The organism is Gloeomargarita sp. (assembly GCF_053491055.1).
This window is the reverse complement of record NZ_JBRCEP010000064.1, coordinates 1-42,712: the sequence shown is the minus strand read 5'-3', so window position 1 is coordinate 42,712 and position 42,712 is coordinate 1. Positions and strand designations below refer to the sequence as shown.

Annotated in this window: 44 protein-coding genes, 1 tRNA gene, 3 pseudogenes, 1 CRISPR repeat array and 1 riboswitch; of the genes and pseudogenes, 30 read left to right on the top strand and 18 right to left on the bottom strand. The window is 56.5% G+C overall.

The genetic code is table 11. From position 1 onward, the window contains the following. The 6 genes from cas7d to cas2 form a co-directional block, all read left to right on the top strand. Positions 1-540, top strand: a 540-nt coding sequence (cas7d, locus tag ACWISF_RS07120; protein WP_448380890.1) for a type I-D CRISPR-associated protein Cas7/Csc2, incomplete at its 5' end; no start/stop codon positions are given. A 35-nt stretch (positions 541-575) separates the two neighbouring features. Further along, positions 576-1,325, top strand: coding sequence for a type I-D CRISPR-associated protein Cas5/Csc1 (gene cas5d / locus ACWISF_RS07115; protein ID WP_448380889.1), 750 nt, complete (start codon positions 576-578; stop codon positions 1,323-1,325). Beyond that, a complete protein-coding gene (gene cas6, locus ACWISF_RS07110) occupies positions 1,297-2,115 on the top strand; it encodes a CRISPR system precrRNA processing endoribonuclease RAMP protein Cas6 (RefSeq protein ID WP_448380888.1) in 819 nt (272 codons plus the stop codon). Before cas5d ends, cas6 begins: the two co-directional genes overlap by 29 nt. Before the next feature lie 4 nt (positions 2,116-2,119). After that, entirely contained in the window at positions 2,120-2,698 is a 579-nt protein-coding gene (gene cas4, locus ACWISF_RS07105; protein WP_448380887.1) for a CRISPR-associated protein Cas4, read from the top strand. A 4-nt stretch (positions 2,699-2,702) separates the two neighbouring features. Continuing rightward, positions 2,703-3,680: a type I-D CRISPR-associated endonuclease Cas1d gene (gene cas1d / locus ACWISF_RS07100; RefSeq protein ID WP_448380886.1), complete on the top strand. Its 978-nt coding sequence runs from the start codon at positions 2,703-2,705 to the stop codon at positions 3,678-3,680. A gap of 4 nt (positions 3,681-3,684) precedes the next feature. After that, a complete protein-coding gene (gene cas2 / locus ACWISF_RS07095) occupies positions 3,685-3,978 on the top strand; it encodes a CRISPR-associated endonuclease Cas2 (protein ID WP_448380885.1) in 294 nt (97 codons plus the stop codon). 206 nt (positions 3,979-4,184) lie between these two features. Next, a CRISPR array of direct repeats spans positions 4,185-5,763; the repeat unit is 37 nt; unit sequence GTCTCAATCAATTAATCCCGGTTTACGGGACTGAAAC. A gap of 43 nt (positions 5,764-5,806) precedes the next feature. Here the strand turns inward: cas2 and ACWISF_RS07090 are convergent. From ACWISF_RS07090 to ACWISF_RS07065, 6 genes are all read right to left on the bottom strand, one after another. Then, positions 5,807-6,142 carry a rhodanese-like domain-containing protein gene (locus ACWISF_RS07090; RefSeq protein ID WP_448380884.1) on the bottom strand — a complete coding sequence of 112 codons (336 nt, stop codon included), beginning with the start codon at positions 6,140-6,142 and terminating at the stop codon, positions 5,807-5,809. A gap of 97 nt (positions 6,143-6,239) precedes the next feature. Then, positions 6,240-6,311 (bottom strand) — tRNA-Asn (locus ACWISF_RS07085). 44 nt (positions 6,312-6,355) lie between these two features. Then, positions 6,356-7,462 carry a DNA replication/repair protein RecF gene (recF, locus tag ACWISF_RS07080; protein WP_448380883.1) on the bottom strand — a complete coding sequence of 369 codons (1,107 nt, stop codon included), beginning with the start codon at positions 7,460-7,462 and terminating at the stop codon, positions 6,356-6,358. Positions 7,463-7,482: 20 nt separating this feature from the next. Continuing rightward, positions 7,483-7,950, bottom strand: a complete 468-nt coding sequence (locus ACWISF_RS07075; RefSeq protein ID WP_448380882.1) for a hypothetical protein — start codon at positions 7,948-7,950, stop codon at positions 7,483-7,485. Positions 7,951-7,960: 10 nt separating this feature from the next. Continuing rightward, on the bottom strand, positions 7,961-8,914 hold the full coding sequence (locus ACWISF_RS07070) for an SPOR domain-containing protein (RefSeq protein ID WP_448380881.1): 954 nt from the start codon (positions 8,912-8,914) through the stop codon (positions 7,961-7,963). Positions 8,915-8,972: 58 nt separating this feature from the next. Further along, entirely contained in the window at positions 8,973-9,275 is a 303-nt protein-coding gene (locus tag ACWISF_RS07065; protein WP_448380880.1) for a 30S ribosomal protein PSRP-3, read from the bottom strand. An 89-nt stretch (positions 9,276-9,364) separates the two neighbouring features. Here ACWISF_RS07065 and ACWISF_RS07060 point away from each other — a divergent pair, with 89 nt between their 5' ends. Next, a complete protein-coding gene (locus ACWISF_RS07060) occupies positions 9,365-10,123 on the top strand; it encodes a TIGR01548 family HAD-type hydrolase (RefSeq protein WP_448380879.1) in 759 nt (252 codons plus the stop codon). A gap of 15 nt (positions 10,124-10,138) precedes the next feature. Then, positions 10,139-10,687: an SRPBCC family protein gene (locus tag ACWISF_RS07055; RefSeq protein WP_448380878.1), complete on the top strand. Its 549-nt coding sequence runs from the start codon at positions 10,139-10,141 to the stop codon at positions 10,685-10,687. Here ACWISF_RS07055 and ACWISF_RS07050 read toward each other — a convergent pair. Further along, positions 10,596-12,254 (bottom strand): B12-binding domain-containing radical SAM protein, encoded by a 1,659-nt coding sequence (locus tag ACWISF_RS07050; RefSeq protein ID WP_448380877.1) that lies wholly within the window; start codon positions 12,252-12,254, stop codon positions 10,596-10,598. The genes ACWISF_RS07055 and ACWISF_RS07050 overlap by 92 nt on opposite strands. Positions 12,255-12,468: 214 nt before the next feature. Here ACWISF_RS07050 and psbB point away from each other — a divergent pair, with 214 nt between their 5' ends. Beyond that, entirely contained in the window at positions 12,469-14,004 is a 1,536-nt protein-coding gene (psbB, locus tag ACWISF_RS07045; RefSeq protein ID WP_448380876.1) for a photosystem II chlorophyll-binding protein CP47, read from the top strand. Here psbB and ACWISF_RS07040 read toward each other — a convergent pair. The 3 genes from ACWISF_RS07040 to ACWISF_RS07030 are packed head-to-tail and all read right to left on the bottom strand — an operon-like array spanning position 14,001 to position 16,120. After that, the gene (locus tag ACWISF_RS07040) at positions 14,001-14,318 is read right to left on the bottom strand and encodes a TMEM165/GDT1 family protein (RefSeq protein WP_448380875.1); all 318 of its coding nucleotides are present in this window, start codon (positions 14,316-14,318) and stop codon (positions 14,001-14,003) included. The genes psbB and ACWISF_RS07040 overlap by 4 nt on opposite strands. Beyond that, positions 14,315-14,626, bottom strand: coding sequence for a TMEM165/GDT1 family protein (locus tag ACWISF_RS07035; RefSeq protein ID WP_448380874.1), 312 nt, complete (start codon positions 14,624-14,626; stop codon positions 14,315-14,317). The genes ACWISF_RS07040 and ACWISF_RS07035 overlap by 4 nt, the downstream gene beginning before the upstream one ends. 42 nt (positions 14,627-14,668) lie before the next feature. Next, positions 14,669-16,120 (bottom strand): carotenoid oxygenase family protein, encoded by a 1,452-nt coding sequence (locus tag ACWISF_RS07030; protein ID WP_448380873.1) that lies wholly within the window; start codon positions 16,118-16,120, stop codon positions 14,669-14,671. Positions 16,121-16,239: 119 nt separating this feature from the next. Here ACWISF_RS07030 and psbP point away from each other — a divergent pair, with 119 nt between their 5' ends. From psbP to ACWISF_RS07015, 3 genes are all read left to right on the top strand, one after another. Further along, positions 16,240-16,785 (top strand): photosystem II reaction center PsbP, encoded by a 546-nt coding sequence (psbP, locus tag ACWISF_RS07025; protein ID WP_448380872.1) that lies wholly within the window; start codon positions 16,240-16,242, stop codon positions 16,783-16,785. A 111-nt stretch (positions 16,786-16,896) separates the two neighbouring features. Then, positions 16,897-17,976, top strand: a complete 1,080-nt coding sequence (locus tag ACWISF_RS07020) for an HlyD family efflux transporter periplasmic adaptor subunit (protein ID WP_448380871.1) — start codon at positions 16,897-16,899, stop codon at positions 17,974-17,976. 2 nt (positions 17,977-17,978) lie between these two features. Continuing rightward, complete coding sequence (locus tag ACWISF_RS07015; RefSeq protein ID WP_448380870.1) at positions 17,979-19,217, top strand: FtsX-like permease family protein; 1,239 nt, start codon at positions 17,979-17,981, stop codon at positions 19,215-19,217. A 15-nt stretch (positions 19,218-19,232) separates the two neighbouring features. On the opposite strand, the gene cobW is transcribed toward ACWISF_RS07015, so the two are convergent. Further along, positions 19,233-20,213 carry a cobalamin biosynthesis protein CobW gene (gene cobW / locus ACWISF_RS07010; protein WP_448380869.1) on the bottom strand — a complete coding sequence of 327 codons (981 nt, stop codon included), beginning with the start codon at positions 20,211-20,213 and terminating at the stop codon, positions 19,233-19,235. Between the two features lie 12 nt (positions 20,214-20,225). Further along, entirely contained in the window at positions 20,226-20,603 is a 378-nt protein-coding gene (locus tag ACWISF_RS07005; protein ID WP_448380868.1) for a DUF1636 domain-containing protein, read from the bottom strand. Between the two features lie 157 nt (positions 20,604-20,760). Continuing rightward, positions 20,761-20,902: riboswitch (cobalamin riboswitch) on the bottom strand. 21 nt (positions 20,903-20,923) lie between these two features. On the opposite strand from ACWISF_RS07005, the gene ACWISF_RS07000 reads away from it, so the two are divergent. The 12 genes from ACWISF_RS07000 to ACWISF_RS06945 all read left to right on the top strand — a co-directional run bounded on the left by ACWISF_RS07000 (position 20,924) and on the right by ACWISF_RS06945 (position 34,053). Continuing rightward, positions 20,924-21,733 (top strand): glycosyltransferase, encoded by an 810-nt coding sequence (locus ACWISF_RS07000; protein ID WP_448380867.1) that lies wholly within the window; start codon positions 20,924-20,926, stop codon positions 21,731-21,733. 16 nt (positions 21,734-21,749) lie between these two features. Continuing rightward, complete coding sequence (gene leuC, locus ACWISF_RS06995) at positions 21,750-23,147, top strand: 3-isopropylmalate dehydratase large subunit (protein WP_448380866.1); 1,398 nt, start codon at positions 21,750-21,752, stop codon at positions 23,145-23,147. A gap of 110 nt (positions 23,148-23,257) precedes the next feature. After that, positions 23,258-23,386 carry a hypothetical protein gene (locus ACWISF_RS06990; RefSeq protein WP_448380865.1) on the top strand — a complete coding sequence of 43 codons (129 nt, stop codon included), beginning with the start codon at positions 23,258-23,260 and terminating at the stop codon, positions 23,384-23,386. A 64-nt stretch (positions 23,387-23,450) separates the two neighbouring features. Beyond that, on the top strand, positions 23,451-26,363 hold the full coding sequence (gene ppc, locus ACWISF_RS06985; RefSeq protein ID WP_448380864.1) for a phosphoenolpyruvate carboxylase: 2,913 nt from the start codon (positions 23,451-23,453) through the stop codon (positions 26,361-26,363). A gap of 214 nt (positions 26,364-26,577) precedes the next feature. Further along, complete coding sequence (locus ACWISF_RS06980; protein ID WP_448380863.1) at positions 26,578-27,114, top strand: hypothetical protein; 537 nt, start codon at positions 26,578-26,580, stop codon at positions 27,112-27,114. A 54-nt stretch (positions 27,115-27,168) separates the two neighbouring features. Next, positions 27,169-29,298 (top strand): polyribonucleotide nucleotidyltransferase, encoded by a 2,130-nt coding sequence (locus tag ACWISF_RS06975; RefSeq protein ID WP_448380862.1) that lies wholly within the window; start codon positions 27,169-27,171, stop codon positions 29,296-29,298. Between the two features lie 85 nt (positions 29,299-29,383). Continuing rightward, positions 29,384-30,043 (top strand): photosystem II repair protein Psb32, encoded by a 660-nt coding sequence (psb32, locus tag ACWISF_RS06970; protein ID WP_448380861.1) that lies wholly within the window; start codon positions 29,384-29,386, stop codon positions 30,041-30,043. Continuing rightward, positions 30,040-30,759, top strand: coding sequence for a 2-phosphosulfolactate phosphatase family protein (locus tag ACWISF_RS06965; protein ID WP_448380860.1), 720 nt, complete (start codon positions 30,040-30,042; stop codon positions 30,757-30,759). Before psb32 ends, ACWISF_RS06965 begins: the two co-directional genes overlap by 4 nt. Before the next feature lie 74 nt (positions 30,760-30,833). Then, the gene (locus ACWISF_RS06960; RefSeq protein WP_448380859.1) at positions 30,834-31,343 is read left to right on the top strand and encodes a pentapeptide repeat-containing protein; all 510 of its coding nucleotides are present in this window, start codon (positions 30,834-30,836) and stop codon (positions 31,341-31,343) included. Positions 31,344-31,443: 100 nt separating this feature from the next. Then, positions 31,444-32,220, top strand: coding sequence for a TIGR00297 family protein (locus tag ACWISF_RS06955; protein WP_448380858.1), 777 nt, complete (start codon positions 31,444-31,446; stop codon positions 32,218-32,220). A gap of 33 nt (positions 32,221-32,253) precedes the next feature. Further along, entirely contained in the window at positions 32,254-33,636 is a 1,383-nt protein-coding gene (locus ACWISF_RS06950) for an NAD-dependent succinate-semialdehyde dehydrogenase (protein ID WP_448380857.1), read from the top strand. A gap of 237 nt (positions 33,637-33,873) precedes the next feature. Beyond that, complete coding sequence (locus ACWISF_RS06945) at positions 33,874-34,053, top strand: hypothetical protein (protein WP_448380856.1); 180 nt, start codon at positions 33,874-33,876, stop codon at positions 34,051-34,053. 84 nt (positions 34,054-34,137) lie between these two features. Here the strand turns inward: ACWISF_RS06945 and ACWISF_RS06940 are convergent, their stop codons facing one another. From ACWISF_RS06940 to def, 3 genes are all read right to left on the bottom strand, one after another. Further along, positions 34,138-35,541 (bottom strand): NAD(P)(+) transhydrogenase (Re/Si-specific) subunit beta, encoded by a 1,404-nt coding sequence (locus ACWISF_RS06940; protein WP_448380855.1) that lies wholly within the window; start codon positions 35,539-35,541, stop codon positions 34,138-34,140. A 64-nt stretch (positions 35,542-35,605) separates the two neighbouring features. Beyond that, a complete protein-coding gene (locus ACWISF_RS06935) occupies positions 35,606-35,884 on the bottom strand; it encodes an NAD(P) transhydrogenase subunit alpha (RefSeq protein WP_448380854.1) in 279 nt (92 codons plus the stop codon). A gap of 84 nt (positions 35,885-35,968) precedes the next feature. After that, complete coding sequence (gene def / locus ACWISF_RS06930) at positions 35,969-36,487, bottom strand: peptide deformylase (RefSeq protein ID WP_448380853.1); 519 nt, start codon at positions 36,485-36,487, stop codon at positions 35,969-35,971. Between the two features lie 118 nt (positions 36,488-36,605). Between def and ACWISF_RS06925 the strand changes: the two genes are divergently transcribed. The 5 genes and pseudogenes from ACWISF_RS06925 to ACWISF_RS06905 all read left to right on the top strand — a co-directional run bounded on the left by ACWISF_RS06925 (position 36,606) and on the right by ACWISF_RS06905 (position 40,214). Then, the gene (locus ACWISF_RS06925) at positions 36,606-37,328 is read left to right on the top strand and encodes a biliverdin-producing heme oxygenase (RefSeq protein WP_448380852.1); all 723 of its coding nucleotides are present in this window, start codon (positions 36,606-36,608) and stop codon (positions 37,326-37,328) included. A gap of 22 nt (positions 37,329-37,350) precedes the next feature. After that, on the top strand, positions 37,351-38,508 hold the full coding sequence (locus ACWISF_RS06920) for a homocysteine biosynthesis protein (RefSeq protein ID WP_448380851.1): 1,158 nt from the start codon (positions 37,351-37,353) through the stop codon (positions 38,506-38,508). A 36-nt stretch (positions 38,509-38,544) separates the two neighbouring features. Further along, positions 38,545-38,922 (top strand): annotated as a pseudogene (locus tag ACWISF_RS06915) (DUF488 domain-containing protein); the annotation flags it as partial. A gap of 371 nt (positions 38,923-39,293) precedes the next feature. Beyond that, positions 39,294-39,476: pseudogene (locus tag ACWISF_RS06910) on the top strand (DUF488 family protein); the annotation flags it as partial. A 141-nt stretch (positions 39,477-39,617) separates the two neighbouring features. Beyond that, a complete protein-coding gene (locus tag ACWISF_RS06905; RefSeq protein ID WP_448380850.1) occupies positions 39,618-40,214 on the top strand; it encodes a hypothetical protein in 597 nt (198 codons plus the stop codon). On the opposite strand, the gene ACWISF_RS06900 is transcribed toward ACWISF_RS06905, so the two are convergent. Together ACWISF_RS06900 and ACWISF_RS06895 are read right to left on the bottom strand one after the other, a co-directional pair. After that, positions 40,193-40,498 carry a DUF760 domain-containing protein gene (locus ACWISF_RS06900; protein WP_448380849.1) on the bottom strand — a complete coding sequence of 102 codons (306 nt, stop codon included), beginning with the start codon at positions 40,496-40,498 and terminating at the stop codon, positions 40,193-40,195. The two genes, ACWISF_RS06905 and ACWISF_RS06900, sit on opposite strands and share 22 nt — an antisense overlap. An 84-nt stretch (positions 40,499-40,582) precedes the next feature. Continuing rightward, entirely contained in the window at positions 40,583-41,230 is a 648-nt protein-coding gene (locus tag ACWISF_RS06895; protein WP_448380848.1) for an LON peptidase substrate-binding domain-containing protein, read from the bottom strand. Between the two features lie 93 nt (positions 41,231-41,323). On the opposite strand from ACWISF_RS06895, the gene hemB reads away from it, so the two are divergent. Then, a complete protein-coding gene (hemB, locus tag ACWISF_RS06890) occupies positions 41,324-42,313 on the top strand; it encodes a porphobilinogen synthase (protein ID WP_448380847.1) in 990 nt (329 codons plus the stop codon). A gap of 289 nt (positions 42,314-42,602) precedes the next feature. Here the strand turns inward: hemB and ACWISF_RS06885 are convergent. Beyond that, a pseudogene (locus ACWISF_RS06885) lies at positions 42,603-42,712 on the bottom strand (IS630 family transposase); the annotation flags it as partial.

The following is a 42,712-nucleotide window of genomic DNA, read 5'->3' as shown; positions in this document are numbered from 1 at the left end:
ATGAGTGAAAAGGGAGAGATGCGTTCTTCTATTAACGAGCAGGATCATATACTGCCAGAAGTGTCATTTCCCACGGTGGAAACCTTGCGAGATTCTACTTGGGAAGGCTTCATTTATGTCCTGGGCAATCTTATGCGTACTCGCCGCTATGGTGCTCAGGAATCTCGTACTGGAACCATGACCAATCATATTGTGGGGATTGCCTTCTGTGACGGTGAAATCTTCAGTAATTTGTACTTTACTCAAGCGCTCTATGATGCCCTCAATGGAGACACAATGCAACCAATTGCTGACATACTAAAGGAGGCAACTACAGTGGCACAAAATCTGCTGCATCAAGAACCAGTGCGGAAACGCCAAGTTATTTTAGGTCAAGAACTGGATGAATTGTTGGCGGAGGTAACCAGTATTTATCAGGACGAAGAACATTTGCGTCATATATTGAACACTCTGTACGAGCAAACCAAAACTTATTCAGAAATGTATGGAGCAGCAGCTAAACAAGAGACAAAGAGAAGAACAAGCCGAAGGGAAGAATAGAACGTTATCCTACCCTATTTTTGAGAGGTATCCCCATGCTGTTTTACCAGTGTACTTTGACCCTCCACGATAACATTTTTTTTGCCACCCGCGAGATGGGCATCCTCTATGAAACAGAAAAGTACCTGCACAACTGGGCACTTAGCTTTGCTTTGTTTGAAACTACTCTTATTCGTAAGCCTTATCGTTTGCAGGGAGAAGGTGCTCAACGCCCAGGTTATTTAGAGGCAGAAAATGAGCAAAACCTTCTGGTACTCAATGAGCATGGTATTTATGTTTTTCCAGCACTGCCGTTACAGTGGTCTTATCAGGTTAATACCTTCAAGGCAGCTCAGGTTCCCTACTATGGTCAAACCAAACAATTTGGAGGTAAAAATTATCCAATGAACTACGGACGGGCTAAGGAATTAGCAGTTGGCAGTTGCTACCGAACTTACATTATTGCTAAGCAACCCATTTCCACTCCCCGCTGGATACGCTTAGGTAAATGGGCAGCCAAAATTCAGGTGGATGTCCAACTATTGCCTTCAGAGGTGATTCAGCAAAGGTCTGGTGAATATTCTTGTAACCATCCATTGAATCCCATTGATCTTCCTTGTTCTACTCGTTTATTGCTTTATAACCGGATTGTAATGCCACCTGTGAGCTTGATTAGTCAGGCACGAATTTCTGGAAATTATTGGCAAATTTCTAAACCTGATCATTGGGCTGACTCCTATAACCTGTTTCCAGTTTGTTTACCTAGCGGAGTTGCCTATGGAGCTAACCTTGTCACCTCAAGTTAAATCCACTGCCCTGCATACAGTGGTGATCCATCTAAGCGTTGCTGATGATGGGATTTTGCCTATTGGTTGTGGTCGAGCAATTCATGCCCAAGTACTCCAGTGGTTTTGTATGGCTGATCCTGCGATTTCTGAGGCGATTCACCACAGTCAACAATCCCCAATTAGCCTTTCTGGATTAATGGGAAAACGTCGCAAAGGCAAGGTGCAAGCCGGAGATGAATTTTTCTTTCGGATTGGATTGCTCAATGGCAACCTTCTTGAACCACTGTTATGTGGTTTAGAACAGTGGGGTAATAAGCCCTTTTCCCTGGCAAAACTCCCCTTTGTTTTTCGCAGGATTAATATGGTGCCCGGTACTGATCCCTGGGTAGGTTCTTCTGACTATGGCTTACTAGCTAAAATTCCGGTTAAATCCAATGATATTTTACTTCAATTTGTTTCCCCCACCAGCTTCAAACTTAACTCTGGACAAGGAATTCAACCTTTCCCCTTACCGGAATTCGTATTTGGAAGTTTGTATCGCCGCTGGAATGATTTTGCTCCTGAAGCATGGCATTTTCCCAAAGTTCAATGGAGTGGCCTAGTTTCTGACTATGAACTTAGAACTCAGAAAATAAAAATGGAAAATTCAATTGAAATTGGTGCAGTCGGCTGGGTGCGCTATCAGTTTCCTGACCCAGAACAGGCACGAATTGCAAATATTTTGGCTCACTTCGCATTTTTTGCCGGTGTGGGGCGCAAGACAGCAATGGGTATGGGACAAGTTCTTTTGCCAGAACACGGAGGGTAGGGTTATGCCTGAAGATTATTTGCCATTGGCCTATCTCAATGCTTGGGAATATTGTTCTCGCCGCTTTTATTTTGAATATGTATTAGGTGAAATGGCAGACAATGAACATACTATCCTTGGTCGTCATCTACATCGGAATATCAATGAGTCGGAAACCGTTCAAGAGGGGGATATTCTCGTTCATAGGCAACAGTGGGTCTGGAGTGACCGCCTTCAAGTTGCTGGTATTATTGATGTGGTGGAAGAACGAGATGGAAAACTACTGCCACTGGAGTACAAGAAAGGTAAAATGGCACGGCATCTTAATGACCACTTTCAACTTTGTGCTGCTGCTTTTTGCTTAGAAGAGCGTACTGGTTACACTATTGATTACGGAGAAATTTTTTATCACGGGAATCGCAGGCGACAAAAAGTCATTTTCACCTCTACTTTGAGACAAGCTACTGAGCATGCCATTGCATTAGCACGACAGGCGATAAAGCTTCCCATGCCCGCTCCCATTCGCCAAACCTCAAAATGTCAGTCCTGTAGCTTGCAGGTCATTTGTTTACCTTTTGAAGTCAAACAATTGCGAGGCAGTTAGACCTATGTCTGTTCTTTATGTAACTCAACCAGATGCTGTTTTGAGCAAAGCTTATGAAGCATTTGCGGTTGCGCTCAAACAAGAGGACGGTTCTTGGAGGAAGCAAAAAATTCCAGTACAAACGGTAGAACAGGTGGTCTTAATAGGTAATCCTCAATTAACAGGTGATGCTTTAATATATGCCCTAGAGTTAGGTATTTCCGTCCATTATTTGTCGAGTCATGGTAAATACTTGGGGTCAACTTTACCGGGGCAATCTCGCAATGGACAGTTGCGATTGGCACAGCATGAACTTTATAAAGATAGCGAACGCCGATTAAGACTGGTGAAAGAAATTGTGATAGCTAAAATACACAATCAATATGCGGTTTTGTATCGTCATGGTCAGCGGGAAAATTCCTTAAGAAAATACAAAAAAGAAGTGCAAATGCAAACTACAATTGACCAAGTACGAGGAATTGAAGGGGTAGCAGCACGGGAATACTTTGCTCACTGGTCAAACATGCTGGAACCGGAGTGGGGTTTTCAGGGACGTAACCGTCGTCCTCCTACTGACCCGGTTAATGCTTTATTAAGCTTTGCCTATGGATTACTCAGAATACAAGTGACAGCAGGAGTACACTTAGCAGGGCTTGATCCCTATATTGGTTACTTGCATGAAGTGAGTCGTGGGCAACCAGCTATGGTGCTCGATTTGATGGAGGAATTTCGTCCTCTAGTGGCAGATAATTTGGTACTGGCAGTAATTAATAATCGTCAAATACAGCGCAAAGATTTTACTGAAAGTCTGGGGGCCTATTATCTTGCAGATGCGGGGCGAAAGACTTTTCTCCAAGCCTTTGAACAGAAAATGAATGATGAATTCAAACATCCAGTTTTTGAATATCGCTGCACCTATCGGCGCGCTATTGAGCTTCAGGCCCGCTTAATGGCACGACATTTACAAGAAGATGTTCCTTATCGGCCTCTAGTTTTGCGCTAAAATTATGAATACACTTTTCTATTTGATTATTTATGATTTACCGGACAACAAGTCAGCCAATAAGCGGCGCACCCGTTTACACAAACTGCTCTCAGGTTACGGGAAATGGACACATTACAGTGTGTTTGAGTGTTTCTTGACGGCTGTACAGTTTACGAAATTGCAAACCCAGATGGAAGAATTGATTAAGCCCGACGAGGATTCTGTGAGAATTTACGTTTTGGACACAGGGGCCGTGAAGCGAACTATTACCTACGGGTCGGAAAAGCCGCGTCAGGAGGGGACAATTATTCTATGATAGAGATAGCCGTAGTTTTGGCAAACCAAAGCGAGGTCAAAATCCCTGGGAGGTTTGCCAAAGCCGCCAGAACCTGGAAAAACCAATACTTCCTCCATTTTGTTGCCAGAAATGGTAAACAAAGTACTAACAAAACTCACCAATTGACAGGGGTTTGCCAAAACCTAGCCTGGAACCCTGTCCTGTTCAGGGTTCTAGCCCCTGCCGTCTCAATCAATTAATCCCGGTTTACGGGACTGAAACTTGCGCTGATTACCTAGACTATCTAATTATAGCCAGAGTCTCAATCAATTAATCCCGGTTTACGGGACTGAAACGTACAGGGGAGGTTGAGGTTACGGTGCCTCAAGATGTCTCAATCAATTAATCCCGGTTTACGGGACTGAAACCTAAGCGTAGTACGGGGAGGAAAAGCCCTTAAGTTAACGTCTCAATCAATTAATCCCGGTTTACGGGACTGAAACTAGTACGGCTCAGGGTTATCAGGCTAAGGCAACAGGTCTCAATCAATTAATCCCGGTTTACGGGACTGAAACGTGCCAAACCCAAATCCTTTTCTTCGACGGCCCTGGAGTCTCAATCAATTAATCCCGGTTTACGGGACTGAAACGAGCAAATCAGCCGCCTGATCGCCTTAACGCCGCACGAGTCTCAATCAATTAATCCCGGTTTACGGGACTGAAACCGCAGACCTGATACCAGGTTCGTACCGTTGATTGGGGTCTCAATCAATTAATCCCGGTTTACGGGACTGAAACATTCGCATAGTACAAAACATCCCCCGCTTCAAAGGGTCTCAATCAATTAATCCCGGTTTACGGGACTGAAACCTAATTTGTTATCCAATGCTCTAACTTTACTTCCAAAGTCTCAATCAATTAATCCCGGTTTACGGGACTGAAACAACCTATACAGTACGGAGCTTATCCACTGCCACACACGTCTCAATCAATTAATCCCGGTTTACGGGACTGAAACGCCGAATGGAAGACTGAGGTGGCTAAGATCAAAGCTGGTCTCAATCAATTAATCCCGGTTTACGGGACTGAAACAAGTTGACAAAGTAACAGACTTTGATACCTTGGATGAGTCTCAATCAATTAATCCCGGTTTACGGGACTGAAACACTAAAGTTGATCTCACCCCGTGGATAGGCCATAGGGTCTCAATCAATTAATCCCGGTTTACGGGACTGAAACCGGTAATATCCCTACCTGAGTCGCACCCGCTGATAATGTCTCAAGGAATTAATCCCGGTTTACGGGACTGAAACTTGGGAGGCATAAGCATCTTGTCCTTCTGCTCCAACAGTCTCAAGGAATTAATCCCGGTTTACGGGACTGAAACTTTAGAAACAACAACTTACACGTTGACTAACAATTTGTCTCAAGGAATTAATCCCGGTTTACGGGACTGAAACATTGTCCCCGTCCCGGTGTTGCTGCTGGTATTAAACGTCTCAAGGAATTAATCCCGGTTTACGGGACTGAAACAGACAAACCGGGGGGTGACACAGAAGGTTTATGAGAAGTCTCAAGGAATTAATCCCGGTTTACGGGACTGAAACTGCCTTGAACTTCGCGACATCCCCGACGGGGAACGTCTCAAGGAATTAATCCCGGTTTACGGGACTGAAACATGAAGAAGCACAGCGGGCGATTGCTTCTGCCTTGTTGTCTCAAGGAATTAATCCCGGTTTACGGGACTGAAACTCCAGGAATATCGGATGACTCCCCAAACTGTATTGCGTCTCAAGGAATTAATCCCGGTTTACGGGACTGAAACAAACAACATTACTTACTTGGGATTCGCTCCCCACTTTGGCGGCTCAATAACGGGGTAAAGTCGGGTCCACCTGGAGGGCATAAGCCTCCAAACCGCCCCCTAGGTTTTCCACCTGGGCATACCCCTGATCCTGCAACCAGGCACACACCTGGGCCGAACGAACGCCATGATGACAGATCACCACCACTGGCTGGTTAGGGTCGAGTAACTCCTGCACCTGGGTTGACCACTGGGAAAACTCGCTCAAGGGCAAATGCAAACAGCCGGGTAGCTTGGCCCGCTCCACTTCCCACCATTCCCGCACATCCAGCACTTGCAAATTGGGGTTTTGGGCACGCTTTTGGGCAAAATCGGCGGCGCTAATCGTCTTGATCCTCATGACATCCTTGAGCTATTGTTCCTGCCACCCCGCCAGGGTTCCCCTATCCATGGTAACGAACAGCGTTCGTGACCAACCCCACCCCAGGTTACCACGACTCCCCAGCCTGGATTCGAACCAGGGACCAATCGGTTAACAGCCGACCGCTCTACCGCTGAGCTACTGAGGAAAGCGTTTTCTATGATAGCGAGCAAGCGTACCTCCAGGCAACACCTACACCGGATAGACTTGCCCCTGTACCACCCGCAATTGCTGGGCAGTAGCCAGCCAGGGGGCATAAAACCGCCCGAGGTCGGTGGTGGTGATGATGGTCTGCACCCGCTCGCTGATGACGCTCAGGAGCTGCCGTTGCCGTTTGTGGTCCAATTCGGCCAGCACATCGTCTAGGAGCAACAGGGGGGAGTCGCCCAAGTGGGTTTCTAAAAGCGCCAATTCTGCCAATTTGAGCGCCAGAACGAGGGTGCGCTGTTGGCCTTGGGAAGCGTAGGTGCGGGCGGGTTGCCCGTTGAGCCAAAAAACTACGTCGTCACGGTGGGGGCCGACCAGGGTGGTTTTTTGCGCCAGTTCCGCTGGACGCTTGGCCGCCAGTTGCCGCTGGAAGTGTGCCTGTAGAGTTGCTTCGTCCTCCTCGCCACTCATAGGCACGGCTGGGGCGTAGCGAATGGTCAACACTTCGCTGGTTTGGCTGATCCGTTCGTGCCAGGTGCGCGCCAGGGGCGCCAACCGTTCGAGCCACCGCCACCGCCGCCGCATGAGATGGCTGCCGGTTTGGCTAAGCAGCTCGTCCCAAGGAGTCAGCAGGGCAGGGGACAGGGATTCCTGGCGCAGGAGGACGTTGCGCTGGCGCACCACTCGCTGGTAATCCTGCAACAGTTGGCTGTAGGCCGGTTCCAGTTGCACCAACATCTGGTCCAACCAATCCCGCCGTTGCGCCGGACTGCCCCGCACCCATTCCAAATCCCAGCAGGAAAAAAAGACCGCCCGCAGATAGCCGAGAAAATCCATCTGCCGCCGCTGGGTCTGGTCGTTCACCGCCAGGGTGCGTCGCCCGGAAGCCCGCAACGTTAGACTCAGCACCGCCGGTTCGGGGTCGCGGCTCACCTCCGCCTGAATGCGCGCCGTTTCCTGAGCATCCTGAATCAAATCCGCATCCCGGTGGGCACGGGGAGAATGAAGCGTCGCCAGCAACAAAATGGCCTCGAGCAGATTCGATTTACCCTGGGCATTATCCCCGATCAAAATTGTCTGGTTGCCGGTAAAGGTGATGGCCTGGTCGGTGTAATTCCGAAAATGCCACAGGTGCAGATGGCGCAAATACACCGCGCGCTAGCGGCAACCCGTCACGGCTGGCGCAAAATGGACACCCATTCCCCCAAACTGTGCTCCCACAGTTCCGCCTCCGCTTCCAACCGGTGAATCAGTTCCTCCGTATCGCGCAGAACTGCCGGTAAGGTGCCGTCCGTTAGCTGTTGGCGCAGGTCGCACAGGGCTTTGCGGGCTTCGGCAGTCGAGGCACGCGCCGTCAAAACCTCCTGGCGCGCTTGCAGGGCCTGCACCTGCTGTTCCAATTCCCACAATTGCTGCTGTAGTTGGCGGCAATGGACGCTTTGATGCACCAGAGCCTGCTGCAGTTCCTGGCGGGTTTGGGGACAGACCACCCGCTGTAACTGCCGCCGCAGCCGCCGCTGGGTTGCCACCACCAACGCTACCGCCCGTTTCAGTTGCCGCAATTGGCCACGTAAGCGGTTGACCCACTGCTCCAGCAACCGTTCCGGGTCAGGGGAATGACGCCAACGCCACAGATTCACCGGAGTGCCTCTAGGGATAAACACGGGCATTGATGCCCTTCGCCTTTAAGTTTGCCACAAATTGCTCCGCCTGCTCCCGCAGTTCAAAGGCGGCCAGTTGCACCTTCACCCCGTGGGGAAACTGCCACACAAACGCCTCCGGGACGACTTTTTGCGCCGCCAGCAGACTTTGCTCGTTGTGGTAATCCGTCACCACGTAGTAGAAGCCGAGGTTGGGGGGGCTAGGAGTAGGACTGGTCCGGGGGCTGGCCGTGGGAATGGCACTCAAATCGGGCAGTTCCCGGCGCGCCAGGTTGGGTACTGGCGAAGGGGAAGGCGTCGGGAGCACCGCACCTTCCGGAGGGGGGGCAGGGACACGCAACGCCGGCGTTGTCGGTGTCGGACGCGGGGGCTGACGCAACCCCAAAATCGCCCACGTCCCCAGGGTGGCCGCCGTCACCCCCAGAGCAAACCCCAGCACTGGCTGGGACAGCCGGAATGAGGCAGGCCGCGGCGGTTCCACAAAGGTTTCGGCCCAGGGGTCGCCCAAGGGTTCCGCTGCCGCTTGGCGCCGGGCAAACACCCGGTTGAGACGCTCCGACCAGGAAGGCCGCAAGGGGGGTAGGGCCGTTGCCGCGTCGGGAACCGAGGCCGTATCTTCCCCCGCCTTATGCCCATCCGCACCTCCCTCCGGCAATTCGGCTACCGCCAAGGCCGTCGTGGGTGGTGGTTCCGGGATCGCCAAAGGGGCGCTCACCTCTCCCTCCTCGGGCGCCGCCCCATCCGTAGCAACCGGGGGGGCATTGGCCGCCGCTGGAAAAGTCCAGGCCGAGGCCGGGGGTGGGGTAGGCCCCAACAGCGAACGCCACCATTCCGGCTCCCAATTCGCCCGCTCCTGCCGCAACTGCTGCAATTCCCGTTCCAGGTCAATGTCCAGGCAGGCCAAAGCCGCCAGCAAGGTTGTCTGCTCCGTAGGGGTTGCCATCATCACACCTCACCAACATCAGGGCTGTGGGCAAGGAGCAGAACCAGCGGCGCACCCATCAATTACTGCCTGCAAAAACCACATGGGGGAATCGCTCTTGCGCCTCTTGCAGCGTGTGGAAGCGCGTGGATTTGCCTTCCTCCCAGTAGTTGATGAGTTCCGTCGCCTGATTCAGTAATTCTATCTTGGCGGCCTCGGGAATCCAGGACTTGGCATCTAGCTCTTTTTTGAGCTGTTCCCAGGCGTTGTCCCGCGGCCAAAAAAAGTAGCAGGTCAACGGACTACTGCCGCCCCCCACAATCTGATCCACGGCCAATCCCACGTCTTTTTGTAACCACAGCGCTTTCAACTGAAACTTCAAGAAACAGACCTCCTGTACGCACGTGTAACAGCAATCTGTTAGGATAGCCTACGTTTCTTATTTTAACCAGCGGGCAAGGTAGCCACCACGTGTCCTTTCCGGGGGTCTTGATTGCCGATATTGACGGGGTCATTCGGGATGTGCGCCATTCCTATCGGCGGGCCATCCAGGCGACCGTGCAGCATTTTACCCAAGGCGCTTACACCCCCACCCTGGCAGAAATTGACCAGCTCAAAAGCGAGGGGCATTGGAATAACGACTGGCGGGCCACCCAGGAATTGCTGCGGCGCCGGGGTTGGGATGTCCCCCTGGCAGACCTCATTCCCTATTTCCAAAGGCTGTATTGGGGGGCAACGGCACACCCCACGGGCCTGATTACCCAGGAGGAACTGCTAATTGACAGGGACTTTTTTGGGCAGTTTACCCAGGCAGGCTGGCGCTGGGGTTTTTTCAGCGGTGCCCCCCGTCGGGAAGCCCAGTATGCCCTGGCCCGGCTGGGGCTGGCGGCGGCTCCTTTGGTCGCGATGGAAGATGCCCCCGAAAAACCCGACCCTACGGGATTGTTGCGGTTGGTGCGCCAATGGTCATGCCCCCCCGGAACCCCCATCCTCTACGCTGGGGATACGGTGGCGGATATGCTCACGGTGCAGGCTGCCCGGCAAGAACAACCGGCGTATGTCTGGGTGGCAGTCGGCATTCTCCCCCCTCACATCCAGGACGTGGAAGGCTATACCCAAACCCTCCAACAGCATGGGGCCAGCTACGTGTTCGCCAACCTTGGCCAGTTGCTCCCTACGTCCGTGCGGTCGTCACTGGGGAGGGGAACTGTAGCTACCGAGCAACCTTGACAACGGCATGACTCTATGGGCCAAGAATCCGAAGCAGCAGCCGATTTCGCCCAAGAGGCAGACCCGCTGGTGGGGGTGGAGCGGCTCAACCGTTGGGAGCGGCAGATTCAGGCGGAGATGACCATGCCCTACCCGGTGGCGCCTATTTGGCAGGTGTTGACCGATTACGAGGCGCTGGCGGATTTTTTGCCCAATCTGGCCGTCAGTCGTCGTTTGCCGCACCCGGAGGGCAAAATTCGTCTGGAGCAGGTGGGTACGCAGCCGCTTTTGCGGTTCAACTTTCGGGCGCGGGTGGTGCTGGACATCGAAGAAATCTATCCCCAACGCATCCAGTTCACCTGTGTCGAGGGAGATTTTAGCCGGTTTGATGGGGCCTGGCAGTTGGACCCCCAAGACAGTGCCACCCGGCTCATCTACACGGTGCAGGTGCGCCCGCGACGGCATCTTCCCGTAGGACTGATTGAAGGGCGGATTACGCGGGGAATTCGGCTGAATTTGCAGGCGATTCGGGAACGGGTGGCCCAGGTGTGGCAGCCGGCAAAGAACGCTGTCGGTGAGCCGTGAGCATGGCTAGGGTTGCTGTGCCGGTCAGATGCTGCCAGGGCAAAGGGTCTGTCTCTGGCCAGTCCTGATGCACATAAAATTCCAGGGGCGGCAGTTGGCCTTGCAATTCCTTAAAGGCCCGACGGATGCCCCCCAGCGAAACCCCATACCGGCGGGTGCGCAATAACACTTGGGTTAACCGGCGATCCCCACGGGAAATGAGGGCTTGCACCAGGGAATCTTTATAACTTTCGGGACGAAATTCCACCCCCAATTTCCCCAGTTGTTTGCCCAGAAATTGCAGCCGTTTTTCCGCTTGGGGATTGACCCCCAACCACTGCCAAGGGGTCTGGGCCTTGGGCACAAACGTACTGCATCCCAGGGTCAAACGCAAACGCGGCGTCAGTCGGCGTAATTCCCGCGCGAGGTTGACGGTGGCTTGCAGGTCGGTTTCGGTTTCGGTTGGCACGCCCACCATCGTGTAGAGTTTTAAGCCTTTTAAGCCGCCGGTTTGCGCCACTTGCGCCGCCTGGAGAATTTCGGCCTGGCCCAATTTTTTATTCATTACCTGGCGCAGCCGCTCGGAACCGCTTTCGACCGCGATGGTGAGCGATTGGGTCTGATGGCGCACCAGGGTTTCCACCAGCAAAGGGGTTACGGTTGCCGCCCGCACCGAGGCGATATTCAGCCGCAGACCGTCCCAGGTGGGTTGGTTGAGATAGCTAAGCAGTTCCGGAAATTCAGGATGTTGGGTCACCGAGGGGCCAAGTAAACCGATCCGCTTGGTGACCTGCCACCCCCGTTCCAGCGCCGGGATCAACCCCTGCGGCAGGGCCGCCGCCCGAAACGGCAAGGTCAGGTAGCTCGCCAGGCAAAACCGACACATTTCCGGGCAACTGCGCACCACCTCCACCAGGTAGATGTTTTCCCAGGCGGCATGGGGGGTAACGACGGTGGACACGGCCAGGGTATTGCCCCGATACACCTGCCGCGCAATGGTGGGAGGCACATCCGGGTGCGCCCGGATGCCGGTGCATCTGCCGGTGGGGGCAGCATAAACAGGCTCGTAAAATTGCGGCACATAGACCCCCGGCACCTGCGCCAGATGCAGCAGTTGTTCTGTCCGCCTGGCCCGCCGCACCTCCTGATAGCGCGCCAAAAACGCCGGGAGCACCACCTCCGCATCCCCCAACAACACCACATCCAAAACCTCGGCCAACGGTTCAGGATTGGCGCTCAAGACCGGCCCGCCGGCAAACACTAGCGGATGCCTATCGTCCCGTTCCCGACTCAATAGGGGAATGCCGAAGTGGTCCAACAGGTCAAAAATGTGGGGGTAATCGAGTTCCCAGGCGCAGGAAAAACCCACCAACTCCGGCGGTTCCGCCAGCGGTTCTCCCCCATCGGTAAACCAGCGCCGCACCCGCACATCCGCACGCTGGGCCAACATTCCCCAAATCCACTGATACCCCAGACTGGTAATGCCCACGCGGTAGGTATGGGGAAACGCCCACACCACCGGCACGGCCCCGGCAGCAGGCTCAGCAGGGGAGAATAAGATTTTTTCGGCGGCCCAAGGCAAACTCATGGCCGACCCACCCAACCGACTTGGCTGAGACAGATATTAAGCATTGTTACGGCATCCCTAGGGGGTGCCCAGGGTTTCTTAGTAAAATGTAACCCAAGTTTCGTGGCCGTCCCACTGGCGGTGGGGATTTTGGCTGGCGTGCCTAGCCAAGTGAACTCTGACCATCGAAGCTGTCGGTACAAAAGAGATTTAGGACGAAGGAGGCGTGTAGTCAATGGGACTACCCTGGTATCGTGTTCATACAGTCGTCATCAATGACCCGGGACGGCTGATTGCGGTGCATTTGATGCACACATCGCTGGTGGCGGGCTGGGCCGGTTCGATGGCGCTGTACGAGTTGGCGGTTTTTGACCACACGGACCCCGTGTTGAACCCCATGTGGCGGCAGGGGATGTTCGTGCTGCCGTTTATGGTGCGTTTGGGGGTGACGGAATCCTGGGGGGGCTGGAGCATCACCGGGGAACCGGCAGCGAACCCAGGCATTTGGTCGTTTGAAGGGGTGGCGGCGGCACATATTATCCTTTCTGGTTTGTTGTTTTTGGCGGCCATTTGGCACTGGGTCTATTGGGATTTGGAATTGTTCCGCGACCCCCGCACGGGCGAACCGGCCTTGGATTTGCCCAAGATGTTTGGCATTCACCTGTTTTTGGCGGGTTTGCTGTGCTTTGGGTTTGGGGCGTTTCACCTGACCGGCTTGTTTGGGCCGGGCATGTGGGTGTCAGACCCCTACGGCTTGACGGGTCATGTGCAACCGGTGGCGCCCTCGTGGGGACCAGAAGGTTTTAATCCCTTTAATCCGGGGGGTGTGGTGGCGCACCACATTGCCGCTGGGATCGTGGGGATCATTGCGGGGCTGTTCCACCTGACCGTGCGACCTCCCCAACGGCTCTACCGGGCGCTGCGGATGGGGAATATCGAAAGCGTGCTGTCAAGCAGTATCGCGGCGGTGTTTTTCGCTGCTTTTGTCGTGGCGGGAACGATGTGGTACGGTTCGGCGACCACCCCGATCGAACTGTTTGGCCCCACCCGTTACCAGTGGGATAAGGGGTACTTCCAGCAAGAAATCCAACGGCGGGTGCAGGCGGGTTTGGCCGCTGGTTTGACCAAGGAGGAAGCCTGGTCCCGCATTCCCGAAAAACTGGCCTTTTACGACTACATCGGTAACAGTCCCGCCAAGGGGGGTCTCTTTCGGGCCGGGCCGATGAACAAGGGGGATGGCTTGGCGCTGGCTTGGCTGGGACACCCAGAGTTCAAGGACGCGGAAGGGCGCATCCTGACGGTGCGGCGGATGCCCAACTTCTTTGAAACCTTCCCGGTGATTTTGGTTGATGAAGACGGGGTGGTGCGGGCCGATATTCCCTTCCGGCGGGCCGATTCCAAATACAGCATCGAGCAAACCGGGGTGACGGTTACCTTCTACGGCGGCCAAAACAACGGCAAAACCTTTACCGACCCGGCGATGGTGAAACAATTTGCCCGCAAAGCCCAGTTAGGGGAACCTTTTGCCTTCGACCGGGAAATCTTCAAGTCGGACGGGGTGTTCCGCACCAGCCCTCGCGGTTGGTTTACCTTTGCCCATGCCTCGTTTGCCCTGCTCTTTTTCTTCGGTCACATCTGGCATGGCGCCCGTACCCTCTTCCGGGATGTCTTTGCCGGCATTGACGAAAACATCGGCGAACAGGTGGAATTTGGAGTGTTTTTGAAAGTCGGGGACAAAACCACCCGGCGTACCGAAGAAACCGCGGTTTAGTTGCCCTCATCTGGCACCGGGGGGCTGGGGCAACCCGGCTCCCTTTTTTTCGGCCACAAACTGCGCATCCCTAGCAAGAAAAACCCAACAGCAGCCAGAATTTGCAAGGCATCCAAAGGCAACACCTGGGTTAATTCTTGTCCCAAAAACACCCCCAAAAAGCTGGCAGTAATCAGGGCACTGGCCGTACCCACAAACACCCAGCGCGGCGCCGCCGAACTACCGCTTAGGGCAATCGTCGCCAACTGGCTTTTATCCCCAATTTCCGCCAAAAAAACCGTCAAAAATGTCACTCCCAAAAGTTGCCAATTCATCGGTGCCCAGCCTGCACCCTATCCCACCCCAACCACAGGGCCACCCCCAGAAAAATCAGCCCTGAAATAACTTCAACGCGGCGGGGATCAAGCCGTTGACTGAGCCATTGCCCGACAAACACCCCCAAAAAACTGGTGGCCAGCAACGCCAACGCTGCCCCGGCAAAGACCACCCAAGGCTCTTGGGACGAACCCGTCATCAACAGAGTTGTCACCTGGGTCTTGTCGCCCAATTCCGCCAGCAACACCGTCGTAAAACTGCCCAGCGCAACACGCCACCAAGGAGGTGATGAATGAGATAAGGACATCCTCAACCACCGCGCCCGTGAAATGATCGTAACATTGCCAGGTCACACCCTCGCCTCCTCAGCAAACAGTAGCGGCGTAAACGAGCCATGCAACCCATAGGGCACATGGTGCCGCAAATGCAACGTCGCCACCGGCCCTGCAGCCACATCCGCCGCATCCAGAATAACAATATCTGTACATTGCCGCGCGGCATTATAGACAAACGTAAGCAGCCAGCCCTGGTCTTCCGCCTCACCCCTAGGCACAAAGACCGGTTCACCCACAAAGCCCCGACTCCCGGCCAGCCACATCTGTTGCCGCCCCGTTTGCACATCCAGCGCCAGGATACCTTGCAGCGGCGCATTGGCCACCGGGTCAGCCGCCACCCCCAAATAGACCCACCGGTACGCCCGCCCCACCCGCTGGGGATGCACCTGGGGAAACTCACAACAGCGCTCCAAAAGCAGCGTATTGCGCACCTGATGGGTCGTCAAATTCACCCGAAATCGCCGTAGTTGGCCGCTTGGCAGACGGGAAAAATCAACGGTTTGGTAATCCGTCTGTTGGTCAATGGTCGGGAAATGGCGATAACAAATCGAATCTAAAATCAGTTCATTTCCCTGCTCGTAGCCGTTGGCGTGGTGAAAGACAAAACAGGCATCCGTCAAAAATACCCGCACCGGTCCCCCCTGACGCGGGATCACCAGAATACGGGTGGGTTGTTCCGCATCAAACTGCAAACATTGCGCCGCTCCCGTCCAGCCCAAAATGTAGGGCAGGGGGTTAAAATGCACGGGGTTTTGAAAAAAGACGTAGTAGTTTTCCGTCAGGATAAAGTCATGCAAAAAGGCAAAGCCGGCAACCGGATGTTTGTGGTGACGTACCAGCCCCCAGTTGGCATCGAATTCGTAGAGATTAATGTGACTGCTTGGCCCCGTTTGCACCCCAAAATTCACCAAAAAGCCCTGGGGATCAAGGCGCGGATGGGCAGAAAAAGGCTGACCATTGGCTAAAATTCCCCCCAAATCATCCAACCCCAAAGTCGCTAAATTGGCAGGGTCAAGTCGGTAAGGGGGCGCTGCTTCCCACAAAGCCAATAATTTTCCGCCCCAGTAAATCACGTTGGTATTGGCAATGTTTTTCAGACGCAGGTCAAAAATGTTGTTCCACCAGCCCCCCGGTTTCAACGTCCCAAATACCCCCCGGTAAAGAATTTTGTCGGCCCGTTGTTCTGCCTGAAATTCGGGGGTTTGCACGTAGCGATTGCGGTAAAAGGCCCGCCCGTTACAAAAGCTCACCTGGTTGACCATGCCGTCCCCATCAAAGGGATGGTGGTACCGCTGCCCGCCCCGGTCCAACCGCCCTGGCCCATTGCGAAACAGGGTGCCGGTCAAGTCCGCCGGGATGGTTCCGGTCACCTCCTCGACCCAGTAGGCAAATTCCTGAGGCTGGGTGCGGTGACCGCCTTGCCAATCTTCCAAGCGGTAATAGGGGGGAGCAACCACCGAGGTCATACACGCCGGTTCAACAGGAGCAGGAAATTGTGTGGGACCTGAGCCGAACGCTTTGATTGTAGCGCGGGGGTCGAACCAGTTGGTGGCATAATGAAAGGGGCGGTATCGGGGGGCAAGCCATGCGCTGGCTGTGGTTGGGTTTGGTGGTGTTGGTGTTGGGGTTGACCGGTTGTGGGTTCACACCGGCGGGGCTAAATCCCTACGTTGATACGGTAGATGGCTATCAATTTCTCTACCCCAATGGCTGGGTGCGGGTGCAGCCCAATGAACCGAGTCGGGATGGGTTGGACATTCTCTTTCATGACCTGATTGACCCCAGCGAAACCGTAAGCATGGTCATCAGCACGGTGAAATCGGGCAAGACCCTGGCGGAGTTGGGTTCGCCGCTGGAAGTGGGGCAACGGCTGCTGAATACGGCCCTGGCGCAGGCGGCGGTGGATCAAAAACCGGAACTGGTCAGCGCCGACAGTCGCCAGGATGACCAGCAGTTGTACTACACCCTGGAGTATGTGGTCAATACCAAAACCGGTCGTCGCCACAACATTGCCGCCATTGCCACCCGTCACGGCAAACTCTACACCCTCAATGCCTCGGTGCCCGAATCTCGCTGGGCGAAATTGGCCCCCATCCTCCAGCGGGTGGTGAATTCGTTGCAAGTGTACTAATGCCTTTTGGCCCCGTGAACCACCTGCACGGGCTGTGGCGTTCTCCAGCCGGCACCAACGCCAAAATTTATAATTTATTAAGATTTAATAAGACTGTGGCGTTTCTCCCGGATGTTGGGCAAGTTTCAGCAGGAGGCGGCGACGGGCAAGATTCCCTGGCGGTGGGTGGCGCTGGCGGTGGTGACCCCAGGGGTGCTCTGGCTGCTGGTGCGCTGGGGAACTCAGGTTTGGGCGCCATCCCCAAAGCGGCAAGTGGCTCCCCCTGTGACCAAAGCACCGCCGATGATTGCCGCTCTGGGTCGGATTCAGCCGGAAGGGGATGTGATGACCTTGTCGGCGCCCAGTTCGATTGAGGGGGCGCGGGTGGCGGCGCTTTTCGTCCAAGAAGGGGACAGGGTACGACCAGGGCAGGTGTTGGCGACGCTGGATACGACCCGCAAGCGTCAGGTGGAGGTGCAGTTGGCCAAAGCGGCCCTGGCGATTGCCCAAGCCCAGTTGCAGCAGGTGTTGGCGGGGGCCAAAGCGGGGGATATTCAGGCGCAGCAAGCCCAGGTGCGGCGTTTGCAGGCGGAACTCCGCCTTGCCGAGGCAGATTTACAGCGCAACCAACAGCTTTACCAGGATGGGGCAATTGCGGCGTCCGCGTTGGATAATTTTCGCCTGCGGGTGGACACACTCCGGCAGCAGGTGCAGGCTGCCCAGGCGACCCTGCGCAGTATTCGGGAGGTGCGGGCGGTGGATGTGAATCTGGCGCGGGCGCAGGTGGCCCAGGCACAGCAGCGGTTGGCATTGGCGCAGGTGGAACTGGATTTGAGCTTGATCAAGGCGCCGGTGGCAGGACGGGTGCTAAAGATTCATACGCGGGTGGGAGAAACCGTCGGCAGTGAGGGGATTTTGGATGTGGGGCGCACAGAGCGGATGTATGTGGTGGCGGAGGTGTACGAAACGGACATTCTGGGCGTGAAACCGGGGCAACAGGCGGTGATCACGGCTGCAGCGCTGCCAACACCCTTGCGGGGAACCGTGACCCAAGTAGGCTGGCGGGTGGCGAAAAAGGATGTTTTGAATACGGACCCGGTTGCGGATGTGGATGCGCGGGTGGTGGAGGTGAAAATTGCCCTGGATGCGGCAGCTTCGGCGCAGGTCCAACGGCTGACCAATATGGTTGTCAACGTGCAAATCAAGCGGTAGGCATGGGTATTCCCCTGGCGTGGTTACAACTTTCGCGGGAGCGCATCCGGTTGCTGGTGGCTTTGGCCGGAATTACCTTTGCCGATGTGTTGATGTTTGTGCAGTTGGGGTTTCGGGATGCCCTGTTTGAAGCGGCTGTGCTGGTCCATCGCAAATTGCGGGCGGATTTGGTGCTGATTAACCCCCAATCCCAGGCGTTTTTTGCCATGCAGCGGTTTCCCCGCCGCCGCTTGTACCAGGCGTTGAGTTTGCCGGAAGTCGCGCGGGTGACCCCTTTGTATGTGGATTTGATGCCCTGGAAAAGCCCGGTTTGTCCGCCGACCCCCACCGCCACCAGTTGTACCCGCTCGATTTTGGTCCTGGGGTTTGACCCGGCAGTTTCGGTGTTGGATTTCCCGGAAGTGGAGGCCAATTTAGACCGTATTCGCCAGGCGGATGTGGTGTTGTTTGACCGGATTTCCCGCAAGGAGTTCGGCACGGAATTTATCCTGCGGGAATTTGCCGCGGGCCGACGGGTACAAGCGGAGGTGAATCGCCGGCGGGTGACGGTGGGGGGCCTGTTTGAGTTGGGGGCCTCTTTTTCGGCGGATGGGAATGTGATCACCAGCGATTTGAATTTCTTACGCATGTTTCCGGGACGGCAAGCCTCGCAAATTGATGTGGGATTAATTACCCTCAAACCGGGGGCAGATGTGGAGCAGGTGCGGGCAAAATTGCGGCAATTACTCAATACGGAACTGAAAATTCCCGGCCAATTTCTCTGCCAAGGGGCCACCCCATCTCCTGCTAAGGCCAACGATGTGTGCATTCTCACCCATGACGAATTTGTGGAGCTGGAACGGCATTACTGGGCGACGGGCACCGCCATCGGGTTTATTTTTGGCCTGGGAACGGTGATGGGATTTGTGGTGGGCATTGTGGTCGTCTATCAAATTCTCTACACCGACGTCTCGGACCACCTGGCGGAGTATGCCACCCTCAAGGCGATGGGTTATACGGATGGGTATTTGTTGATGGTGGTGTTCCAGGAGGCGATGATTTTGGCGGTGTTGGGCTTTATCCCCGGCTTTTTGGTCTCCCACGGGCTGTACGGGTTGACCCAGGCGGTTACCCGCTTGCCCATTGGTATGACCTGGGGGCGAGCCATCACCGTGTTTACGATGACGGTGGTGATGTGTTTTGTGGCGGGGGCTATATCGGTGCGACGGTTACAGGCCGCCGACCCAGCCGATATTTTCTAGGTACAGACCCAAGCCCTACAGGGTGAGGTGGGCAGGCAGGTTGCGCCCAATCACCACCACCTGGGTACGCCGGGGTTCTGTGGGTTGCCAGGGGCGGTCGTAGTAGGTGTGGAGACGGCGACCTACGCCTTGAATGACCAACCGCAGGGGTTTGCCGGTCACGGCGGCCCATCCCTTGGCGCGATAGATTTCGTGTTGCTCGGTGAGGGCTTGCAACCGTTGGCTGAGCACTTCCGGCTGGGCAATCTCCCCGCCGGTTAACACCACCGCCCGGATGGTCAGGTCGTGGTCGTCCGCGTCGTGTGCGGCGTCGTGATGGCTGGGGCGTTGGTCCACGACGGTTTCCACCGCCAGGTTTTGGCCCAGGAGAATCGCCACCGGCACCTGGCCATAGGCGCAGGGCAGCACCTTCACCCCCGGACGGACCTGGGTGCGTAACCAGGCCAGCAATTGCGCTTGCTGGTCCGGCGTGAGGGTGTCGGTCTTGTTCAGCAGGACTAAATCCGCACAGGCCAACTGATCCGCAAGCAATTCGGCCAAGGGGGTCTCGTGGGCCGTTAGCGGTACACCGTTGGTATAGTAGCGGGACAATTGCCCGGTAATTAGGCTCTCCCCGTCCACGAGCGTAATCACCCCATCAACGGTGGTGCGGGTGCGGATGTCCGGCCAGTTGAAGGCCTGCACCAGGGGTTTGGGCAAAGCCAGCCCGGAAGTTTCAATCACGATGGCCTTGGGCGGGGTAGGGCGTTCCAGCAACAGCCGCATGGTGGGGAGAAAATCCTCCTGCACCGTACAGCACAGGCAACCGTTGGTCAGTTCCACCACCGGCGTATCGCAACCGTCTTGCAGCAGGGAGCCGTCAATTCCCACCTCGCCGAATTCATTGACCACGATGGCCAAACCGGCACTTTGGGGCGATTGCAACAGGTGGCGCACCAGGGTCGTCTTCCCGGCCCCCAAAAACCCGGTAATCACCGTCACAGGAACTTTCCGCATGGGTAAAACGCCTCAAATACCCAGGGGGGGAATGCGGCCCAAAACCCGATTTTTCAGGAGTTCCGGGCGTTCGGCGTAGGGGATAAATCCATCGGTTTTGTCCTGATGGCATTGGGCAAATTGCACCAGGGCGGCGACGGTTTCCGAACGGTTCTCTTTCGCAGGTAGTTGGCCGAATAGGTAGGCGAATTTCCCAGGCGCACTGATGGCGACGGCGCAGGAATTCAGACAGGCGCTCAGACATTTGACCGCTTGGAGTTGCGCGCCGCTTTCTGCCAGGGCTACCTGCAAATCCTGGAGCAGCAATTCGCCCGCGCTGGTACCAATGCGTTTGCCGTCTTGCCAGGTACTGCCACACGTCGTGCAGACAAATAGCGTAGAATGAGCCATCCTTTCACCTCAAAATCATGAACATCAACCCAAGGGCATGCACACCCCCAAAACGTTTCCCGCGGAAGGCAGACCCTTCCTGCCCCCAAAACGGTAGGGTGCTGGGAATTAGCCCGGTGCGGGCGTAAATAGCAGCAATGGGTGCATCTGTACCTCGCAGATTGACCATCCACCGGCGGGCATCCTGGCTGCGGAACAGCGTTCCTTCACAGTTGCGGGACAGCGGCGGATTTGCACCGCACTTTCCCCGTTACCTGGTTGGGCTGGTCCCCCAACCAACCGGCTCCTATACTTTAATGCAGAATGGGCTCCCGTGCCAGATGAAATTTTCCATTGTCACCCCCTGCTACAACGCCGCTCCCTATTTGGCCGAGACGCTGGATTCGGTCTTGCAGCAAACGGCGGTGCGCTCCGGGCAGGTGACCCTGGAATACTGGGTCATGGACGGGGGTTCGACGGATCACACGTTGGCCCTCCTCAAAACCTACAACCACCCCGGTGTGCACATCCATTCGGCCCCGGACCAGGGGATGTACGATGCCCTGGCGCAGGGATTGGCCCAAGTCAGCGGCGATGTCATTGCCTATCTGAATGCGGGGGATTTTTATTATCCCCAAGCCTTTGCCGTCGTCGCCGAAATTGTGCAAACCGGGCAGGTAGATTGGTTGACCGGCTATCGGGTGATCTACAACCCACGGTCGCAGGTAATTCATGTGGATTTGCCCTACCCCTACCGGCGGGAATTGTTTGCTTATGGGTTGTACAACCGGGCCTGGTGTCGGGTGCAACAAGAATCTACGTTTTGGACCCAAACAGTGCATCGCCATCTGGATTTAGAACGGTTAAAATCCTGGCGTTATGCGGGGGATTATTGGCTGTGGATGCAGTTGGCCGCACAGACCGAATTGCAGGTGGTCAGCAGCTACTTGGGGGGCTTCAAACGGCAGCCGGGGCAATTGTCCGAACGGCGGGATGCGTACAACCACGAGGTCGCCCAGATGACCCGTCCGGCTCCCTGGCAGGCACGATTGCAACACATGTGGGATTGGTGCTGCTGGCGCTGGCAAAAACACTACCCCCGCATCTGGCGGTTTGACCCTAAAATAAACCAATGGCGTCGGGATTCCTAAGGATGTAAGTTGGGGCATGAGTCGGGGCACCCTGTTTGATAAGGTTTGGGAACGGCATCAGGTGGCGGTTTTGCCGGACGGCCAGACCCAGTTGTTTATCGCGCTGCATTTGATTCACGAGGTGACCAGTCCCCAGGCGTTTGCCATGCTGCGGGAGCGGGGACTGCCGGTGCTCTTCCCGGAGCGCACGGTGGCCACGGTGGACCACATTGTCCCGACGGATAACCAGCAACGCCCCTTTCTTGACCCCCTGGCCGAGGAAATGATCGCCACCTTGGAACGCAATTGTCAGGAATTTGGCATTAAGTTGTATAACATTGGTTCGGGTAACCAGGGGATTGTCCATGTGATCGCGCCGGAGTTGGGGTTGACCCAACCGGGGATGACCATTGCCTGTGGGGATAGCCACACTTCGACGCACGGGGCATTTGGGGCGATTGCCCTGGGGATTGGCACGTCGCAGGTGCGGGATGTGTTGGCCACCCAGACCTTGGCGATTTCCCGGCTCAAGGTGCGCAAGATTCAGGTGGATGGGGAGTTGGCGCCGGGGGTGTATGCCAAGGATGTGATTTTACACATTATTCGCACCTTGGGGGTAAAGGCGGGGGTAGGCTACGCCTATGAGTACACCGGCAGTACCATTGCCCGCTTTAATATGGAAGAGCGCATGACGGTTTGCAATATGTCGATTGAGGGGGGGGCGCGCTGTGGCTACGTCAACCCGGATGCGGTGACCTATGCTTATGTGCAAGGGCGTCCCTATGCGCCGGTGGATTGGGAACGGGCGGTATCCCAGTGGCAGACCTTTGCCAGCGACCCGGATGCCCTTTATGATGACGAGGTGTATTTCCGTGCGGCAGAGATTGCCCCGACGGTGACCTGGGGGATTACACCGGGGCAGGGCATCGGTGTGGATGAGCGGGTGCCGGACTTGGCCGATTTGCCCCCAAGTGAGCGGGATTTGGCCGCCGAGGCTTACCGGTATATGGGAGTGAGGCCGGGACAGCCGATTGTTGGGATGCCGGTGGATGTGTGTTTCATCGGCAGTTGTACCAATGGTCGCATTACAGATTTGCGGGAGGCGGCGCGGGTGGTGCAAGGGCGACGGGTAGCGCCGGGCGTGAAGGCCTTTGTGGTGCCCGGTTCGGAGGCGGTCAAACGGCAGGCGGAGGCGGAAGGGTTGCACGAGGTGTTTTTGGCCGCCGGGTTTGAGTGGCGCTCGCCGGGGTGTTCCATGTGTTTGGCGATGAACCCGGACAAGTTGCAGGGGCGGCAGGTGAGTGCTTCTTCCTCGAACCGGAATTTCAAGGGCCGCCAGGGTTCAGCGGCCGGGCGCACCCTGTTGATGAGTCCGGCGATGGTGGCAGCGGCGGCGGTGACCGGGCGGGTGACGGATGTGCGGGAGTTGTTATAGGTTTCGGGTGATTGGGGGAATTTGGCCTGTTTTTCCTATAATTGAGAGTATGGTCGCGATCGTCACGCCTTGACCCATCCATGACCCATTGCGCCTTAAGCGTTTGTACGATGCCGGTATTGGCGTTGGCGCTCCTGGGGGCCGGGTGGCAACAGGTGAATCAAACGCTGGGGATGTGGGCGCAGGAGGTGTTTCGGGGGGAGCGGTTGCCCGTGTTACCCACACCGCCGCAGGAATAGCGAATGCACCGTCTGGTTGCGGCAGGCACGACCGGCGGGAGAACTTGAGCCAGGAGTCGAAACGATGAGCACCCTGTTGCGTACCGGTCTGGTGGAAGTGGCGGATGCTATACCGGGGGTGGGAATGCGCCATTTGGGACTGATTGAATCGCTTTTGGAGGCGGTGCTCCAGCAGGAATGTGGCGCCCATTTGGTGGATTTGTTGCGCCAGTTGCAGTCGGTGTGTCTGTTGGAGGGCAAGGCGCAAACAGAAGCGAGTGCGGCGGCGGCAGCCTTGGTGGAGCAATTGGATTTGCATGCGGCGATCCGGGCGACCCGGGCGTTTGCTTTGTATTTTCAGTTGATCAACATTGTGGAGCAGTACCACGAACAGTGTGAGAAAAAAAGGCGGCAGCGGTTGCCGGTAGCCAGTGGCAACGGACATGGCCCGCCAACGTGGTCCTATCTGGAGCAATCCCTGGCCCCCCCGGAGGAGGATGTGGGGAGTCTGCGTTGGTTATTTCCCTATCTCAAGCGGCTCAATGTGCCGCCAGCGCGAATTCAGAGTGTGATTGACCAGATGGACATTCGCCTGGTGTTTACGGCCCACCCGACGGAAATTGTGCGGCATACGATTCGGGACCGGCAGCGGCGGATTGGCCATCTGTTGGCCCGCTTGGACTGGGCCGAGGCGGGTTTGGAAAAGGGGATAACGGCGCCCTGGGAGGTAGAGGCAGTCAAGGCGGAACTGCTGGAGGAAATTCGCCTGTGGTGGCGCACGGATGAATTGCACCAGATGAAGCCGACGGTGCTGGATGAGGTGGACTACACCTTGCACTATTTCCAGGAGGTGCTGTTTGACGCGATTCCCCTGTTGCACGAGCGGTTTCGTCAGTCGTTGCAGGCGGTCTTTCCCCATTTGCGGCCCCCGAAGCCGGATTTTTGCCAGTTTGGTTCCTGGGTGGGGGCCGACCGGGATGGCAACCCCTCGGTGACGCCCCTGGTGACCTGGCAAACGGCGGTGTTTCAGCGGGGCATGGTCTTGCAAAAGTATTTACAATCGGTGGAGAAATTAATCAGTTTGTTGAGTCTATCGTTGCACTGGAGCAATGTGCTGCCGGAGTTGTTGGAATCGCTTGAGCAGGACAAGTTACAGATGCCGGAGGTTTATGAGCAGTATGCGATTCGCTACCGGCACGAGCCTTACCGGATGAAATTGGCCTATATGCGCCAGCGGCTCCAGAACACCTTGACTCGGAACCGTCAACTCACGCACCCGGATTGTGTCGTGCCGGGGGGGTTGGTGTATTACGCAAGGGGGTCGGAGTTTTTGGCGGAGTTGGATTTGCTCCGGCGGAGTTTACAGGCCAGTGGGTTGACCTGCCGGGCGTTGGAGCATTTGGTGATCCAGGTGTCTACGTTTGGGTTTATCTTGGCGCGGTTGGACATTCGCCAGGAGAGTGCCCGGCATGAGCAGGCGTTGGCGGAAATTGCCCAGTATTTGCAGGTTTTGCCCCAGGATTATCTGGAGTTGGGGGAAGCGGAGCGGTGTGCCTGGTTGCTGGAGGAATTGCAGACCCGCCGTCCTTTGATTCCCGCGCGGTTGCCGCTTTCGGAGGCGACTCAGGAAACCGTAGCGACGGTGCAGATGGTGGCGCGGTTGCAGCAGGAATTTGGCCCGGAGATTTGCCAGACCTACATTATCAGCATGAGTCATGCCTTGAGCGATTTGCTGGAGGTGTGGCTGTTGTTGAAGGAGGCGCAATTGTATGACCCGGTGACCCATCGCAGTTTGGTGCAGGTGGTGCCTTTATTTGAGACGGTGGAGGATTTGCAGCGGTCGCCCCAGATTATGGCGCAGTTGTTCCAGTTGCCCTGGTATCAGCAGTATCTGCGCCAGGCCGGGGAGCCGTTGCAGGAGGTGATGCTGGGCTATTCCGACAGCAATAAGGATTCCGGGTTTCTCAGCAGCAATTGGGAAATTTACAAGGCGCAGCGGGCGTTGCAGCAGGTGGCGGCTCAACACGGGGTGACCCTGCGCTTTTTTCACGGGCGGGGGGGGTCTGTCGGGCGGGGAGGAGGTCCTACTTACGAGGCCATCCTGGCGCAGCCGGGGGATACGGTCAACGGGCGGATCAAGATTACGGAGCAGGGGGAGGTTTTGGCTTCCAAGTATTCCCTGCCGGAACTCTGCTTATTTAATCTCGAAAATGTCGCGACAGCAGTGCTGCAAGCAAGTTGTTTGAAGTTGGGTTTTGATGAAATTATTCCTTGGCATGAAATCATGGATGAGTTGGCGCAGCGTTCCCGGCAGCACTACCGCCAACTGATTTATGAACACCCGGATTTTTTAGATTTTTTCCATCAGGTCACGCCGATTGAAGAAATTAGCCAATTGCAGATCAGTTCGCGACCGTCCCGCCGCAAGGGAAAAAGGGATTTTGCCAGTTTACGGGCGATCCCTTGGGTGTTTAGCTGGACGCAGATGCGGTTACTCTTGCCTGCCTGGTATGGGTTGGGCACGGCTTTGGCGGAATTTATTGCCCAAAACCCGGAAGAACATGTGAAATTGCTGTGTTATTTTCATGCCAAGTGGCCGTTTTTCCGTATGGTGATTTCCAAGGCCGAAATGACCTTGGCAAAGGTGGATTTGAAGATGGCGCATCACTACGTGGAGCAGTTGGCGCAGCCCCAGGACAAGTCCCGGTTTGAGCCGATCTTTGCCCAGATTGCTGCGGAATATCACCGCACGCGGGAGATGGTTTTAACGATTACCCGGCGGGAGCGGCTGTTGGATGGGGATGTGCATCTGCAACAGTCGGTGCAATTGCGCAATGGGACGATTGTGCCGTTGGGGTTTTTGCAGGTGTCGCTGCTCAAACGGTTACGGCAACCGCAACCGCAGGGTTTGGCGTCCCGTTACAGCAAAAGTGAGTTGTTGCGAGGGGCTTTGTTGACCATCAATGGCATTGCTGCGGGGATGCGCAATACGGGCTGAGCATCAACCGGCATTTTTGGCATTTTTTGCCCTAAGTGGCTGCAGCTTTTTGCGCGGGGGCAGATGGGAACATTACTTAAGTTAAATTGGCCAGGGCGTCACGGCCCATTCTTAGGTCAAAATTGTTATGGGCATCCAAAATAAAAAATACCAAAATAAAAAATAAAAAATATATTTTGGAACTATGTTTGTGAATGGGGACTGGGTAATGTTGATGGGTAAGCTGATGCGGGTTGGGCGGTGGGCAGTGGCGGTGACAACGCTGGTATTGGCGTTGCGTCTGCTGGAACAGCCAGGACCAGCTCGCCCGTTGCGCACGGTGCAGGAACATTTTCTGGGGATTCCCGCCCCCCTGTTGCCTTTGGGTACGGCTGAGAACCGCCGTCGCTATTTGCGTGATGCCTTGGTGGATGAGCGCCATGGCTATATCCGTTATCAAGCAAGCGACAATCCCGAGCGGTTTGAATTTGCCATTTTTCGCAAAACCAATGGGCAATATCTGGCGGCGTTTAGCGTGCCTTACGACCCGGATTTTTGGGACCAACCCATCCCGTCGCGATTGATTTTGCTGGACTATCGCCAGGGGCGGTGGCAAGATGTTACTAAGGAGTTGTTACCTGTGCCTTTGGCGCCGACCCTGACCTACCAATTGCCGCGCGTGGGGCGGGATATCGTGGTGGTCAATCACCGCAACCAGAAACGCTACCGTTTGCGCTGGCACAATGACCGCTTTGTGCGCCTGGGGATGTGACCGACGCTCGATGGCAATGCTAGGATAGCGATTGATTAAGAAAGAGAGCCAGCGATGCAAAAGTCCATAGTGTTTGACGGAAGGGAGTTCCGTCTGCGTTTAGGGGAATTGGCGCCCCAAGCGGGTGGTTCGGTGTTGGTGTCCTGTGGGGATACGGCGGTATTGGTGACGGCAACCCAAGGGACAGCCCGGGAGGGGGTGGATTTTCTCCCCCTGATGGTGGAATACGAGGAACGCTTGTATGCGGCAGGTCGGATTCCGGGGGGCTTTTTGCGGCGAGAAGGCCGTCCCCCGGAGAAGGTCATTTTGACCAGCCGGTTGATTGACCGGCCCCTGCGGCCTTTGATCCCGGATTGGCTGCGGGAAGATATGCAGGTGGTGGCGACCACGTTGTCGTTGGATGAGGATGTGCCCCCGGATATTTTGGCGGCTTTGGGGGCGTCTTTGGCGGTGGCCATGGCGGGGATTCCCTTTTTGGGGCCGATGGCGGCGGTGCGGGTCGGCTTGCTGGGGGATGAATTCATCCTCAACCCCACCTACGCGGAAATTGAGGCGGGTGAATTGGACCTGGTGGTGGCCGGGTCGCCCCAAGGGGTGGTCATGGTGGAATGCCGGGCGAATCAATTGCCGGAAGCGGACATGATTGAGGCGATTGATTTCGGCTATGAGGCGATTCAGGAGTTGATCCGCTTGCAACAGGAAGTGTTGGCGGAACTGGGGGTGACCCTGAGTGTGCCTGTGGCGCCGGAACCCCCGGCGGATTTGCTGGCCCTGGTCGAGGAAACGGCCACCGCAGGGGTGCAGGCAATTTTGGACCAAACCATTGCCGATAAGCAGTTGCGCAACCAGGCGCTGGAGGCGGTCAAGGCCCAGGTGATGGCGGCGCTGGCGGCTTTGCCGGAAGAGGACCCGCGGCGGGTGGCGGGGACGGAAAAAACGGTGGATGCGCTGTTTAAGGCCCTGACCAAAAAATTGATGCGTCGCCATGTGCTGGAAAAGGGCATCCGGGTAGATGGGCGGCGGCCAGACGAGGTGCGCCCGATTTGTTGTGAAGTGGGGGTGCTGCCCCGCCGGGTGCATGGGTCGGCGCTGTTCCAGCGGGGTTCAACGCAGGTGTTGTCGGCGGTGACCTTGGGCACGCCGGGGGATGCCCAGGAGTTGGCAGATGACCTGCACCCGGAGGAGGAAAAACGCTACTTGCACCATTACAACTTTCCCCCCTATTCGGTCGGGGAGGCGCGGCCTTTGCGGGCGCCCTCGCGCCGGGAAATTGGGCATGGGGCCTTGGCGGAACGGGCCTTGGTGCCGGTGCTGCCGGGCAAAACGGAATTTCCCTACGTGTTGCGGGTGGTCTCGGAGGTGCTTTCCTCCAATGGCTCGACCTCGATGGCATCGGTCTGCGGTTCTACCCTGGCGTTGATGGATGCGGGGGTGCCCCTCAAACGCCCGGTGAGTGGGGTGGCGATGGGGCTGATCAAGGAAGGGGACCAGGTGCAGGTGTTGACCGACATCCAGGACATCGAGGACTTCCTGGGGGATATGGACTTCAAGGTGGCGGGCACGGATACGGGGATTACGGCGCTGCAAATGGATATGAAAATCCCCGGTCTGGATGTGGCGACCCTGGCACAAGCCATCAAACAGGCGCGGGCCGGACGGCTGTTTATCTTGGAAAAGATGCTCGCTACTTTGGCAGCACCCCGTACCAGTCTGTCGCCCTATGCGCCGCGGTTGTTGACCCTTAAGATTGACCCTGAATCCATCGGCGTGGTGATTGGTCCAGGCGGCAAGACCATCCGGAGCATCACGGAGGAAACCGGCGCCAAGGTGGACATTGAAGAAGACGGGACCGTGACCATCAGCGCTGCCGACGAGGAGCGGGCGCAAAAAGCCTACCGGATTATTGACGGCATGACCCGCAAGCTCAACGAGGGGGATGTCTATACCGGGCGGGTGACGCGGATTATTCCCATCGGGGCGTTTGTGGAAATCCTGCCGGGGAAAGAGGGCATGATCCACATTTCCCAACTGGCCGAACATCGGGTGGGCAAGGTAGAAGATGTGGTTTCGGTTGGGGATGAGGTGATTGTGCGGGTGCGCGAGATTGACAGCCGCGGGCGGATCAACCTCACCCGCTTGGGCATTCACCCGGACGAAGCGGCGACGGCGCGGCAGAAACAATAGCCCTAAGCTACCCCCAGGGAGCACGCCAGACCTTTATACTTGCTTTCTAAGGAGGTCGTGCCGGTTTGTCTCTGGGGGTGGAATTATGCGCTGGCTTTGGGCATTGGGGTTGACGGTGCTGTTATGGCTGGGGAATGGGGGAGCAGCCTGGGCGACGGCGGTCAGCGAATTGCCCGCGACGCCCCCCCAGTGGGTGCTAGACCAGGGGGAACTGTTTAGCCCCAGCACCATCGGCCAAGTCAATCGCACGTTGACCCAGCTCGCTAGGGACACGGGCTTCCAGGTGCGGTTTGTGAGCCTGCGTCGGTTGGATTACGGGGAAACGGCGGCCAGTTTTGGGGAAAAGCTCTTCCAGCGCTGGTTTCCCGATGGGGGTGCGCGGCAGGTGTTGGTGACCTTGGTGGCGCGCACGGCGACGGCGGACCTCCAGGCCGGGGACGAGGTTACCCCTTTGTTACCGGCGGCGACGGCCTTGAGCATCACCGAGGAGACCCTGTTGCGCCCGGTGCGCCGGAATATCTATAACCAGGCGTTATTGGATACGGTGGAACGGTTGCGCTTGATTTTATCCGGCCAACCCGACCCTGGCCCACCCCCGGAGGAAATTGAACCCACGGCGGGAACGTTTGCCACCGTAGCAGAAACTCGGCAGCAGCGGGATGTGTGGACGGCGGTGGTGATTGTGTTGCTGATTCTAGCGACGGTGATTCCCATGGTCACCTATTACTGGTATGTCCAGCGATGAAGGTGTGGGTGTACCATACCCCGGAACAGGTGCCAGAGGGGGAATTGCCGGACGGGGCGGTGGTGGTGGATGTCCTGCGGGCGACGACCACCATCGCCGTGGCGTTGGCAGCGGGCGCAACGGCAGTGCAAGTGTTTGCGGATTTGGGCGAGTTGCTGCGGGTAAGTGAACCCTGGCCGGCGGCGCAGCGGTTGCGGGTGGGGGAACGGGGCGGCAAGGTGGTCGATGGGTTTGACCTGGGCAATTCTCCCCTTGAGTGCACACCGGAGCGGGTCAAGGGACGGCGGTTGTTCATGAGTACGACCAACGGCACCCGCGCTCTGATGCGGGTACAGGCAGCGCCTCAGGTACTCACCTGCGCCTTGGTCAACCGGCAGGCGGTGGTAGAGCGGTTGCAACGGCAGCGACCGGAGCGGCTTTGGGTGTTGGGGTCGGGTTGGGAAGGGGCGTTTTCCCTGGAGGATACTTTTTGTGCGGGGGCCTTGCTGGCGGGTTTGGGCGGTCTGGCCGCGGCGGCCAATGACGAAGCGGTGGCGGCCTTGGCGTTGTATGCCCAATGGCAGAACCAGACCTTGGCGTTGCTCGAGCGCGCCAGTCACGGGCAACGGCTGTTGGGTTTGGGGCAGGGGGCGGATTTGCGTTTTTGTGCCCAGGTGGACTGTTTGCCCACCGTACCCTGTCAGACCGAGCCAGGGATTCTCACGGCGATGCCATAGACCGCTGGCGATGATGGGTCTTATGGGCAACCCTAGGGTGGTATACTTGGGGGAGTGGCCGCACCCATTTCCTCATGGCTGAACCGCTGCGATTGACCCGGGACGAATTGTTGCAACGTTACAGCGAGGGGGAACGGGATTTTCGGGGGGCCATACTGGGCGATGTGGATTTGAGCAACTGTATTCTCAGCCGCATTGTTCTGGTGAATGCCTTTTTGGAGAAAGCGAACCTGACGGGCACGAATTTTTTGGGGGCGAATTTCCAAGGGGCAATTCTCAACGGGGCGCGGATGTACAACTGCAATTTGAGCGGCGCCAATTTGATCGATGCCCAACTGCGGGGGGCGGACCTGCGGCGGGCCTATCTGCGGGGGGCCAATCTCACGCGGGCGCACCTGAGCGAATGCGACTTGAGCAGCGCCAATCTGGGGGATGCTATTTTGCAAATGGCGCGGTTGCGGGATGCCAATTTGACGGAGGTGCGCTGGCGGGGGGCAGATTTGACCAAAGCAGACCTGCGGGGTGCCAAATTGACGGGTGTGGACCTCAAACAGGTGCTCCTGGACGAGGCGTTGTTGCCTTGAATTGAGGGTGGGGCGACGCCCAAACCATTGGGTTATCATGGGGGCGAACAGGGCCTCACCAACCGCCCAACCCTTCCCCAACGTTTGCCCATAGGACAACATGCCTCTTGACCTATCCGAATGGCTGCGTGTTTGGGCTGCCCATCCTTGGGGGACGGCGGTGCTGGTGAATACGGTGCTGCTGGCTCCGCTGTTGCTCATGCCGCCGACGGTGTTGACCCGCTGGGGGGCGGTGCACGCCTGGCTGTTGGGGGTGGTTCTCTGGGGCAGCCTGGGCTGGCGGGGCTATGGGGTGGTGGTGTTTTATTTCGCGGTCGGCTCGGCAGTGACCAAAGTTGGCTATGCGGTCAAGGCGGCGCGGGGAATTGCCGAAGCGCGGGGCGGGGCACGGGGGCCGGAAAATGTCTGGGGTTCGGCGGCGGTGGGGGCACTTTGTGCACTGGGCATTGCCTGGCTGGGGGAACCTTGGACCTTCCCGTTGCAAATGGGGTTTGTGGGCAGTTTTGCCGCCAAACTCAGCGATACGGTCGCCAGCGAAATTGGCAAAGCCTACGGTCGCCACACCATTCTCCTGACCACCTGGCAGCCCGTTCCCCCTGGCACCGAGGGCGCAGTCAGTTGGGAGGGCACGCTGGCGGGGTTGCTGGGGGGGCTGGGGTTGACCCTGGTGGGCTGGGCCGTGGGCCTGGTACCCGTCATGGGAATTCCCATTTGTGTGGCGGCGTCCGTGCTTGCCAATGCCGTGGAAAGCTGGGTGGGAGCGACCTGGCAGCGGCAGTGGCCCTGGCTCACCAACGAGTGGGTCAATGGCCTCAATACCCTAGTGGGCGCGCTCATCAGCGGCAGTGGTGCGTGGTGGCTCCGTCAGTGGCTCTGATATAGTGAAACCCAGCATCGAGGGGGCAGCACGATGACCATTGCCAGCATCAATCCCTGGGATGGTACAGTTTTACAGACTTTTACCCCGCTGACGGAGGCGGAATTGGCCACCAAACTGGAGCAAGCCGCCGCCGGCTTTGCCACCTATCGCCGGTGGTCCCTGACCCAGCGGGCGGCAGGGTTGCATCGCTTGGCAACCCTACTCCAGACACAACGGGACACCTGGGCGCGCACCATCACCCTGGAAATGGGCAAACCGATTCAGGCGGCGCTGGCGGAAGTGGATAAATGTGCCTGGGTCTGTCGTTACTACGCTGAGCGGGGGGCGGAATGGTTGCAAGACCAACCAGGCCCCCTGGAATATCTCCCCGATGGCAGCGTGGCCCGCACCTGGGTCCGCCGGCAACCCCTGGGGGTGATTTTGGCCGTCATGCCCTGGAATTTCCCGTTCTGGCAGGTGTTTCGCGCCCTGGCCCCGGCATTGATGGCCGGCAACGTCCTGCTTTTGAAACACGCCTCCAACGTTCCCCAATGTGCCCTGGCGATTGAACAGTTGGTCACCCAAGCCGGATTTCCGCCTGGTGTCATGCAAACCCTGCTGATCGAAGCCCAGCGGGTCGCCCCCCTGTTGGCCGACCCCCGCATCCAGGCTGCCACCCTGACAGGCAGTGAAGCCGCAGGCATGGCCTTGGCCGCCGCCGCTGGCCAATCCTTGAAAAAAACCGTGCTGGAACTAGGAGGCAGCGACCCTTTTATCGTTCTCCCCAGCGCCGATGGGGAAGCTGCCCTCCAGACCGCCGTCACTGCCCGGATGCTCAACAACGGCCAGTCCTGCATTGCCGCCAAACGGTTTATCCTCCATGCCGACATTGCCGCCGATTTCATTCCCCGCCTGGTCGCCCGCTTCCAAGCCCTCAAACTGGGCGATCCCCTCGACCCCAGCACCGAACTTGGCCCCTTGGCCACCCCTGCCCTGCGCGCCGAACTCCACCGGCAGGTCACCGACATGGTGCAACAGGGTGCCCAACTGCTCTGTGGCGGCCACATTCCCCCCGGCAACGGCAATTTTTACCCCCCCACCCTCTTGACCAACCTCCCCCCCAGCGCCCGCGCCATCGAATTTTTCGGCCCCGTTGGCCTCATTTACGTCGTCGCCGATCTCGACCAGGCCATCCAGGTCGCCAACGACAGCCCCTTTGGCCTCGGCGCCAGCGCTTGGACCCGCGACCCCCAGGAACAACAGCGGCTGCTTGACGAACTCGAAAGCGGCTGCGTCTTCATCAACGGCATGGTGCGATCCGACCCCCGCTTGCCCTTCGGCGGCATCAAACGGTCCGGCTATGGGCGGGAATTGGCCGAGTGGGGCCTGCTGGAATTTGTCAACCTCAAAACCCTCTGGGTCAAAGAATCCTGAGAGCAACCATTAAAAAATATGACAAAAACCCACCGGCACACCGCAGCTAGGCGCCCATTTGGCTGCGATTTCTCGGTATAAATGCGGTGCAAAGCTGGTATTATTTGCAATCCCGTTACACCGGGGCGAGCGTGTGTGATGATCTGTCAGATTTTTTTGGAAAACTTTACCTGCAAAACCAGAAAGCGATGGTAACCTTAAAGTCACATCCAAACGATTCAAGAAAGGAGGTTAGCGATGCAAGGGAAAACAGTGCATGTTAAGCCGGGAACCCGCAACCACAAGGGTTTTTTTGTGGATGAAGCTCCCTATACGCTGGTGGATATCAATGCCGCAGGCTGGGCGGTCATTTGTGTGGACGACGCCATTTGCCATTTTGTCGATCCCGATGATTTAGAAATGTTTGGGGAAGCCTAAAGCGGTAAAGGGAAACATAGGCTGCATCCTTGGGGTGCAGCCTCTTTGGGGGGCTTTGGTCGCCCAGCCTGCTTCCATCTTCTCTTAGGCCAACTGTTTGATTTCGTTGAGGATTTGGGCAATGACGTCCCGAGCGTTGCCAAAGAGCATGGCCGTGCGGTCTTTGTAAAACAATTCATTTTCCACCCCCGCATACCCCCGGTTCATACTGCGTTTGATCACCACCGTCCGCTGCGCCTTGTCCACTTCCAGAATGGGCATACCGTAAATCGGGCTATTTTTGTCATGGCGGGCCGCCGGATTCACCACATCGTTGGCCCCCACCACCAACACCACATCCGTGCGCTCAAATTCGGGGTTAATGGCCTCCATATCGTAGAGCTGGGTGTAGGGGACATTGGCTTCTGCCAGCAACACGTTCATATGCCCTGGCATCCGCCCTGCCACCGGATGAATGGCATACTTGACCGACACCCCCCGCTGTGTCAAGGCATCAGCCAACTCCCGCAGCACGTGTTGCGCCTGGGCCACCGCCATCCCATACCCCGGCACAATCACCACCGAACGGGCATAGGCCAGTATCATCGCCGTTTCCTCCTCATCCGTGCGGCGAATGGTACCCGTCACAGCTCCCCCTACCGTTGTCCCCTGGGTGGCCGTAAACGCCCCAAACAACACATGGCCCAGGGAGCGGTTCATGGCCTTACACATGATCTGGGTCAAGATCAACCCAGACGCCCCCACCAACGCCCCTGAGACCACCAGCGCATCATTCAGGAGAATAAACCCGGTTGCCGCCGCCGCCAGACCCGAAAACGAATTGAGCAGCGAAATCACCACCGGCATATCCGCCCCGCCAACCGGCAAGACAAACAGCACCCCAAAGACCAGCGACAGCGCCAGCACCGCCGCAAACGCTCCCAGATGCAACGGCGACAGCAACACCACCCCACCTGCTGCCAGGGTTCCCGCCGCCAAACCCACCGTCAGCCAGCGTTGCCCCGGTAACACCACCGGGCTGCCCGTAACCCACCCCTGCAATTTCCCAAACGCCAACAAACTGCCCGTAAAGGTCACCCCGCCAATCAACACCCCCAACAGGGTAGAAATCAAAGCCGCCATAGCAAGGGGCATACCCGCCAAAGTACTGCGCCAAAACTCCCCGGCAGCAATCAGCACCGAAGCCGCCCCCCCTAACCCATTCAACAAACCCACCATCTGGGGCATGGCCGTCATCGCCACCCGGTAGGCCATCACCGCCCCGACGACCGACCCTATGCCCAAACCCAGCAGCACCTGGCCGTAATTCAATACCTGCTGCTGGAGCAAGGTCGCCACAATCGCCAAAGCCATGCCGACTGCCGCCCAGACATTCCCCAACCGCGCCGTCGCCGGAGAACCCAACTTTTTAATACCCACAATAAACAGAGAAATTGCCACCAAATAGGTCAATTCAATCCCTGTAGGCAACCAATCCAGAGCATTCATCGCCTCACTCCTTGCGCGCAATTCATAGGCCCAGAGCTGGGAGGGGATGCGTCATTGAGTACCCTCATTTTTTGAACATTTGCAGCATCCGGTCGGTGACCAAAAAGCCGCCCACCACATTCACCATTGCCAGGGCAACTGCCGTGACCCCTAGCACCTCACTCAGGGTATCTTGGGCCGTGCCAGCCAACAGAATTGCCCCCACCACCGCAATCCCAGAAATGGCATTCGCGCCAGACATCAAAGGGGTGTGCAACGTCGGCGGCACTTTATTAATCACCTCAAAGCCTGCAAACGTCGCCAACACAAACACAAACAACGCCGAAATCAACGCCGGGTTCATCGCTGTAGGTTCACATCGGGGATTGAACGTCACTATGGCACAGGAAATGCCCCCCCTGTCCGGACTACCAGAAATTCTTTGGGATCAAGCCCCCAGGATGCGGGCCTGGTACTCCGTTTCCGTGAGTAACTGCTGCGGTTGCCGGTCTAAAAACAACCGGCCCTGGAGGTGGTCCCATTCGTGTTGCACAATCCGCGCCACAAAGCCTGTAAATTCCTGCGTCACAATGTCCCCCTGCACCGTCACGTACTGCACCTGCACCCAGGGGGCGCGGGCGACCAACCCCCGTTGCTGCGGCACACTCAAACAGCCCTCCCAGCCCCACACCGGCTCTTGCGCCTGGGCGATGATTTCCGGGTTGATCATCACCAAGGGTTCCATCAGCGGCGCCTCCGGATAGCGCGGATTGGGACGGGAAGCCACCACCAGCATTTGCAAAGACACCCCCACTTGGGGCGCGGCCAAACCCACCCCCTGCGCTGCCCGACAGACAGCCACCAAATCCCCAGCCAACTGCTGTATCTGCGGGTCGCTCACCTCCCGTACCGGTTGCGCCGGTTGACGTAGGATGGGATGCCCCGCTTGCAGAATTGTCAGTGTCATATCCCTTAATGATTTTTAACAGTAACAGGGGGGATCACGGTTTATTTTTAATAAAGAGGGGGGAACGCAAGCACGTATCCACGGGTTCCTGTTCACATCATCATAATGGATTCTTAACATGAGTAGTCAATTGGCGTTAGCACTGCGGGAAGGGACGAAAAAGGCCCACACGATGGCAGAAAACGTCGGCTTTGTCCGGTGTTTTCTCAAAGGGGTAGTGGACAAGCAGTCCTACCGTAAATTGGTCGCGAATTTGTATTTCGTCTATGGGGCGTTGGAAGCGGCGATGGCCCAGCATCAGGAGCACCCGGTCGTCGGGCCATTGTATTTCCCAGAGTTGGTGCGGCAACCGGCTTTGGAGCGGGATTTAGCGTTTTACTACGGCCCCCAGTGGCGCGAGGAAATTTCCCTGTCCCCCGCCGGTCAAACCTATGTCCAGCGCATCCACGAGTTAGCTGCCAACCAGCCGGAGTTGTTGGTGGCGCATGCCTACACCCGCTACATGGGGGATTTATCGGGGGGGCAAATTCTGAAAAAAATTGCCCAAAATGCCATGAATTTGGGGGAGGAGGGGGTAGCCTTCTACCGCTTTGAGCAGATTCCTGACGAAAAAGCCTTCAAAGCCCGCTACCGCCAAACTTTGGACGCCTTACCGGTGGATGCGGCGCTGGTGACGGCCATTGTGCAAGAAGCCAATCGCGCCTTCGGTCTGAACATGAGAATGTTCCGCGAGCTGGAGGGGAATCTGATCAAGGCGATTGGCATTGTGCTGTACAACACACTGACGCGGGGGCGGCAAAGGGGCAGCACGGAAACGGAATTAGCGCCTGCTGCCGAGTAGGTTCCCTGGCCTTCCTCGGTGTATGACCCAGCGCACCCTGGCGGAGATCAACGCCAAAATTCAGGCCAAACAGGCGGTGGTCTGGACCGTGGCGGAACTCAAAGCCCGAGTGCAGGCGTGGGGTGTGGGTCGTTGTGCCCGTATGGTGGATGTGATCACCACAGGTACGTTTGAGCCGATGGAGGCTTCAGGGGCGGTGATCAATCTTGGGCAGACGGACCCACCCATTAAACTCAAGCAATGTTGGCTGGATGGGGTGCCTGCCTACACCGGGTTTGGGGCGGTGGATGTGATCGTGGGTGCATCCCAACCGGCAGAGGAGGAGGGGACCGAGCGTGGGGGTGGTCATGTGATTGCCGACCTCATTGCCGGCGAGAGCGTTACCCTGAAAGCTGTGGGGCACAGCACCGACTGTTATCCCCGCGCCCGGCTCGACACTCGGATTCGCAAAGACACCATCAACCAGTTTTATCTGTACAATCCCCGCAACTTGTACCAAAACTTTATTGTCGGGGTCAACGGCGGTGACCGGACGCTCTACACCTATCTGGGGCCGTTGTTGCCCCAATTGGGCAATGCGGTCTATGCCTGTACGGGCGCGTTGTCTCCCCTGTTGAACGACCCGGATTTACGGTGTGTGGGCATTGGCACCAAGATATTTCTGGGGGGCGGCGTGGGCTACATTGCTTGGGAGGGCACGCAGCATTTCCCGTTGCAAAAGCGACTCCCCAACCGCGTGCCCGTTGGGCCAGCCGCGACGGTGGCGTTGATTGGCGATGCCCACCAGATGCAACCCCGCTGGGTGCGTGGTTGTTTTTTCAAACATTACGGCCCTTCGCTGTACCTGGGGGTGGGCGTGCCGTTTCCGGTCTTGGACGAGCAGGTGGTGGCAGCCTGTGCCGTCCGGGATGAGGAGATTGTCGTACCCGTGGTGGACTTTGCCATCCCCCGCCGTGTGCGTCCTAGTTTTGGCCTGGTCACCTATGCCCAGCTCAAATCCGGGCAGATTACCATTAATGGCGTGCAGGTACGCACGGCCCCTTTGGCGAGTATTTCCCGGTCGTTGGAGGTGGCAGAAATTCTCAAATCCTGGATTGAGCAGGGAACCTTTACCCTCACCGAGCCGGTCGCGCCCCTACCCCGCGAACGGACCTTTCTCCCCCAAGATGGCTTGGAGTGACCATATACTAGGAGTGCCCCTCTTGTGGCAGCGGTTATGCAGCCCCTATTGACCATTGGGCACTCGCACCATTCGTTGGACAATTTCATTGCCCTTTTACAGCAACATAAGGTTACGGCGCTGGCCGATGTGCGTCCCCTACCTTACAGCCGTCGCTTTCCCCATTTTTGTCGTGCTGTACTAGAAAAACAGTTACTCCAGGCGGCAATTCACTATGTATTTTTGGGGAAAGAATTGGGCGCTCGTCCCGCCAATCCCAATTGCTATGTGGATGGCAAGGCTGTATATGAATACATTGCCGCTACGCCGAAATTTTCCCAGGGAATTCAGCGGCTTCTCAAGGGTGTGCAAAGCCATCGCATTGCCCTGATGTGTGCCGAAAAAGACCCCATCACCTGTCACCGGGCAATTTTATAGTCATTTCAAACAAGTTTGCGACATTCACCTTTACCTGTAAACCCTGTCCTGGAAGGGGATACAGTGATGACCAGTACCTCAAAGTGTTGCATTTTTTTGTGAAATGACTATAATTTGCCAACACTTAATGCCCTACAATTTAGAAATAGTTCATATTCACGAAGATGGCTCCCTGGAGTATCACAAGGATTTGGAAAGACGTATGTTAAAACTGCACCACTTAGAGGAGAAAGAACCGGGAGGCCAACTCTCTTTATTTGGGAATGACCTCGTGCCACAATTGAGTCTGGAAGAACGGCTACAGGAAGCCTATCGTCGCCAGGGCTTAAAAATTGCCTATGTGGAAAAGGAACAGAGTGAGGATAGTGATGATTAAATTATTTACGATTGGGTTTACCCGCAAATCAGCAGCCCAGTTCTTTGAGGGATTAAAAAAAGCCGGCGTGAAGAAACTAATTGATACGCGGTTAAATAACACCTCACAATTATCGGGATTTGCCCAGCAGGATGACCTAGAGTATTTCCTAAATAAAATTGGACAAATTAAGTATGAATATTATTCGCCTTTACCTGTAAACCCTGTCCGAGAAGGGGACACGGTGATGACCGGCACCGCAACGTGTGGCATTTTCTTGTGAAACAGCTATGAGCGTACTATTGGAGAGGGAAAAGTTCTGGTTTAGACTAGGATTATGGGATTAGTCTTGCACGAACCGGCCTGGGAGCGACAACCCCGGGAACCGCAACGGGCCTACCACATGTTCTGCCGCTACCGGGACTTGGGTGCGCAGCGGCAATTGACATCCCTAGAGGGCGATTACTCGCTCAAGCAATTATCGAAATGGCTCAACCGCTGGCACTGGGTAGAGCGGGCCGCCGCCTGGGACCAATACCTGGCCATGTTATGGCAACGGCATTACCACCAGCAACAGCAACATCAGCAGGATGTGTGGCGGCAACGGCAGGAGCAGTGGCGGGAAACCGAGTGGGAGTATGTGCGCGCCCTCCAGCGCAAGGTCGATGCCATCTTGAGCCTCCCGGTAACCCGCCAACGCACAACCAGGGACGGTAAGACCGTGATCATTGAGCCCCTGCATTGGAGTGTGGGGGATGTCGCCCAGTTGGTGCAGTTGATGAGCGACCTCGGACGCAAAGCTTTGACTACCCCGCCCCCTGCGCTTGCCCCGCTTTTGCCGGTCTTGGCGACTCGCATGTCCCCGAGTGCCTATGGAGAATTGCTGCAGGCACTGCAGGAATTTCAGCAGACTCAGGCCGGGTTGGACTCTTGAGCCGCCAGACAGTGGTCGAGAATATAGCGCTGTTCGACGTTGCGCAGGAAATAACCGCTAACCATCGCCGAGGCCAACAAACGCCCCAGACTTTCGCGGTCCACCGTAATTTGCACGTGGAAGTGCTCCGCGGGCAGATGCCCCAGCAAACCGATAATGTTGCGTTCCATGACCTGCCGGGTTTCCGGGTTGCTGGGACGGGACAGTTGTTCCACTACTTCCGGCGAGAGGGATTGGACGTATTCCCACAGGCGATTGGTTTCTGGTGCGGTGGTTTCAGACATAGGCAATCAACGTCACTGCAATCGAAAACACTCTAAAATCACGCTAACAAAATCCATCGCCTGCTACAGTGGGCAAAACCGAACTCAACGGTTGGGTTCCGCCTGGTCTTTGAAAACGTCCTTGAGGGCGGTGCGGGCGGCCAAATGACTGCGGGTGGAGGCCAAAATTTCCGATTCCCGACGCAGACGACCCGCCGTGGTTTGCATTTCCAACAGAGCTTGTTGTTCCAAGGGAGCACCTTGGAATTTGGTGGCAACCCAATAGGAAAATTCCCGCGGCAAGGTGGGATACTCCTCCGGTAAATCCACCTGCTGGTCGGTGAGTTTGGCGGACAAACGCACCACATCCTGCAACAGTTGTCGCACTTCCATCGCCAGGGCGTCTAGGTCCTCCGTAGGCGGTTCATCCTCGATCCATTCCACCAGCGCCACCCGAAAAGGTTTTTCCCGCCGATACTTGAGCACTTGAAACCGCTGTTGCCCCACCGTGAGAATGAGCATCCGGCCATCCGGCAGCCGTTCATAGCGCACAATTTCCGCGCAACAACCAACCGTCGCCGGTCGCCCCTCCTGCGGATTCCACATCAACACCCCAAAACGTTTATCGGTTTCCAAGACCGAGGCCATCATCATCCGGTAGCGGTACTCAAAAATGTGCAACGGCAACGGCGAGCCGGGAAACAGGACAACCTCCGGCAACGGAAAGACGGGTAATTCACGCAGGCTGGACATGTGTCGCTCCGGTTACGGGGTGTTAAGGCTTCCTTGACTAATCTAGCGCACCCAAGCGGTAAAGTAGAAAGGAGCTGTTCGGGAAATTGTCCTATGCAGTTGACCCATCGCCCACGCCGTTTACGCCGCAACCCTGCAATCCGCCGTCTGGTGCAGGAGCATGTTTTGAGCGTGAATGATTTGATTTATCCCCTCTTTGTCATGGAAGGGGAAGGGGAACCAGTGCCCATTGCCTCGATGCCCGGATGTTTTCGTTACCCCTTGGACCGGTTGCAATTAGAAGTCAAAACTATTGCGGAATTGGGTATTCCGGGGATTGCCCTATTCCCTGTGATTCCTGAACATAAAAAAGACCCTCAAGGCAGCGAAAGTTTCAATCCCGAAGGACTGGTCCAACGCACCGTTAGAGCCATTAAATCCTTAGTTCCTGATGTATTAATTTTCACGGATGTGGCCCTTGATCCGTTTACGACACACGGCCATGATGGGTTGGTGGATGAGCAAGGGCGCATTTTGAATGATGAAACGGTGGATGTTTTGGTGAAAATGGCGGTTTCCCAAGCGCAGGCGGGGGCGGATTTTGTCGCGCCATCGGATATGATGGATGGACGGGTGGGGGCAATTCGGGCGGCTTTGGATGCGGCAGGTTACACCGAGGTCGGAATTCTCGCCTATTCTGCAAAATATGCGTCGGCCTATTATGGTCCTTTTCGGGATGCTTTAGATTCAGCACCGAAATTTGGGGACAAAAAAACCTACCAAATGGACCCGGCCAACAGCCGCGAAGCCCTCAAAGAAGTGGACCTCGATATACAAGAGGGGGCAGATATTGTCATGGTTAAACCGGCATTGGCCTACCTGGATGTCATCTATCAGGTGAAAATGCGCACGGACGTACCGGTGGCTGCCTACAATGTGTCGGGAGAATATGCAATGGTGAAAGCGGCAGCACAAAACGGCTGGATTGATGAAAAAAAAGTTGTTTTGGAAACGTTAACGGCGATGAAACGGGCTGGAGCAGATATGATCTTGACCTACCATGCGCTGGATGTCGCTCGTTGGCTACGGGATAGCGAGACATAATTCTGGGGAGCATAGGCCATGACCTTATCTGCCCCTATGGGGTACACCCCCTGAAGAATGCCAACACCCTCTTTAGATTGGCGGCAAAAAATCATGGCTGCATACAAGCGGGAGGCACATTGATCCGGGAGGCAGCCAAGCGGTTTATAGCGAAGGGTTGTGTTTAGAAGTGTTGAGTCTTAAAATTTTGCGGGTTTGTACGCACACGGGCATCGAGCCGAACGATACAAAGCATTGTCATTGAGGCGCCACATTCCCATTTATAGTCATTTCGGTTTAGAATGCGACACTAACTTGTGCAATAATTACGAATGATTTCATCAATGGTGGTGCCAGGAGGAGCATACATCCACAATCTTTTTAATGCGCTAAAGTCATGCTCAATAGCATTGAGGTCTG

Coding starts and splice junctions, on each gene's coding strand:
- hemB (WP_448380847.1), top strand. CDS start 41,324: ATGCAGTTGACCCATCGCCCACGCCGTTTACGCCGCAACCCTGCAATC.
- ACWISF_RS06955 (WP_448380858.1), top strand. CDS start 31,444: ATGCCTCTTGACCTATCCGAATGGCTGCGTGTTTGGGCTGCCCATCCT.
- ACWISF_RS07020 (WP_448380871.1), top strand. CDS start 16,897: ATGTTGGGCAAGTTTCAGCAGGAGGCGGCGACGGGCAAGATTCCCTGG.
- def (WP_448380853.1), bottom strand. CDS start 36,487: ATGACACTGACAATTCTGCAAGCGGGGCATCCCATCCTACGTCAACCG.
- leuC (WP_448380866.1), top strand. CDS start 21,750: ATGAGTCGGGGCACCCTGTTTGATAAGGTTTGGGAACGGCATCAGGTG.
- ACWISF_RS07005 (WP_448380868.1), bottom strand. CDS start 20,603: ATGGCTCATTCTACGCTATTTGTCTGCACGACGTGTGGCAGTACCTGG.
- ACWISF_RS06925 (WP_448380852.1), top strand. CDS start 36,606: ATGAGTAGTCAATTGGCGTTAGCACTGCGGGAAGGGACGAAAAAGGCC.
- psb32 (WP_448380861.1), top strand. CDS start 29,384: ATGCGCTGGCTTTGGGCATTGGGGTTGACGGTGCTGTTATGGCTGGGG.
- cas5d (WP_448380889.1), top strand. CDS start 576: ATGCTGTTTTACCAGTGTACTTTGACCCTCCACGATAACATTTTTTTT.
- ACWISF_RS06940 (WP_448380855.1), bottom strand. CDS start 35,541: ATGAATGCTCTGGATTGGTTGCCTACAGGGATTGAATTGACCTATTTG.
- ACWISF_RS07090 (WP_448380884.1), bottom strand. CDS start 6,142: ATGAGGATCAAGACGATTAGCGCCGCCGATTTTGCCCAAAAGCGTGCC.
- ACWISF_RS07040 (WP_448380875.1), bottom strand. CDS start 14,318: ATGAATTGGCAACTTTTGGGAGTGACATTTTTGACGGTTTTTTTGGCG.
- ACWISF_RS07035 (WP_448380874.1), bottom strand. CDS start 14,626: ATGTCCTTATCTCATTCATCACCTCCTTGGTGGCGTGTTGCGCTGGGC.
- cas2 (WP_448380885.1), top strand. CDS start 3,685: ATGAATACACTTTTCTATTTGATTATTTATGATTTACCGGACAACAAG.
- cas6 (WP_448380888.1), top strand. CDS start 1,297: ATGGAGCTAACCTTGTCACCTCAAGTTAAATCCACTGCCCTGCATACA.
- ACWISF_RS06945 (WP_448380856.1), top strand. CDS start 33,874: ATGCAAGGGAAAACAGTGCATGTTAAGCCGGGAACCCGCAACCACAAG.
- ACWISF_RS06990 (WP_448380865.1), top strand. CDS start 23,258: ATGCCGGTATTGGCGTTGGCGCTCCTGGGGGCCGGGTGGCAACAGGTG.
- ACWISF_RS06920 (WP_448380851.1), top strand. CDS start 37,351: ATGACCCAGCGCACCCTGGCGGAGATCAACGCCAAAATTCAGGCCAAA.
- psbB (WP_448380876.1), top strand. CDS start 12,469: ATGGGACTACCCTGGTATCGTGTTCATACAGTCGTCATCAATGACCCG.
- ACWISF_RS07050 (WP_448380877.1), bottom strand. CDS start 12,254: ATGAGTTTGCCTTGGGCCGCCGAAAAAATCTTATTCTCCCCTGCTGAG.
- ACWISF_RS07000 (WP_448380867.1), top strand. CDS start 20,924: ATGAAATTTTCCATTGTCACCCCCTGCTACAACGCCGCTCCCTATTTG.
- ACWISF_RS06905 (WP_448380850.1), top strand. CDS start 39,618: ATGGGATTAGTCTTGCACGAACCGGCCTGGGAGCGACAACCCCGGGAA.
- ACWISF_RS06895 (WP_448380848.1), bottom strand. CDS start 41,230: ATGTCCAGCCTGCGTGAATTACCCGTCTTTCCGTTGCCGGAGGTTGTC.
- ppc (WP_448380864.1), top strand. CDS start 23,451: ATGAGCACCCTGTTGCGTACCGGTCTGGTGGAAGTGGCGGATGCTATA.
- ACWISF_RS06960 (WP_448380859.1), top strand. CDS start 30,834: ATGGCTGAACCGCTGCGATTGACCCGGGACGAATTGTTGCAACGTTAC.
- cobW (WP_448380869.1), bottom strand. CDS start 20,213: ATGCGGAAAGTTCCTGTGACGGTGATTACCGGGTTTTTGGGGGCCGGG.
- psbP (WP_448380872.1), top strand. CDS start 16,240: ATGCGCTGGCTGTGGTTGGGTTTGGTGGTGTTGGTGTTGGGGTTGACC.
- ACWISF_RS06935 (WP_448380854.1), bottom strand. CDS start 35,884: ATGAACCCGGCGTTGATTTCGGCGTTGTTTGTGTTTGTGTTGGCGACG.
- ACWISF_RS07030 (WP_448380873.1), bottom strand. CDS start 16,120: ATGACCTCGGTGGTTGCTCCCCCCTATTACCGCTTGGAAGATTGGCAA.
- ACWISF_RS07070 (WP_448380881.1), bottom strand. CDS start 8,914: ATGGCAACCCCTACGGAGCAGACAACCTTGCTGGCGGCTTTGGCCTGC.
- cas4 (WP_448380887.1), top strand. CDS start 2,120: ATGCCTGAAGATTATTTGCCATTGGCCTATCTCAATGCTTGGGAATAT.
- ACWISF_RS06965 (WP_448380860.1), top strand. CDS start 30,040: ATGAAGGTGTGGGTGTACCATACCCCGGAACAGGTGCCAGAGGGGGAA.
- ACWISF_RS07015 (WP_448380870.1), top strand. CDS start 17,979: ATGGGTATTCCCCTGGCGTGGTTACAACTTTCGCGGGAGCGCATCCGG.
- ACWISF_RS06975 (WP_448380862.1), top strand. CDS start 27,169: ATGCAAAAGTCCATAGTGTTTGACGGAAGGGAGTTCCGTCTGCGTTTA.
- ACWISF_RS06950 (WP_448380857.1), top strand. CDS start 32,254: ATGACCATTGCCAGCATCAATCCCTGGGATGGTACAGTTTTACAGACT.
- ACWISF_RS06900 (WP_448380849.1), bottom strand. CDS start 40,498: ATGTCTGAAACCACCGCACCAGAAACCAATCGCCTGTGGGAATACGTC.
- ACWISF_RS06980 (WP_448380863.1), top strand. CDS start 26,578: ATGGGTAAGCTGATGCGGGTTGGGCGGTGGGCAGTGGCGGTGACAACG.
- cas1d (WP_448380886.1), top strand. CDS start 2,703: ATGTCTGTTCTTTATGTAACTCAACCAGATGCTGTTTTGAGCAAAGCT.
- ACWISF_RS07055 (WP_448380878.1), top strand. CDS start 10,139: ATGGGCCAAGAATCCGAAGCAGCAGCCGATTTCGCCCAAGAGGCAGAC.